This window comes from Affinirhizobium capsici (assembly GCF_977018625.1).
On the sequence record NZ_CDRNXD010000006.1, the window covers coordinates 119,905 to 170,000 of the forward strand.

General features: G+C 55.1%; 33 protein-coding genes and 1 pseudogene (2 of these 34 only partly in view). 13 read left to right on the forward strand and 21 right to left on the reverse strand.

Going from position 1 to position 50,096, the window contains the following annotated elements:
* A protein-coding gene (locus tag AC0JZ1_RS18030) for an NAD-glutamate dehydrogenase (protein ID WP_471883822.1) crosses the window boundary here: on the forward strand, positions 1 to 2,741 show its 3' portion. It extends 2,014 nt beyond the left edge of the window; only the last 2,741 of its 4,755 coding nucleotides appear in the window; its start codon lies beyond the left edge, outside the window; its stop codon occupies positions 2,739 to 2,741.
* A 137-nt stretch (positions 2,742 to 2,878) separates the two neighbouring features.
* A complete protein-coding gene (locus tag AC0JZ1_RS18035; RefSeq protein WP_471883863.1) occupies positions 2,879 to 4,243 on the forward strand; it encodes an MFS transporter in 1,365 nt (454 codons plus the stop codon).
* A gap of 61 nt (positions 4,244 to 4,304) precedes the next feature.
* Here the strand turns inward: AC0JZ1_RS18035 and purH are convergent, their stop codons facing one another.
* The 4 genes from purH to htpX all read right to left on the reverse strand — a co-directional run bounded on the left by purH (position 4,305) and on the right by htpX (position 10,169).
* The gene (gene purH, locus AC0JZ1_RS18040; protein WP_471883823.1) at positions 4,305 to 5,921 is read right to left on the reverse strand and encodes a bifunctional phosphoribosylaminoimidazolecarboxamide formyltransferase/IMP cyclohydrolase; all 1,617 of its coding nucleotides are present in this window, start codon (positions 5,919 to 5,921) and stop codon (positions 4,305 to 4,307) included.
* Between the two features lie 96 nt (positions 5,922 to 6,017).
* Positions 6,018 to 7,706, reverse strand: coding sequence for a heparinase II/III family protein (locus tag AC0JZ1_RS18045; protein WP_471883824.1), 1,689 nt, complete (start codon positions 7,704 to 7,706; stop codon positions 6,018 to 6,020).
* Between the two features lie 109 nt (positions 7,707 to 7,815).
* Positions 7,816 to 9,216 carry an RsmB/NOP family class I SAM-dependent RNA methyltransferase gene (locus AC0JZ1_RS18050; RefSeq protein ID WP_471883825.1) on the reverse strand — a complete coding sequence of 467 codons (1,401 nt, stop codon included), beginning with the start codon at positions 9,214 to 9,216 and terminating at the stop codon, positions 7,816 to 7,818.
* Positions 9,207 to 10,169: a zinc metalloprotease HtpX gene (htpX, locus tag AC0JZ1_RS18055; protein ID WP_471883826.1), complete on the reverse strand. Its 963-nt coding sequence runs from the start codon at positions 10,167 to 10,169 to the stop codon at positions 9,207 to 9,209. The genes AC0JZ1_RS18050 and htpX overlap by 10 nt, the downstream gene beginning before the upstream one ends.
* A gap of 131 nt (positions 10,170 to 10,300) precedes the next feature.
* Here htpX and AC0JZ1_RS18060 point away from each other — a divergent pair, with 131 nt between their 5' ends.
* Positions 10,301 to 10,519 carry a DUF1674 domain-containing protein gene (locus tag AC0JZ1_RS18060; RefSeq protein WP_471883864.1) on the forward strand — a complete coding sequence of 73 codons (219 nt, stop codon included), beginning with the start codon at positions 10,301 to 10,303 and terminating at the stop codon, positions 10,517 to 10,519.
* Between the two features lie 2 nt (positions 10,520 to 10,521).
* Here the strand turns inward: AC0JZ1_RS18060 and AC0JZ1_RS18065 are convergent, their stop codons facing one another.
* Entirely contained in the window at positions 10,522 to 10,893 is a 372-nt protein-coding gene (locus tag AC0JZ1_RS18065; RefSeq protein ID WP_471883827.1) for a hypothetical protein, read from the reverse strand.
* A gap of 54 nt (positions 10,894 to 10,947) precedes the next feature.
* Positions 10,948 to 11,169 carry a hypothetical protein gene (locus AC0JZ1_RS18070; RefSeq protein ID WP_471883828.1) on the reverse strand — a complete coding sequence of 74 codons (222 nt, stop codon included), beginning with the start codon at positions 11,167 to 11,169 and terminating at the stop codon, positions 10,948 to 10,950.
* A gap of 303 nt (positions 11,170 to 11,472) precedes the next feature.
* On the opposite strand from AC0JZ1_RS18070, the gene AC0JZ1_RS18075 reads away from it, so the two are divergent.
* Both AC0JZ1_RS18075 and AC0JZ1_RS18080 read left to right on the forward strand, forming a co-directional pair.
* Positions 11,473 to 13,623, forward strand: coding sequence for a putative bifunctional diguanylate cyclase/phosphodiesterase (locus tag AC0JZ1_RS18075; RefSeq protein ID WP_471883829.1), 2,151 nt, complete (start codon positions 11,473 to 11,475; stop codon positions 13,621 to 13,623).
* On the forward strand, positions 13,620 to 16,106 hold the full coding sequence (locus AC0JZ1_RS18080; protein ID WP_471883830.1) for an ATP-binding protein: 2,487 nt from the start codon (positions 13,620 to 13,622) through the stop codon (positions 16,104 to 16,106). The genes AC0JZ1_RS18075 and AC0JZ1_RS18080 overlap by 4 nt, the downstream gene beginning before the upstream one ends.
* A 9-nt stretch (positions 16,107 to 16,115) precedes the next feature.
* Here AC0JZ1_RS18080 and AC0JZ1_RS18085 read toward each other — a convergent pair whose 3' ends face one another.
* The gene (locus AC0JZ1_RS18085) at positions 16,116 to 17,081 is read right to left on the reverse strand and encodes a crotonase/enoyl-CoA hydratase family protein (RefSeq protein ID WP_471883831.1); all 966 of its coding nucleotides are present in this window, start codon (positions 17,079 to 17,081) and stop codon (positions 16,116 to 16,118) included.
* Between the two features lie 282 nt (positions 17,082 to 17,363).
* Between AC0JZ1_RS18085 and AC0JZ1_RS18090 the strand changes: the two genes are divergently transcribed.
* From AC0JZ1_RS18090 to AC0JZ1_RS18100, 3 genes are all read left to right on the forward strand, one after another.
* The gene (locus AC0JZ1_RS18090; protein WP_471883832.1) at positions 17,364 to 18,728 is read left to right on the forward strand and encodes an APC family permease; all 1,365 of its coding nucleotides are present in this window, start codon (positions 17,364 to 17,366) and stop codon (positions 18,726 to 18,728) included.
* Positions 18,729 to 18,992: 264 nt separating this feature from the next.
* Positions 18,993 to 19,394, forward strand: a complete 402-nt coding sequence (locus AC0JZ1_RS18095) for a hemin receptor (RefSeq protein WP_471883833.1) — start codon at positions 18,993 to 18,995, stop codon at positions 19,392 to 19,394.
* Positions 19,395 to 19,780: 386 nt separating this feature from the next.
* Positions 19,781 to 20,542: an AAA family ATPase gene (locus tag AC0JZ1_RS18100; protein WP_471883834.1), complete on the forward strand. Its 762-nt coding sequence runs from the start codon at positions 19,781 to 19,783 to the stop codon at positions 20,540 to 20,542.
* Between the two features lie 161 nt (positions 20,543 to 20,703).
* Here the strand turns inward: AC0JZ1_RS18100 and AC0JZ1_RS18105 are convergent.
* The 3 genes and pseudogenes from AC0JZ1_RS18105 to AC0JZ1_RS18115 form a co-directional block, all read right to left on the reverse strand.
* Positions 20,704 to 21,123, reverse strand: a pseudogene (locus tag AC0JZ1_RS18105) (P1 family peptidase); the annotation flags it as partial.
* Between the two features lie 67 nt (positions 21,124 to 21,190).
* A complete protein-coding gene (gene amaB, locus AC0JZ1_RS18110) occupies positions 21,191 to 22,732 on the reverse strand; it encodes an L-piperidine-6-carboxylate dehydrogenase (RefSeq protein WP_471883835.1) in 1,542 nt (513 codons plus the stop codon).
* A gap of 43 nt (positions 22,733 to 22,775) precedes the next feature.
* Positions 22,776 to 24,059 (reverse strand): NAD(P)/FAD-dependent oxidoreductase, encoded by a 1,284-nt coding sequence (locus tag AC0JZ1_RS18115; protein ID WP_471883836.1) that lies wholly within the window; start codon positions 24,057 to 24,059, stop codon positions 22,776 to 22,778.
* A 103-nt stretch (positions 24,060 to 24,162) separates the two neighbouring features.
* Between AC0JZ1_RS18115 and AC0JZ1_RS18120 the strand changes: the two genes are divergently transcribed.
* Together AC0JZ1_RS18120 and AC0JZ1_RS18125 are read left to right on the forward strand one after the other, a co-directional pair.
* Positions 24,163 to 25,086 (forward strand): LysR family transcriptional regulator, encoded by a 924-nt coding sequence (locus AC0JZ1_RS18120; protein WP_471883837.1) that lies wholly within the window; start codon positions 24,163 to 24,165, stop codon positions 25,084 to 25,086.
* Positions 25,087 to 25,139: 53 nt separating this feature from the next.
* Positions 25,140 to 25,376 (forward strand): Lrp/AsnC ligand binding domain-containing protein, encoded by a 237-nt coding sequence (locus AC0JZ1_RS18125; protein ID WP_471883838.1) that lies wholly within the window; start codon positions 25,140 to 25,142, stop codon positions 25,374 to 25,376.
* Positions 25,377 to 25,540: 164 nt separating this feature from the next.
* On the opposite strand, the gene AC0JZ1_RS18130 is transcribed toward AC0JZ1_RS18125, so the two are convergent.
* Both AC0JZ1_RS18130 and AC0JZ1_RS18135 read right to left on the reverse strand, forming a co-directional pair.
* A complete protein-coding gene (locus AC0JZ1_RS18130; protein WP_471883839.1) occupies positions 25,541 to 25,741 on the reverse strand; it encodes a hypothetical protein in 201 nt (66 codons plus the stop codon).
* A 360-nt stretch (positions 25,742 to 26,101) separates the two neighbouring features.
* Complete coding sequence (locus tag AC0JZ1_RS18135) at positions 26,102 to 28,687, reverse strand: aminotransferase class III-fold pyridoxal phosphate-dependent enzyme (protein WP_471883840.1); 2,586 nt, start codon at positions 28,685 to 28,687, stop codon at positions 26,102 to 26,104.
* A gap of 278 nt (positions 28,688 to 28,965) precedes the next feature.
* On the opposite strand from AC0JZ1_RS18135, the gene AC0JZ1_RS18140 reads away from it, so the two are divergent.
* Together AC0JZ1_RS18140 and AC0JZ1_RS18145 are read left to right on the forward strand one after the other, a co-directional pair.
* Positions 28,966 to 29,805 carry a D-alanyl-D-alanine carboxypeptidase family protein gene (locus AC0JZ1_RS18140; protein WP_471883841.1) on the forward strand — a complete coding sequence of 280 codons (840 nt, stop codon included), beginning with the start codon at positions 28,966 to 28,968 and terminating at the stop codon, positions 29,803 to 29,805.
* Positions 29,806 to 29,814: 9 nt separating this feature from the next.
* A complete protein-coding gene (locus AC0JZ1_RS18145) occupies positions 29,815 to 30,342 on the forward strand; it encodes a peroxiredoxin (protein ID WP_471883842.1) in 528 nt (175 codons plus the stop codon).
* On the opposite strand, the gene glf is transcribed toward AC0JZ1_RS18145, so the two are convergent.
* The 5 genes from glf to epmA all read right to left on the reverse strand — a co-directional run bounded on the left by glf (position 30,343) and on the right by epmA (position 42,606).
* Positions 30,343 to 31,470 (reverse strand): UDP-galactopyranose mutase, encoded by a 1,128-nt coding sequence (glf, locus tag AC0JZ1_RS18150; protein WP_471883843.1) that lies wholly within the window; start codon positions 31,468 to 31,470, stop codon positions 30,343 to 30,345. It abuts the gene before it with no gap.
* 11 nt (positions 31,471 to 31,481) lie between these two features.
* A complete protein-coding gene (locus tag AC0JZ1_RS18155) occupies positions 31,482 to 33,524 on the reverse strand; it encodes an O-linked N-acetylglucosamine transferase, SPINDLY family protein (RefSeq protein ID WP_471883844.1) in 2,043 nt (680 codons plus the stop codon).
* 123 nt (positions 33,525 to 33,647) lie between these two features.
* On the reverse strand, positions 33,648 to 40,319 hold the full coding sequence (locus AC0JZ1_RS18160; protein WP_471883845.1) for a beta strand repeat-containing protein: 6,672 nt from the start codon (positions 40,317 to 40,319) through the stop codon (positions 33,648 to 33,650).
* 176 nt (positions 40,320 to 40,495) lie between these two features.
* A complete protein-coding gene (locus tag AC0JZ1_RS18165) occupies positions 40,496 to 41,545 on the reverse strand; it encodes a lysine-2,3-aminomutase-like protein (protein ID WP_471883846.1) in 1,050 nt (349 codons plus the stop codon).
* Positions 41,542 to 42,606 (reverse strand): EF-P lysine aminoacylase EpmA, encoded by a 1,065-nt coding sequence (gene epmA / locus AC0JZ1_RS18170; RefSeq protein WP_471883847.1) that lies wholly within the window; start codon positions 42,604 to 42,606, stop codon positions 41,542 to 41,544. Before epmA ends, AC0JZ1_RS18165 begins: the two co-directional genes overlap by 4 nt.
* Positions 42,607 to 42,781: 175 nt before the next feature.
* Here epmA and efp point away from each other — a divergent pair, with 175 nt between their 5' ends.
* A complete protein-coding gene (gene efp, locus AC0JZ1_RS18175; protein ID WP_471883848.1) occupies positions 42,782 to 43,351 on the forward strand; it encodes an elongation factor P in 570 nt (189 codons plus the stop codon).
* A gap of 147 nt (positions 43,352 to 43,498) precedes the next feature.
* Here efp and AC0JZ1_RS18180 read toward each other — a convergent pair whose 3' ends face one another.
* From AC0JZ1_RS18180 to AC0JZ1_RS18195, 4 genes are all read right to left on the reverse strand, one after another.
* The gene (locus AC0JZ1_RS18180) at positions 43,499 to 44,956 is read right to left on the reverse strand and encodes an efflux transporter outer membrane subunit (protein ID WP_471883849.1); all 1,458 of its coding nucleotides are present in this window, start codon (positions 44,954 to 44,956) and stop codon (positions 43,499 to 43,501) included.
* A gap of 117 nt (positions 44,957 to 45,073) precedes the next feature.
* Positions 45,074 to 48,175: an efflux RND transporter permease subunit gene (locus AC0JZ1_RS18185; protein WP_471883850.1), complete on the reverse strand. Its 3,102-nt coding sequence runs from the start codon at positions 48,173 to 48,175 to the stop codon at positions 45,074 to 45,076.
* 42 nt (positions 48,176 to 48,217) lie between these two features.
* Positions 48,218 to 49,432, reverse strand: coding sequence for an efflux RND transporter periplasmic adaptor subunit (locus AC0JZ1_RS18190; RefSeq protein WP_471883851.1), 1,215 nt, complete (start codon positions 49,430 to 49,432; stop codon positions 48,218 to 48,220).
* Between the two features lie 153 nt (positions 49,433 to 49,585).
* Positions 49,586 to 50,096, reverse strand: partial view of a TetR/AcrR family transcriptional regulator gene (locus AC0JZ1_RS18195; RefSeq protein ID WP_471883852.1) — the 3' portion only. Its footprint extends 47 nt past the window's final position; 511 of the gene's 558 nt are visible here — the last part of the coding sequence; its start codon lies off the right edge, out of view; its stop codon occupies positions 49,586 to 49,588.

A 50,096-nucleotide genomic window follows, 5' to 3' on the forward strand; every position in this document is an offset into this window, starting at 1 on the left:
CCGATACGTTGGCACGCTACCCGCAAATCAGCCGGCGCCTGTTCGAACTGTTCCGTGATAGTTTCGATCCGTCGATTGCGGATAAGGCGCGTGAGAAGAAACTGGCAGAGCATCATGCTGCCATCGAAGAAGCGCTCTCTGCTGTTCCCAACCTGGATGATGACCGCACGCTTCGCCGCTATGTTAACGTCATTGATGGAACGTTGCGTACCAACTATTTCCAAAAGGGAGCGGACGGTCAGCCAAAGCCGATCCTGGCATTCAAGCTGGACCCGAGCCGTCTGGAAGGACTGCCGCAGCCCCTGCCGTTCCGCGAAATCTTCGTCTATGGTACGGAAGTCGAAGGTGTTCATCTTCGTTTCGGCAAGGTCGCACGCGGCGGCCTACGCTGGTCGGATCGCGGCGAGGATTACCGCACAGAAGTGCTGGGTCTTGTGAAGGCGCAGCAGGTGAAGAATGCCGTGATTGTGCCGGTCGGCGCAAAGGGCGGCTACTTCCCGAAGAAGCTTCCATCGCCCGCACAGCGCGACGCCTTCTTCAATGCGGGTCGGGAAGCCTACAAGACCTTCATCCGCACCATGCTTTCCATTACGGACAACATCCAGGGCGGTGACGTGATTGGCCCAGCAAATACGCTGCGTCTGGATGGAGACGACCCTTATTTCGTCGTTGCTGCCGACAAGGGCACGGCGACCTTCTCAGATACGGCGAACGGGCTGGCGCAAGAGGCTGGCTTCTGGCTAGATGATGCCTTTGCCTCTGGTGGTTCCGCTGGTTACGACCACAAGAAAATGGGCATCACGGCGCGTGGCGCATGGGAAGCCGTGAAGCGTCACTTCCGTGAGATGAATACGGATATCCAGACGACGCCATTCACCGTGGCCGGTGTTGGCGACATGTCCGGCGACGTTTTCGGCAACGGAATGCTGCTATCGCGCAAGATCCGGCTGCTTGCAGCCTTTGATCATCGCGACATCTTCATTGATCCGAACCCGGATATTGAAAAGACATTTGCAGAACGCGAGCGTATGTTCGCCCTGCCACGTTCCAGTTGGCAGGATTTCGATAAGTCAATTCTTTCGGAAGGCGGGATGATCATCTCCCGTTCGGAGAAATCGGTAAAACTGACGCCACAGGCGAAAGCAGCCATCGATCTGGACAGGGATGTCGCGACGCCGTTCGAAATCATGACAGCGATCCTGAAGAGCCCGGTCGACCTGCTCTGGTTCGGCGGTATCGGTACTTACATCAAGGCTCCATCCGAAACGGATGCGGAAGTTGGTGATCGTGCAAATGATCCCATCCGTATTGCTGCCGGTGAAGTGCGTGCCAAGGTGATTGGCGAAGGTGCAAACCTTGGCGTCACCCAGAAGGGCCGTATCGCCTATGCGTTGAATGGTGGACGTTGCAACTCGGATGCCATCGACAACTCGGCGGGCGTGAATTCCTCCGACGTTGAAGTGAACATCAAGATTGCACTGAGCCCGGCCATGCAAGACGGTCGCCTGCCGCGTGAAAAGCGCGACAAGCTTCTTGCTTCGATGACGGAAGATGTCGGCCATCTCGTTCTGCGCAACAACTACCTGCAATCCTTGGCGATCTCGCTGACGACGCGCCGTGGCTTGCGCAATCGCGAGGAACTCTCCCGCCTGATGTCGGCGCTGGAAGCGCGTGGTGAGTTGAACCGCAAGGTGGAAACACTGCCGGATGATGCGGAACTTGCGGATCGCTACGCATCCGGCAAGCCGCTGACACGTCCGGAAGTAGGTGTGCTTCTGTCCTACTCCAAGATCGTGTTGTTCGATGCGCTGGTGGCAAGCCAGTTGCCGGATGACCCCTATTTTGGTTCAGTCCTGACGGGCTATTTCCCGAAGGGTATGCAGAAGACCTTTGCGGAAGATATTGCAAACCACCGTCTGAGCCGAGAAATCGTCGCAACCATCCTTGCAAACGAAGTCATCAATCGTGGTGGTCCTGGCTTCGCACAGATGATGAGCGATATCAGCGGTCGCGGTCTGGTTGATGCGGTCAAGGCAGCATTCATTGCACGCGATGCATTTGATCTTCCGAAGCTTTGGGCGGCTGTCGATGCCCTTGATGGCCAGCTTGATGGCGAAGTACAAAACGACCTCTATGAGCGCATTGCGGAAATCTTTGCCGGTGCCACCATCTTTATTCTCCAGACGGGTGTTACCAGCCTATCGGTGGAAGAGGCGGTGCAGAACATTCGTGGCGGCTTGAAGAGCTTGCGATCCGCCATTGCAAAGACGGCTATCGATGTGACTGAATGGCCGGAAGGTGTGCCTGCCGATCTGGCGAGTGAGTTGGACTTGTTGCCAAACCTCGTTCTGGTGCCAGAAATCATGTTGATTTCCGAGCGTAGCGGTGCGCCTCTGGCTCGTGCAACGGAAGTCTATTTTACAGTGACCGATGCATTCCGGGTGAATCGTTTCCTCGATGCCGGAGATCGTTTCGGTCCAGCCGATCACTACGAAAATCTGGCCCTTGTTCGCAGTCTCCAGCAGATTGCAGCAGCGCGTCGGAATATCGTATCGGCAGCGCTGGCCTCCTACGGCACGGAAAAGAAGCCTCTGGATGCATGGCTTGCTAGTGATCGGCTGCGTCTCAACCGCATCAGCAGTGAGTTGTTGGCTCTCAGTGAAGGTGGAGAAACCACGCTGGCCAAGATGATGGTGGCAGCAAGCCTGTTTACCGATCTTGCCCAGACAGAAGTTCGGTGATCCTATAACAGTTCGAGGAGCGCGGGCTTTCCAAGGTCGCGCTTCGATGGGCTGGTGGGTTTGTGCTTCAAACGGAAAACCGGCTCCGGTCGTCGCAAAGGGTGGAGCCGCACTTGTCGATACAGAATGAAGAGGGGATGACGCGTGCATCTTCTCGCGGAATTTGGGGCTGGATGCTGTTCGATTGGGCAGCCCAGCCTTTTTTTACTGTGGTCACCACCTTTGTTTTTGGTCCCTATTTCGTCGCAAGGCTGACGACTGACCCCACCTCTGCTCAGGCGATGTGGAGCAACATGGCGACAATTTCCTCCATTCTAGTGGCGATATTGTCACCCATTCTTGGATCGATTGCCGATCAATCAGGGGCCCGGAAGCCTTGGATTGCATTCTTTGCCTGCATCAAGATTCTGTCACTCTCCATGCTTTGGTTCGCCGCTCCCGGTTCACCTTTGATCTGGGCAGTGACCTTCATGGTGTTTGCGTCGATTGCGGCCGAATTTTCCATCGTATTCAATGATTCCATGATGTCACGGCTTGTGCCGGAAAAGGATGTGGGCCGCATCTCCAATGCTGCCTGGGGGCTTGGTTACCTCGGCGGAATGATTGTGTTGATCTTCGTGGTGGGCTTTCTGGCAGGCGATCCGAAGACGGGAAAAACATTGCTTGGCCTTCCTCCGCTTTTCGGCCTTGATCCGGCGGCGGGCGAGGATGCGCGGATCACCGGTCCACTGGCGGCAGTTTGGTATTTCGTGTTTATCCTGCCCATGTTCATCTTCACACCCGATAGCCCCAAAAGGAAACCCATCGCACAGGCTGTCACGGCAGGGCTGGTGGAGCTTCGAGCAACGCTAGCGGAGTTGTTCAGCCATCGCCGCTTGGTGCTGCGATTTCTGATTGCCCGAATGCTATATCAGGATGGCGTTACGGGACTTCTGATCCTAGGCGGTGCCTATGCTGCCGGGCTTTTCGGCTGGGCGACGCTGGAAATTGGTCTGTTCGGCATTCTGATCAATATCGTGGCCATCTTCGGCTGCTTACTGGCAAGCCGGATTGATCGGTTCATGGGATCGAAGGTAGTCGTAATCCTCAGTCTGGTGCTTTTGATCCTTGCCGCCATTGGCATCATTTCCGTTACCAAGGATTCAATTCTGTTCGGCTTGATTTCATTGCCAGCGACGGATGCAGCCGGTCTCTTCGCTACTTCGGCAGAGAAAGCCTATCTGTTTTTTGGCGTTCTCATCGGTGCCGCCTTCGGTCCCGTGCAGGCTTCGTCACGCTCCTATCTCGCTAGAAGCGTGGATTTGGAGGAGGCTGGTCGCTACTTCGGTATTTATGCGTTGTCGGGCCGCGCCACCAGCTTCATGGCAACACTTTCCTTTTCCGTCGTGACCTACGCAACTGGGTCTTCGAGGCTTGGGATGGCAAGCCTGTTGGTCTTCTTCGTGTCCGGGCTTTTTCTCTTGATCAACACGCCTTATCCGGCACGAGAGCTGGCGCGCTAATGAAAACAGCCCTTCTCACTCCTGTGGGAGAAGGGCTGCAAGGTCGCTCAGACAATTCTCATCAGTGACGGAAGTGGCGCATGCCTGTGAAGACCATGGCCACGCCATGCTCATCCGCCGCAGCAATGACTTCCTCGTCGCGCATTGAGCCACCGGGCTGGATAACCGCGGTCGCGCCTGCCGCAATCATGGAAAGCAGTCCATCAGCGAAGGGCAGGAAGGCCTCCGAGGCAACGGCGGAGCCGCGCGTCATTGGCTCTGCCCAGCCCATGGCCTTTGCAGCTTCTTCCGCCTTCAAGCCTGCGATACGGGCAGAATCGACGCGGCTCATCTGGCCTGCGCCGATGCCTGCGGTTTGTCCATTCTTGGCATAAACGACCGCATTGGACTTCACATGCTTGCCGACCTTGAAGGCGAACTTCATGTCGATCAATTCCTGCTCCGTCGGCGCACGCTTGGTCACAACGCGAAGGTCGAGATCTTCCACCATTCCGTTATCGCGGGTCTGAACAAGCAAGCCGCCGGAAACGGTCTTGGCCGTCAGGCCACGGGAGCGAGGGTCTGGCAGGCCGCCAGCAGCCAGAAGGCGCAGGTTCGGTTTCTTGGCGATAATAGCCTTTGCCTCATCCGTCACATCCGGTGCGATAATGACTTCCGTAAACAGCTTGACGATTTCTTCAGCTGTCGCAGCATCCAGCACCTGGTTCAGCGCAATGATGCCTCCAAAGGCTGAGGTAGAATCGCAGGCGAGAGCACGCTTGTAGGCTTCCACCAGAGAAGCGCCAATTGCGACGCCACAGGGGTTGGCGTGCTTGATGATGGCGCAGGCGGGACCGCTGTCCGCCGGGAACTCGGATACCAGCTCATAGGCTGCATCCGTGTCATTGATGTTGTTGTAGGAAAGCTGCTTGCCTTGAATGAGGCTCGCCGTCGCAACGCCAGGACGCTTTTCACCGGTCAGGTAGAAGCCCGCGGACTGGTGCGGATTTTCACCGTAACGCATTTCCTGCGAAAGAAGGCCTCCGAGTGTGCGGTAGCGCGGCATTTCGATGTCCAGCGCCTCCGTGAACCAGTTCGAAATCATGGTGTCATAGGCAGCGGTACGGGCATATGCCTTGGCAGCCATTTTCTGGCGGAAGCTGTAGGCCGTCTGTCCTTCTTCAGAACCCAGGGCCTGGATGAGCTGCGGATAATCCTGAGGGTCGACGACGACGGTCACATAGGCATGGTTCTTGGCAGCAGCGCGGATCATGGCCGGGCCACCGATATCGATGTTTTCGACGGTGGTTGGATAGTCGCCGCCTGCGGCGCGGACTTCTTCGAACGGGTAGAGATTAATGACAGCCAGATCGATTGCTCCGATCTGGTGTGCCTCCATCGCCTTGACATGCTCGGCATCGTCGCGAATGGCCAGAAGTCCTCCGTGGACTCCCGGATGCAGCGTCTTCACGCGCCCATCCATGATTTCGGGAAAGCCCGTGACATCCGAAACGTCGGTTACGTCCAACCTGGCTGCTGCCAATGCCTTGTAGGTGCCGCCGGTGGAAAGCAGACGCACACCGTGACTTGCTAATGCCTGGGCAAGCTCGACAACGCCGGTTTTGTCCGACACCGAAAGCAGCGCCGTACGGATCTTCACTTTGTCAGGGGCGGGGATCATCTTGGAAACAACGGCCATCGGTCACTCCGTTCGGGGGATGCGCTCATCCAGCGGGCGCATTTTTCATGCGCGCCGCCTAGCACAGCTTGGGCCGCGATGGAATGTTCTTTGAGGTCAGCCTTGTTTCTTTAGCATCCAGCGAAGATCTGTGGTGGCTGGAAGCATGAATTCGACCACCAACTGCTGGCTGGGGCAGCTGCCGGAGACATCGGCAAAAAAGATGTCTTCCTCTACGTGGACTGGCTGCGCAGGCGCACAGAAATACCAGACCTCTCCATCTGGCGCTTCCAGGGAAACGGTATCCTCGTGGATCTGGGTGAGGATGATCGATGGATGCACGTGGAAGCGCGCCGTGGCCAGCACCTCTTTGGCCTTGGTGAGGTCGACATCTTCTCCAGGGATGAAGAAATGATCGTGACCTTTGATCTTGTTGCCTTTGGCGGAAAGGCCAATCTCGCGTTGATGGACATAGCCAAAAGGCGCGACATAGCCATCATGATGCGCTTTCAGCCAGTCGTTGCCGTAAGCATCCTCCCAACGCTCTGCATGTAGATCCTCAATGCCATCCAGCATGAGAGGGCCAAGCAGATTGGATTGTAAGATGCGGGCGGAGGAGGTTTCACCCAGCGTGACCGTTGAATGGGCTGCCGTGGACCTCGCCATCGATCGATAGCTGCGGCTGGCAAACTTCGGCAAGCCTGCATTGACGATGAATCGGCTCCGTCCTGCGGACATTTCAAAAGAGAGGCACCCGGCGTGGGCGGTTTGCGAAAGGCCGGGGCTCTGTGGCTTTCCGGTATCGACCAATATCGTCGTCTCCCCTGCTGTCAGGCGGTGATACTGGCTGTGTGGCAGGGCCTTGAAGGGTTTACCACCTGTTTCATCATATCGAAGGGCAGCCATAAGCTCTGCCGCAGGCGTGGCAGTGGCACCGTTGAAAAGGGCCAGGTCGCCGTCCTGATGCCGGAAGAAGCGCAGAGCGGGATAGATGCGGTCTATCGTCGGTATCAGCTTTGACGGAACGTCTTGACCGAGATTGATATAAGTTTGCCGCAGGGGCAGGAGATCCAGCAAGGCTTCCAGTGCCGCTTTTGGATTTCTCGAAGCATGGCCGCCATCTGTGAGAATTTGCCGCTCTAACGCACGGTCTAGCCTTTGACCTTCCTTGGCCACCTGCCGCGTAGAAGAGGGAATGGCAAGCGATGCCATGGCAAGGGCGATATGGACCTTGAGCCGCGCCTCGTCCTCGCTGACGCATTTCAGAACCTTGCGAAGGAACTGGCGGTGGAAGGCAAGGCTTTTCATAAAGCGGCGATAAAAGCCCGCTTCTGCCCCTGTTAGAACGACGGGAGAGTGTGAGAGCCAGGCTATCATCCGCTCCGCTGCCACTTGCGGCTCCCAGGCAATGCCGGTGGTCTTGCGTCCATGGATAGCCAGCCAGGAGCTGACGATGCTACGTGCGTGATTGCGAGCCTGCGCCGTCTTAATCGCACGCATATGCCGAAGCCAGGCGAACGAGTGAAGACGCCCAGCGAAAGCCTTGGAAGGAAGTACCTCCGTAAACGGAGATTCGTTGCCCACTTCCAGAAGTCGTCCCGCCAAAGGGAAACGGCCGGCCATGATTTCTTCTGCGATGAAAGGATCGACGGCACGCAGGTCCGTGGGCGCGACAATCAGCCGTTCGGGCGCTCTGTGATTGGCGTGCAGAGCCAGCATGGCAAAGCTGGTCAGCCGCTTGCAAAGGCGACGACGTGCCTCTGTAAGGCCCAGAGATACTCGTATTCGGCGCTCGGCCAGTTGCATGATGAATACCGGAATGTCTTGAAGCCGCGCTCGCGCCAGCGAATGCTGACTATGCGAGCAAACGGCTCACCATAACGGTCAACTCTGGTCTTTTATGGTAAAGAATCCCTTACTTTTTGCGCAGGATGCACGCAAAGAAGCCATCCATGCCGCCTGCATAACCATCTGTGGCCGGTAACATGGCGGGCGTAGTGCGGAACTCGCCTTCGGGATTGATGGCAGATTCCAGCCCCGGCCAATTGGCAGGGTCGATGGCTACTCTCTCGACGTCTTTTTTTTCCTTCAGCAGCTCGTCAATAAGCTTTTCACCTTCCAGAGGATCAAGTGAACAGTTGGAAAAGACAACCACGCCCCCGGATTTCACCAGAGTCAGTGCATGGCGCACCATGCGCGCTTGCAGACCAGCGAGTTTCTCAATGTCGGAAACCCCCTTGGTGAAGAGGACATCCGGATGGCGTCTCGTTGTTCCGGTGGAAGAGCATGGAGCATCAAGGAGAATGCCATCAAGAGGGGTGCTTGGTTCGAAGGTGAAGAGATCGGTCTCTACAACTTCGGCGGAAAGCTGAAGCCGCTCCAGATTTTCACGCAGTCTTTTTGCACGGTTCGCGGATTGCTCAACGGCGATGACCTCAGCTCCCATGGCCGCCAACTGGGCGGTCTTACCGCCCGGTGCCGCGCACAGATCGGCAATTCGTTTGCCTTTCAGGTCGCCGAACAGCTTTGCAGGAATGCTGGCTGCCGCATCCTGAACCCACCATTCCCCTTCGGAAAAGCCGTCCAGGGAGGGAATGGTGCCGTCGAAAGTGGATAGCCGCAGGCTTCCTGTCGGAAGAAGGCGCGCATTGAGGCGCTTCGCCCACTCTTCGGGGTTGGATTTGACTGTAAGATCGATAGGGGCCGGTTCAAGCTGGGCCTCCGCCATACGCAGCGCATTGTCTTTCCCATAGGCGGCTGCAAGCCGCTTGAGGAACCATTGCGGCACCGGCGAAACGTCCGCGCTCTGTTCAAGAATAGTGTCTCGCTCGCGCACCATGCGGCGCAAAAGTGCGTTGACGAGTTTGGCGAAACGGCGATTGCGCGGATCACGATTGGCCTGTTCAACGGCCAGATCCACAGCGGCATGTGAGGGGATGTCCAAATAGAGGATCTGAGCAGCTGCCGTGGTCAAAACATGCTGAAGGGCCCGCGCCCCTTCCGGAAGCGGCGTATCGAGCATGGAAGACAGGGCAGCGTCAATCCGTGGAAGATGGCGAAGTGTGGCATTGAGGATAGCGCGGCAAAGGGCTCGGTCTGCATCGCTGAGGGCGCGGTAGGCAGGGTTACCGTGACCGGCATCCAGCATTCCATCCAGTGGTGTTCGCTTGTCCACCACCGCTGCGAGGATCTTGGACGCAGCCATGCGAACATCAAGACCGGGCTTTGCCTCCATGGCGGAAGCACCCCTTTCCACCGGTGGCTTGCGAGCAGGCTTTTTGTTCTTCTTCTTACTGTCGTTGAGCGTCAAGACCAAGGACCTTTGCGAGGTTCATCAATACCCCGCGATGGACCTGTCGAGGGAACGGTGCGGGCAGTTCGCGTGGCTCTAGCAGCTGAAGAAGGCGCGGTCGAGTAAGCGGTGCCGAATTCGGCTGCCAGGGAATGGAGAGCTGCGATGCGGTTCTCCGTGTTGGGGTGCGTCGAGAACAGATTGTCCATGCGCTCACCAGAGAGCGGATTGATGATGAACATATGTGCTGTTGCCGGGTTGCGCTCCGCATCCTGATTATGGATGACGTGCGCGGCACCGGCAATCTTGCCAAGTGCTGAGGCAAGCCAAAGCGGATTGCCGCAGATTTCCGCTCCCCGCCTGTCCGCAGAATATTCGCGCGTTCGGCTAATGGCCATCTGCACCAGCATGGCTGCAAAGGGCGCTACAATCATCGCGACAAGTACGCCAATGAAGCCGAGGGGATTATTATTGTCTCGATTGCCGCCGAAGAAGAACGCAAAATTTCCGAGCATGGAAATGGCACCGGCCAGCGTTGCGGTGATTGTCATGGTCAACGTATCGCGGTTCTGGATATGTGCGAGCTCATGGGCCATGACACCTGCCACTTCGTTCGGCGTCAACTGCTGCAGAAGGCCGGTCGAGGCTGCAACAGCGGCATTCTCCGGGTTACGGCCTGTCGCAAATGCATTGGGCTGCGGGCTGTCATACACGTAAACCTTCGGCATAGGCAGCCCCGCATTGGCCGAGAGGTCGCGGATCATATAGTAGAATTCCGGCGCGTTGTGCTCGTCCACCGGCTGGGCGCGATAGGCAGACAGCACCATCTTGTCTGAGTTCCAATAGGAAAACAGGTTCATGCCCGCTGCGATAAGGAATGCAATCATCATGCCGCCGCGGCCACCGATGAGGAAGCCGACGCCCATGAAAAGGGCCGTCATGAAAGCAAGCAGCATGGCTGTCCGCATCGTGTTCATTGCAATCGCCTCCGGAAATCTGCGCCAAGTTCTTTCAACCTGACGTCTGTTCGCCTAAATGATGTGGTGAATGAACCATCCATTTCAACAGTTTTCGGAAAAGGGCTATGCATATGCAGGATGACAAGATCGTGCAGACCCCGGACAACGATAACATAAATCCTGACAGGTCTGAGCAATCGGAGGTGAAGGTGCTGTCTCCAGCAGCGCAAAGAGCGCTTCAAGAGGCTGAAGAGCGGCGCCGCGCCCAGCAGACACAGGACATGCCGCCAGAGCATGGCGGACGCGGAGGCGCAGATCCTGCCCGCTTTGGGGATTGGGAAATCAATGGTCGCGCCATTGATTTCTAGTATCAGGAGAGACCAGCCTCGTTCTCGCTAAGCCATCTATTGAGAGCGGCAATGATGGACAGTCGAAGGCTGCATCGTTTGACCAGTGCTCTTGTGAGAGTATGGCCTTCGCCTGGGAAGCCTAGTTCTGACGCAACTTCGGTAGGGCCGATGCCGCGCGAAATCATGATGGTTTCAATGCGCTTGACGGTTTCAGGCAGAAGATAGCGACCGTTCGCAATCAAATCAACGACGGAACTATCGGTAGGCTTCTTTCCTCTGTCTACGAATGTTTCGTCAATCAGTGTGAGGAAACGGCCTTGCTCATCAGGCGTTGCTCTTGCCCAATGCTTGAGCAATTTGGAGAGTGTATCTCTCTTGTTTTTTTTTGACATATGGCGCTCCGCTTCAATATCGCGTCTACCACAGCCATGTTCTGCAAACGAGTATCACTCGATCTGGGCATCTTGTCCGGAAAGCGGTTCCAGCATCTGCTTGAGAGCCGCCTTCTCTTTCACGCCAAACAAATACCAATTGACGAGTGAGCGAGCGATCTCCGCCGCTTCCGCTCCATCAATGGGGATTGAGCGTTCGTGACACACCTCCTCCAGAACCTGACGGAGAATGGAAAGGTCTTCTGAATCGAGTGTGTCAAAAGAGGAAAATACCATTGTCTCGATCCCGCTGCGCCTGATGACACCTTAAGAGCAGCATCATTACGGGTCAAAGTCGCAACTGCTCGCTAGAGTGGAACGTGGGGCTCTGTTGTTTCGCGGCAACTAATGTGCCATAAGCGCCTGCAACTTGAGCGCGGCCGTCCTGTTTTGATTCGCTTGATAAGCTCGTTAGCAAAATCTTAATGTCCCCCCGGTTAAATCTTTAACGGATTGCCGGGTTTTTTGATGAACCGGAAACTGCACGTGGCTGCCTCGTCGGCGTGCCGATGAACGCGCCGAGATGATATCGGATTCAGAATGCCACTGATCGCCATTCTTGATGACCAGGAAACCAACCGACGCATCTTCGAGAGGCTAGCCTCCTCTATCGAAGACGGCATGATCATCCGCTTGTTCGGTGATCCTTCCCTGGCTTTGCAAGAGTTTGAAGCCGGTCTGACACCTGATCTTATCGTCACAGATTATAAAATGCCGGTGATGGATGGCGAAGGCTTTATTCGTTCGCTTCGTTCGCTCTCGGGTTTTGCGGAAATTCCAGTCATTGTCATCACCGTCTATGAGGAACGCAGCTTCCGCATGCGTGCGCTTGAAGCAGGCGCGACCGATTTTCTGCAAAGCCCTGTCGATCACCAGGAGTTCGTGACACGCGCGCGCAATCTCCTGAAGCTTCGCAAGCAACAGCTTTTGCTGGAATCGCGTGCGGAAGTGCTGGCGCAGGAACTTGCATCGAGCGAGGAAAGCAGAGAAGCAGCGCTCCGCGATTCCAGCGAGCGGCTGGCGCAGGTTATCGATACGGTGCCAGCCATGGTCAGCGCCAGCGATCTGGAAGGCCGTATTCTCTTTGCCAATCAGCTTGTTGGCGTCTTCTTTGGCTGCGAGCCATCGGACCTCGTCGGCAAAAGCAGTGATGTTCTGGTTGATGCCGATCTGGTTGCGCCCAACCGGTTACTGGATCGCAAAGTTGCCCGCAGCGGCCAGGTTCTCAGCAGTTTTGAGCGGGAACTGACCAATGCCGCGGGTGAAACCCGCGTTTTCTTGACCACCAAAAGTCCATTGAAGGATTCCTCGGACGTGATCGTTGGCGTCGTGACCAGCGCGCTCGATATTACCGATCGCAAGCGCGCTGAAGAGCATTTGCTTCACGCACTGCAACATGATCCTGTCACCAACCTGCCGAACCGAAATTACATGCAGGATCGCCTGCGCCGCGAAGTTGCGCGGGCGCGTCGCGGAGACCGGGCGTTTGCCTTGCACTCAATCGACATCGATGAGTTCAAGAGTATCAATGAATTGTTCGGGCATGATGCCGGCGACGCTTTCCTGAAGGAGGTCGCGCAGCGCCTGCAGACGCTTGCTGGCGCAGAAGATATGGTCGCGCGCGTTGGTGCGGATGACTTCACATTCTTGCAGGTGCTGCCCAACTCCGATGCCTCTGCAAAAGATATGGCAGAGCGTATTGTTGCTGCCATTGGTGCGCCTTTCCATTTTGCAGGCAAGGATGCAGCCTGTGGCGCAAGCATTGGTGTCACGCTCTATCCGATGGATGGGACCGATAGCGACCGTCTCGTTCAAAATGCCGAACTCGCGCTGAAGCAGGCCAAAGCTGGCGGCGGCAACCAAATCCGTCTGTTCGAAACCAATATGGCTGAGCGAACGAGAAATCATGCCGCTCTCGATAGCCAGCTTCGATTGGCTGTAGAGCGCAACGAATTCGTTTTGTTTTACCAGCCGCAAGTCGCAGCCAGCACCGGCCAGATCATCGGGGCGGAAGCTCTATTGCGTTGGCGAAGCCCCGATCGTGGCTTTGTTTCACCGGGAGAATTTTTGCCCCGCGCTGAAGAAAACGGCATGATCGTTCCCATCAATGAATGGGTTCTGATGGAAGCCTGCCGAGAGGCAAAGGCATGGCACAGGCTGGGCCTTAGCCATCTCAAGATGAGCGTGAACCTTTCGCCGGTCCAGTTCCAACGTGTCAATGTGGCCGCTTTGGTGGTGAAAGCCTTGAGTGCGACGGAGCTCGACCCGCGCTGTCTCGATCTCGAGATCACTGAAAATATTGTACTGGAAGATAGCGACGCTGTTATCGCCGCCTTGCAGCAGATTGTCGATCTTGGTGTTTCTATCTCCGTCGATGATTTTGGCACCGGCTACTCGTCGCTGAACTACATCAAGAAATTTCCGCTCGACAGAATCAAGATCGACCAGTGCTTCGTGCGCAATATGGTCGAAAATCCCAGTGACCACACCATTGTTCGCACGGTTGCCAATCTCGGACATAGCCTCGGCCTAACAGTCGTTGCTGAAGGCGTCGAGACAGAGGCTCAAGCCGACCTGCTAAAAGCGGACGGTTGCGATGTGATGCAGGGTTATCTGTATGGCAAGCCCATGCCATCGCAAGAATTCACGTCATTGGTAAGCGCCAGCCCGCGCATTGGATTAACCGCATGACAAGCCCCCGACCTTACGATTTCGCGCGATTGCTTCGTCAGCCGATTTCGCAATCCGTCTACGACATGCGGGCGCTATTGAAGCAGCGGCCTGACACCGAACACGAGTTGACGGCCAATCGGTTGATTCTGTCATCCACCTTTCTGATCTATCTTGTTGTGGCGCATCTGTTTGGCTCGGAATCGGCCACGAGTGCTCTGGAAATCTCTGCCCTTCCCGCGCTTGCCTTCGAAGCCATGGCGGGTGGTCTTTTCTTGCATCTTTTAATGTTTCCGGGTGTTTCCCATGCCCGACGCCTAATTGGCATATTTGCTGATCTTGGACTTTTTTCCTTTGGTCTGCACATCAGTGGCGAGGCTGGCGGCGCATTTATTCTCGTCTATTTCTGGGCGGTGCTAGGCAACGGTTTCCGGTTCGGGGTGACGTATCTGGTCATTGCAGCGGTCACCGCGCTATTCTGCTTTGGTGTCGTCTATCTTACTACGCCCTACTGGCAGACGCAGCTGAGCTTCTCCGTCGGACTGGCGCTCGCGCTCATTGTCATTCCTGCCTATACCTCAAAGTTGATCCGCAAGCTTTCAGAAGCCAAGCAGGAAGCGGAAGAGGCGAGCCGAGCCAAAAGCTTATTCCTGGCAAGTATGAGCCATGAACTGCGCACACCGCTGAACGCGATCATCGGTCTGACCGATCTCTTGGGCGAGGCACGCCTGAAGTCTGAGCATCACGAAATGGTGCGCGTCATTGGCCGTTCCGGCCGCTCGCTCTTGTCTCTGATCGAAACGGTTCTCGACTTTTCCCGGATTGAAGCCGGGCAAATGACCATTAGAACCGATAAGGTCGAAGTCGCAGGGCTGATGCGCGACGTGCGTGCCATTATCAACGTTGCCGCACGCAAAAAAGGGTTACGCATAACCCTGCATCTGAAAGAAGGCACGCCTGATGTCGTGATGGCTGATCGCCGTCATCTGGAAGAGATCATGCTCAATCTCGCCAGCAATGCCGTCAAGTTCACCGAGAAGGGGCATGTGCGGCTTGAGGTGGGTTTCCGCTCTATTGGAGACAGGCATGGCGATCTGACGGTTGAAGTTGCTGATACGGGGATCGGTATTGATCCGGCGGCGCATTCCAAGATTTTCGAACGCTTTACCCAGGCCGATGGCAGCATCATGGACAGGTTTGGCGGAACTGGATTGGGCCTTGCCATTGTTCGCCAACTTGTGCGTGCCATGGGTGGTGACATCTCCGTCAGCAGTAATTTGGGCCAGGGTAGCGTTTTCGCCTTCCATCTGCCGGTTGAAGTGGCAGAGACAAATAAGGAAGCGTCACATAACCTGAAGAGTGTGATTCTTTTCTCCCAACGCCATCAAGATAATCCGGCACTGTCGACGGTATATGCGACAAGTAGCATCGATGGCGCGAAGACACGGGTCGCTGCGCTTCAGGCCGAAGGCATTGCCCGCCCGGTTATTCTGATCGATTCTGCCTTGACAGAGCCCTTGGCTCGCGAGGCTGAAGAGGCTTTGGCTGTTTGCGGTGATGCGGACGAGCCTGCTCTTGTGCTGATTAATGCGGAGAAAACTCTGACGTCAGAAGAGAAAGAATATTTTCTCTCCTCCCTTCGAAATGTTGATACACGGGCGCTTGAACAACTTGCCGTTTTCAGCGGAACATCTTCCATCGTCGTCGATTCAAGCGATAAGCCGGGCCGTAGCTTCCGCATTTTGATTGCGGACGACAACAAGACCAACCAGATGGTCGTGGCAAAAACACTGGAAAGCGGTGGCCACAGCTTTGAAATTGTCGAGAATGGGGAAGACGCGGTTGATCGCATGCTGCAAGGCAGCTTCGATCTGGTGCTCATGGATGTGAATATGCCGGTTATGAACGGCATTGATGCCACGAAGTTTTACCTCTTCGCTTCGCTTGGCGGCCCGCAAATACCGGTTGTTGGCTTCACGGCTGACGCGACAGGTGAGGCGCGGGAGCGTTGCCTGGAGGCAGGCATGGTGGAATGCCTGACCAAGCCGATTGAGCCAAAGCGCCTGCTGGAAGAAATCGACCGGTTGCTGGAAGGTAAGGAAACCGTAGCGGAGGTTAAGGTCGCTTCGGGTCACCTGGCAGACGACACGGACGAGCAGCCGGTCATTGATGAATCCACGACCGAGGCGCTTGCCAAACTTGGCGGAGAAGATTTTGTCGATGCGCTTTTAGGTCAATTCATCAATGATTCCGCCAGTGCGATGAAGGCACTTGCCCATGCGGTCGCTGATGAGGATGTGGGTGAGTTCCGAAATTCCGCCCATGCTCTGCGGAGCGCTGCTGCCAATGTGGGGGCCATGCGCATCTACCAAATGTGCCTCGACTGGCGCGAGATTGCCGACCGTGATCTTAGCCAGAATGGCGAGTTCCGCCTCCATGAGCTGAATACGGAACTGGAGAGGTTCCGCGACGAGCTGAATGCTCGTCGCAAGCTGGCTTCCTGAAGAAAAGCCTCAGGTCAAACCGATACGTTTTGCCTGAGCAGACCGCAGGCGTTCAATGCGGCGAAGATCCTGCTCATCGAGATTCATGGCAGCATCGACCCAAAGATCTACGATATCGCGCAGTTCCTCGTAAGTGAGGCCATTCACGCGGCGGCGCACATCACGAATGGTGCGGTGAATGGCGTGCTTCTTGGTGTTGCGCGCAATGTAATCACGCACGCCATCCTCGCCCTTGCCATCTTCCACCACAACATCGACAAGACCCATCTCGTGCAGTTCGTCGGCCGTGTAGACCTTGCCGCTCATGATCATCCGTGTCGCACGGGCAGGATCGAGCTTGCGGGAAAGGAAGCTGTAGGCTCCCATACCGGGGAAAAGATTGAACAGGATTTCTGGCAGGCCGAACTTGGCAGAGCGTTCTGCGATAATAACATCGGAGGAGAGCGCGACCTCGAAGCCACCACCCAATGCATCACCCTGAACCAGCGAAATGAGGATGATGGGAAGCCCAAGGCTGCTGGAGCAGGAATACATCAGTTCGATGCAATCATGTGCATAGCGGCGCAGACGTTCGCGGTCCCGTGACCGGATATGCTGCGAGAAATAGCCAAGATCACCTCCCAGATTGTAAATGCCGGGAAGTGCTGACCCGCTGATCAGGTAGAGCAGCTTTTGATCTTGGGGGGTGCGGTGGTAGACAGATTGGATGGTGTTTCTAAAATCGATGAGATCCGCCAAAAGGGCCGGCGTAAAGCTCGGTGCCGTTTCTGGCTTCATGTAGTACCAGAGTGTGCGAAGTGCGGGATCCATCCGCGTTTCAAGATTGTCCCACTGCTTTATGCTGAAGCCCAGCTCCGGCGGTAGGTCAGTGCTCGCAGGGAGAGAGCGGGTTTGTTGATCGGACCCCATAGCTATCGGAGCGGTGCCCTTCATTGCCTGAAAGACCATCCGCTCGTAGTCCGTCACTTCCGTCATCTGCGACATCCTCTTTAATCGATTGCCGACACACTATCAGAGTAAACGTGCTTTCGCAGGTGCGATATTAACTTTTGGTTAACCACCTTGGTTAATGAGTATTCGCCAAATAGTTGTTATTGCAATCGTATTAGACGAATTTTTAGTGTAAACCCCGCAAGCTATTGGATTTGATGCTTTAATTCGAATTTTCTTGAGGTGACTTCATTCGCTTCCTCACGCTGTCAAAGGAACCAGTTTGAGTATCCATGCGTTGTCGCGTCATGACGCGTGGGAGGGAACATGCAAGAAAATCAAATGGCTGAGCATTTGGGAGAGAAGCACGAATTAAAGCGGGTCATGGGCCCGGGCCTCCTACTGCTCTTTATCGTTGGCGATATTCTGGGAACAGGCATCTATGCACTCACCGGACAGGTGGCAGCACAAGTGGGCGGAATGGTGTGGCTGCCGTTTCTGGTTGCCTTTGCCGTGGCGCTGCTTACAGCCTTCAGCTATCTGGAACTGGTTACCAAATATCCGAAAGCTGCCGGAGCTGCCCTTTATACGCATAAGGCGTTTGGTATCCATTTTCTAACCTTCCTGATTGCTTTCGCGGTTATGTCGTCGGGCATCACCTCCGCTTCTACAGCGTCCCGCGCTTTTGCAGCCAACTTTGCCGCGACGACAGGTCTGCCTTCCGGCGGGCTGATCGTCACCTTGATCGCTCTTGGCTTCATTGCGCTGGTGGCCGCGGTGAATTTTCGAGGTGTTGGAGAAAGCGTCCGGGTTAACGTGCTGCTGACGCTGGTGGAACTCTCCGGCCTGCTACTGATCATCGGTGTCGGTTGTTGGGCGATTTTCGGCGGTCAGGGCGATGTTTCGCGCGCCTTCACCTTTGGAGCAGCGCCAGAGCAAGGAGTGTTCTGGCCAGTCATCGCAGCCACTACGCTGGCATTTTTCGCGATGGTAGGCTTTGAAGATTCCGTCAACATGGCTGAGGAATGCAAGGAGCCAAGCCGGATTTTCCCGAAGGTGCTATTGGCAGGACTTATCATTACCGGCGTTATCTATGTTCTCGTCGCCATTTCCGCTATCACTCTTGTTCCCGCCAATGAACTTGGTGAGGGCGATACACCGCTCCTCAAGGTTATCCAGGCGGGTGCACCGGATTTTCCTGTCGGCATCTTCGGTATTATCACCATGTTCGCGGTCGCAAACTCTGCCCTGATCAACATGATGATGGCCAGCCGCCTGATATATGGAATGGCGCAAGAAAAGGTTTTGCCGGCTGCTCTAGGACGCGTTCATGCCAAACGTAAAACGCCCTATATCGCCATTGTCTTCACGACACTCATTGCGATGGCGCTGATCGGTTTTGTGGGCGCTGTGCCAGCCTTGGGCGGCACAACGGCGCTGTTGCTGCTATGCGTTTTCGCGGTGGTCAATGTGGCTGTTCTGGTTCTGAGAAAAGACAAGGTTGAGCATAAGCATTTCCGCACACCAACCGTAGTGCCCGTTCTCGGTGCGGTCACCTGTATCTTCCTCGCTGGTCCCTGGACGGGTCGCGACCCGGTTCAATATGCCATTGCCGGCATTCTGCTCGCGCTCGGTATTGTGCTCTGGTTCGTAACCGTTAGGGTCATGAAGGCTGTTGCTCAACCAGCATAGACGCCGACTTATGATCAGGCGTGGCGATCTCGCCACGCCTTCTGCGCACCTTGATAAGGCAGGCGGCTGACTCGTGAAGGCTTTCACGGCAACAAGCGGTACAACCTTGGGACGCTTTGCGGTGACCGCATTTACAGAGCCAAGGCCGCCTTTGAACGTAGCCGTGGTCGCAGCCCTCAGCGTTCCAGCAGGGAAATTCGCGCTTGATTGCAGGTGAGAAGACTTGATAACCCGTATCTCACGATAGGAAAGGAGAAATACGTTATGTACGAGAAGGAAATTGGAAAAGATGGTTTTCCTCTCATTGGGCCGCACGAAGACATCGAGCTTGAACTCATGCTAAAAGGCCTCAAGCCAATGGCCACTTTCTCGGTGGAGCCTGACATGGACCCGCATTACACAGGTGAGGCGTTTGAGCCTTATGTTGAACAGGGGCTTTTCGTAAAATTTACCTCAGAAGCCTTACCGCCTGTGTTGGAAAAACGATGGTATTGCCTGAAAGGCCACGAATGGCGAGGTAAACTCGCAAAATTCCTATATCAGCAACTTACATCGGATAATCTGCCACCTATTTTCGAGCCTACTGATCTTCATCAAATAGATGGATTTCTTTTAGGATATCCAGAAGAATGCATAGAACGTTTTGTGAAAAAAATTGCGCGATGATGCCTTCTAAAAGCCTCAAAAAAGACATTTTCCGTAGGGAGCTTTAACTGTCAACATATATGAATTTGGAAGTAGTTATGAAAAAGATATTTGTAAGTATAATATTGATTTCTTCAGTCTTAATAATGCAGCATGAAGCCTTTGCTGCCAGAAAATCGAGAGGGGAAAGTTGTAGCCTATGCGGCGCTCGAGGGCAAACAGGTTCGATAAGAGATGTAGATACAGGACGTGCCGTCTGCGACGATTGCTCTAGTAAAAATGGTGGAAAATCTTGGAATGAAGATAAAGGGCACTACACGTCTCCTAAAGACATGTAAAATATTATAATGTTGTGACTTAACTATAGAAGTTGGTGCACATTGTGCCAACTTTTTTGTGAGTGTGATATGATCTACCTGAAATCCGTTTATCGTCGCTCGGATCAAGATTTGCCAGAAAAATATCCATTTAATGTGGGAAGTATAAAATCCACACATAAAATAATATTCGAAGAGTCTATTACGTTTTTTACTGGAGAGAACGGTACAGGAAAATCAACAATGCTTGCAACGATCGCTGCTGGAATGGAAGCTTATGCCGTTGGTTTTTCAGGTCATATATCAAGTGATTTATATTTAAATCACGCTAACAATTTATCCAAATTTTACTATTTTTCGCGCATTAAAAAGCCTAATATCAAGATGTATATGCGGGCAGAGGATGCGCTAGGTTACATACGCGCCACTAACGAAGAGCGACTAAGAGAAACACAGTTCAAAAGACACGAAGAGTTATCTGAAATAAATGAAAAAATTGAATATACATCGATAATTAATTCAAACGAACTGAACAATAAATCGCATGGGGAATATTTTTTAGAAATACTTGATAAAAAGACGCGTGGCACAGGTATTTATTTTTTAGATGAACCTGAAAGTCCCCTTTCTGTTTATAATCAAATTAAGTTAGCGTCGTTTATAAAAGAAAAATCGGAAAATGGTGCGCAGTTTATAATATCTACGCACTCGCCTATATTATTAGGCATGCCAGGCTCGACTATATATGAATTTACAGATCATGAAATTAGTGAAAAAAAATTTGATAATTTGAGAAGTGTCGCTCTCCTAAGAAGATATCTTGAAGATCCAAAGAAGTATTTATCGATCTAATTTGGAAAATATAAATTGTTACCCGTTAAATCGTTGATTAATATTGTTTAAATATTATGCATGCTGATAGGCGCATCGGTTCCCGGCATGCATATCTTCTTTAGGGCATCCGAGGTCAGCAGTTCTGCACCGAGCTGGCGGCAGGTGGTGCGCCACACTACGATGGCGTAATCGCCGAGGAAGCGGTAAGGGGTGCTGCCGCAAGGCGAGTGGGGACTCCAATCCTTCCCGCCACCATTGAGAAGATCCATCAGAATGGCCTGCGGCACGATTGGCACTCGTGCGGAGCCAACGTGAAGCCCACGCCCTATCTCCCGCAAGCCCGTCTGAACGCCGCCTGCTGCATCCAGTCCAAAGGCCGAGCCACCAGAAAGCACCAGTGCATCTACCGTGCTGACTGTCATGGAAGGATCAAGAAGAGCGGTATCCCGCCCGCCGGGCGCACCGCCCAGAACAATGCCGGACGCGATAGGCGGCTCATCGAATACCACGACTGTCACGCCGGACCCGAGAGAAAGATCGGTCGCGTGGCCGACGCTGAGACCGTCAATATCGGTCAGGAGATTCATGCCGGAGGTCATCGCGCTATCCTTGCAGGCTGAACGTTAAGGTGCAGCCTACAAGGATCGTTTAATTATGAAAGCCTGATCAGGCGATATCGAACTTCACGCCCTGTGCAAGCGGTAAGGTGCGTCCGTAGTTCACGGTGTTGGTGGCGCGGCGCATATAGGCCTTCCATGAGTCTGAGCCGGATTCACGCCCGCCACCGGTTTCTTTTTCGCCGCCGAATGCACCGCCGATTTCAGCGCCAGATGGGCCGATATTGACGTTGGCGATACCGCAATCGGAGCCGCGATCCGAAACGAAGGTTTCTGCTTCCCGGATATCGTTCGTGAAGATGGACGACGAAAGGCCCTGCGGCACACCATTGTGCAGATCAAGCACGGCATCGAAATCGCTGTATTTGATGACATAGAGGATGGGTGCGAAGGTTTCTTCCACCACAGGTCCACTTTGCGACGGCATTTCCACGATGGCCGGACGAACATAATAGGCATCGGCTGCCTGATCTTCCAGCACGCGCTCACCGCCTGTCACCTGTCCACCCTCGGCCTTTGCAGCGGAAAGCGCCTTCTGCATGCGCTCGAAGGATGCCTTGTCGATCAGCGGGCCGACGAGGTTGCCGTCGACCATGGGGTTGCCGATCGTGACAGACTGATAGGCTTTCTGAAGACGCGGCACGAGCTTGTCATAAACGCTTTCATGCACGAAAAGGCGGCGAAGAGTGGTGCAGCGTTGGCCGGCTGTTCCCATGGCTGAGAAGGCAACGCCTCGCAGCGTCAGATCCAGATCAGCCGTTGGCGTTACTATGGCCGCATTGTTGCCGCCAAGTTCAAGAATGGCGCGAGCAAAACGCTGAGCAAGGCGCGGACCGACGGCACGGCCCATGGCTGTGGAGCCTGTAGCGGAAACCAATGGCACTTTTGGATGGTCCACCATGACTTCACCCATGTCACGACCACCAATGATCAGCGTCGAGAGGTTCTTCGGTGCGGTGCCGCCTTCTGCGATGTAGCGCTTCAACGCCTTCTCAAAGATCGCCTGCGTTGCAAGAGCAGTGAGAGGTGTTTTTTCCGATGGCTTCCAAACAGTCGCGTTGCCGCAGACCAATGCAAGTGCTGCATTCCACGACCAAACAGCCACAGGGAAGTTGAAGGCAGAAATAATGCCGACAACACCAAGTGGATGCCAGGTTTCCATCATGCGGTGCTCGGAGCGTTCTGTCGCGATGGTAAGGCCGTAAAGCTGACGAGAAAGACCAACTGCGAAATCGCAAATGTCGATCATTTCCTGCACTTCACCGAGACCTTCAGAGGTAATCTTGCCGACCTCGATGGACACCAGACGTCCAAGATCAGCCTTGGCTGCCCTCAGCTCTTCACCCAGAAGCCGAATGAGTTCGCCACGCTTTGGAGCGGGCACGAGACGCCATTCCAGAAAGGCCTGGTGAGCGGCGTCAATTGCCTGCTTGGTACCTGCAGCATCCATTTCCGGTAGCTTGCCCAGTTCTTCCCCCGAGATGGGAGAGCGAACTGTTAGCGAGCCGCCGCGATAGGCAGAGTTTTCCACGCCAAGGCGGGCAAGAATGGCATCCGCTTCAGCGGCAAGGTTCAGATTTGCGAGGCTCATCGTGGTCCTTCTCATCTCTTAAATGTGCTATGGTGTTCGATATTCAGAAGCGATCGCCGCCCAAGTGCGCGATTTGTGCGCCCAGTTCGTAATAGGCTTCCTTCAATCGGCGAAGCGGTGGCTCCTTTGGGTCGGTGATCGGCAACGGCAGTACCGCTTCATCGATTTGGCCTGTAACGAGCTCTGCCAGGACCTTTCCAAAGACGGTACCCGGTGAAATTCCCCGCCCGTTATAGCCCGAAAATCCAAGCACGCGATCTGCAAATTTATGGAAGCGGGGCAGGGCATTATTCGTCATGCCGATCTGGCCATACCATTCTGCTTCGAAGGTAATATCCTGCAGTTGCGGGAAGATGCGCGCCAAGGCGCGCTGTGCCCAGGCTTTGTGGATCGCAGTTCCCGTTCCGCGCAATGCGCCAACGGACCCGAAAACGAGACGACCTCTTGCATCCATCCGAAAGGACGACAGGATTTCCCTGGTATCCCAACAACCTTCACGTTGAGGCAGTATGGAGCGTCGCAGATTATCGGAGAGCGGTGTCGTCGCAAGGTTGAAGTAGGGCAGATAGACCTGCTCTCGCCGTACAGTCTCAAAGGGCCCAGTCGTATAGGCATCGGTTGCGACCAGAACCCAATCGGCGGTCACGCTGCCCCTGCCGGTGGATACGACATGGCGTTTCTGCTTTTCCTGCCAGGCGATTACGGGACTTGATGTGTAGAGAACCGCACCAGCCCTTGCTGCAGCATGGGCAAGTCCGCGAACATAGGCAAGCGGCTGAAGCGTGCCTGCGCGCCGGTCGAGAAGAGCGCCACGATAGACTTTGGTGCCTATGCGCCGCTCAGTCTCTGCACTATCCAGCAGTTCCACCGCAGCGCCTCGCTTCTGCCATTGGCGGGCGCGTTCCTCGATTTCTTTCAAACCCTCATCGCCCACAGCGCAATGCAGCGTTCCCGTCTGCGTCAACTCGCATTCGATGTTGTGGCGTTCAATGAGGTTCATAACCGTTCGTGGACCGTTGCCAAGGAGATCAAGAAGCCGCTCGCCGTGAACCTGGCCCAATTCTCCTGGCAGATCATCTGGCATGACCCACATGCCGGCATTGATCAGGCCAACATTGCGACCGGCCCCGCCAAAGCCAATTTCTTTAGCCTCTAGCAAAATGACGCTTCGTCCAGCTTCCGCCAGATGCAGTGCGGCGGAAAGGCCCGTATATCCACCGCCAATGATGACGACTTCAGCCGAATGATCGCCCGCCAAGTGCGTGGTAGCGGGTGCTGGCGGTGCTGTCTTTTCCCAAAGACCATGAGAGCGTGGATCATCAAGCATGTCAGCCATCCAGAAGGAGTGAGAAATCCATCTTTACAGAGCGGGTGATGCAGTAGATATCGAATTCTTCTCAACAGTTCATTCTATCAGGGAATGACATCTCATGTTGCCACCTCGCCGTTTCCTTCCCTCCTTCTCTCTCTTGGCTGCCTTTGAGGCGGCAGCGCGCACGGGAAGCGTGACGGCTGCGGCAAAAGAGCTAGGGCTGACGCAAAGTGCGGTGAGCCGCCAGATCGCAGCCCTTGAGCGTCAGCTGGGCGTCGCGCTCTTCCTGCGGCAGCGGCAAACAATACGGCTGACTATCGCAGGTGATACCTATGCGAGAGAAGTCAGGGAGGCGCTGCGCCGTATTTCCAATGCGTCTCTCAACCTTCGCGCAAATCCTGCTGGTGGCACGCTGAACCTTGCAATTTTGCCCTTCTTCGGCTCCCGCTGGCTGACACCACGAATGCCGCGCTTTATAGCCGATCATCCAGGCATCGTCGTTAACCTGATTACGCGGCTGGAGCCGTTCGACTTTCGCTTCGACACGTTGGATGCGGCCATTCACTTCGGTGCTCCCCGTTGGCCCGGTGCAGCCTTGACCTTCCTGCTGGAGGAGCAAGCCATTGCGGTTTGCAGCCCGGATTTCGCTTCCCGTCACAAGGTCATGCGTGATGAAGATGTGTTGGCGCTGCCCTTGCTTCATCTCAACACGCGGCCCGATGCCTGGGAAGCTTGGTTCAAGATGCGTCAGATCGAGTTCGATGCATTGCATGGAATGCTGTTTGACCAGTTTATGACGATGCTTGAAGCAGCCATTGCAGGAATGGGTGTAGCCCTTCTTCCCAGCTTTCTGATCGAACGGGAACTCAGCACCGGGACACTGGTGCCCGTCGTGCCAAGCGCCACTATGGATAGCGGACGATATTTTCTTGCCTATCCGCCAGAGAGAGCTTCCTACCCGCCCCTTGCCGTGTTTCGCGACTGGTTGCTGCACGAGATTGGTTCGCAACGGGTTGCGCCGAACCACGGCTTCGGCCAATAGTCAGGCTCATGTTCATCATCGGCCGCGCTTGCGGCCCTGCTGCGGGAAGTGCCATGAAGCCGATTTTCGTCCAGCTGCGTTGTGCGCCTGGAAAAACCTATGAAGTGGCAGATGCCATTTACAAGACCGAGCTGGTCTCAGAACTCTATTCCACTAGTGGCGATTGGGACCTTCTCCTCAAGATCTATATCGCAGAAGGGGAGGAGATTGGTAAATTTGTGAATGAGAAGATTGCGTCCATTCCCGGTATTGAACGGTCCCTCACGACGCTGACATTTACCGCCTTCTGAAGCATGTTGCGCAAAAGTGTTCAGCGGTTTTGCGATAACAACATGCGGAAATACAAAAAGTTAAAGCACGCTGCATGAGGCTGATAAGCCGTAACGTGCTTCAGCAATAAAAAGCCGCCCGCTGCAGATGCAGGAGCGGCTTAAATATCTAAATCGCACATAGATTAAGCGACTGCTCGACGTTCTGGCAGGCCTTGGCCGCGAACGTGGTTGCGGATCGCAAGACGCACCTCATCGGCGGATGCAAAACGTTGTTCATCCAGATCGATGACGTGAAACTTCACGGCAATAAATTTCAACCGATCGTTGTCGGGAACAACGATACCAACGGGCTCGCCGCCATATTCAATAACCTGCTTTTGCATGGTCATACTCCTAGTGTGGCTGCGTGACGCAGCGATGACGAATTTGACTTTTTCAGATCACTGTGGGGGTGAAGGTCACATTCGACAGCGTGGGGTGGAGAAATCGCCCACGCGTTTCACATCATGCGCGCAGCCAAGAAGAGCATTGCGGATCAGGTGCATCATAATCACTCTCCCTCATAAAGTTGCGCTTCTCCGGACAGAACCGCCAAGGCTCGTCTCAGGTAAGATGACCATAAGCGAGTCGTAGCTGAAGTTCAATCGGATTCGTGTTTACCTAGATTTTTTTTCTGTTTGATGACAGGATTGCGGCAGCGATGTGAAAAATTGTTCGCATTGCTGCCGCCAATCGGGCAGCGGCTAGATAGGTCTGGCGTCTTCCGCAGACAAGGGATCTGTCATCCCATTTGACGAAATCGTGAGGCTCTGTGTCTCCGATCGCAACACGTCCTCCTCTTGCTCATTCTCGCCTAGAGGGAAGAGCCGGGAAAGCGACAGGATGAGATGTTCAATTGCTTCCGGCGAGATGCACAAGGGTGCGGTGATAGAGATCTTGTCTTTGGCGATAGGAGGAGCCAGCAGAATCGACCGTCTTTCCAATGCTTCGACAACCGCTTGGGCATCAACTTCTGCAAGTTGTAAATCCACCGACAGCCCTCTGCCGCGAATATCTACGATCGCAGGGTGCTTCGTCTTCAGATCTGCAAGGTGCGTCTGGAGCATTTCTCCCATTTGTGTTGCATGTTCTCGTAAAGATGTATCTTCCAGCGCATCGAGAACCGTGAGGCCCATTCGGCAACCAACTGTGCTGGCGTCAGGTTGCGGCAGTTCCAGCCCTTCCGGCAGTACGTTCCGGCTGAGAATAACAGCAGCCAACCGTTCCTGTGGAACAGGCGAGCCAGTGACCACGATGTCCGGAACGGTTTCTTCGTTTTGGAAGCTCCAGAAATTCTGGCCACTGCGCCAGAAACCTGATCGTCGCTCATCCGCGATAATGGCACCCTCCTCCTGATCGAAAAGGCGATCAGCCAGTTGCCGTGCGATTTCCATCGCTTGAACTTCATCGGTGAGGGCAATGATCGTATCCAGATGGCCCGGCATATCTTGTAGCAAGGCTGCCTGATATTCCCGCTCTAGACCCGTGCCTGGAATGCCGCCAAGAAGAAGCCATTGGCGATAGGCGGAGCTTGCTATTTCCGTGTGGCCATAGCCTAGAAGTCCGGGACCCCCGGTCAAATCGACATAACGCCTGCCATGGGCATCATAAAGATATTCCTTCCAGCCCCTGACAAATTCCCTGCTCTCTTCGCTCGGAGCATCGACATCCAGCCCAAGAATTGCAGAGGGAGAGATGACGATACGTTCCCACAAACCTGCTTTATTTGCGTTGGTAAATAGAGGTGGATCGATTTCCGCATGGCGCGAAAGCCGGATGCGCAAGCCTCCTACTGACCCTTCGGCACCTGCCACGCAACCAATTCTATCGCCCGGAAACAGCATGGTGCCTTCTGCCAGCACGGTTTCCACGCCTTCCAGATAGACGGTTGCGTCCTTGGATGTGAGGATGAGTGGTCCACTCACCTGGCTCACGGTGCCGCCAAAGGGAGCTGCGACAGTAACCCCTGCCGGCAAGCAAAAATCCACGTGAAGTGCAAGGTTTTCAGTCTCTTCGCTTCCGCCACGCGACAGGCGATGTTCGCCAAAGCGGGTAGCTCCCATCTTGGTATCCCAGGCAATACGCGCCAGAAGTCGCCAATCTATCTCTGCATCGTTCCAGTTACCCTCTGCAAAAAGTGGGCTGGATGGCGAAAGATCGACCAGCCGCACATCGTCTAGATCAATCTCCGGCAAAAGCTTTGAGAACTCCGGCACGGGCGGAAGCGGCCAATCCAGCGCTTCATGAATTTGCGCCTCCACAAGGACGGGATCAGCAGCGGCCGCGATGTCAAACTGGTGGCGGGCAAGGCGAAGTTCTTGCGGATCGACGTCTCTTGCATCCAACTCCAGCTGTGCACGCTTCAGCGCGATGCGAGCAAGAGTTAGCGGCCATAGGGCTGAAAGCTCTGCTGCATTCAACGGAACTTCGGCGTGGAAGGCAGTGATAACCGGCAGTATGTCTGCAATTTCACCATATCCTGCTCCCAAAACATCGCCGCAAATGGCCGCAAGCGCGGCAACGATCCAACCCTCGCCCAGAGCATCGGGGTCGCTGAAACCGGTTGGCACCCAACCCTCGTCGGTCACGATGCCAACGAGACTATCCCCCACAGGATGATGGTGGATCAACTGCGAACGTAACTGTTCGCCAAGCGATTGCACCTTGCGCAACGCAACGACCGTGGCTTTGGCAATGGGATCGCGAACGGCTTGATCGCTCATCATGCGAAGGCACTGGACGACCTGGGGTCCAGCCTGACGAAGGTCCTCCTCCACCAAAAGAGGAACCGTAGGCTCATCAGAATTTTCGCGCTCATCTGCGGCAGAAAGATCTCGCACCAATTGCGCACCGAACGCGCCCAATCGTTGCAGCTCCTGTTTAGTCAATGTCTCCGCATCGGGCATGAGAACGCCGGGCGGCAAGGCAAAGAGCCGCGCAAAGGGTTGATCACCTTCGGCAAGCGTTCCATCGAATGCGATCAGTTCTGGCCCCTGCTGTGAGGCCAGAACTTCAGGCGCATCGACCCTCCCGACTGCGGAGCGAATGTGCTGCAGCAAATCCTGCTCATGGTGAAATCGACGCAGTTCTTCTGGCGTAGAGCCGAAATCCAATCTGCAAACGACCTCTTCATACCGCACGAAATAGCTTGGCGGCTCATCCCGATAGACGGAGATTTCACCGGCAAGGCCGTAATGTTCTGCTACGAATTCGTCTGCTTCTGGCCACACAGTCTCGTTAACGCGAGTGTCTGCGCTCTCAGGCGTAACGCCGGATTCGTTCTCAGCCATCGCATATCCCCCGGAAGGCCGTTGTTTTCAAAGGAGAATAGCGCGATTGGCCTCCGCGTCCATAGCTGAGTTATTGAGAAGCATCAATTCAAGGCAGAACGGTCCAACCTTATGGCTTGCTGCGGGGGCGGCGAGTGGATGTTAACTATGTTTTCACGTGAATCATTTTCTCAACCGCTGTGCAAAGCAATCGATTAGGTCGCTAGGTTCAATGGGAAAATTGTCGGATATGCCCTATTTCCTCTCCTCAAGAATAGGGGAAAGACCGGACCATCCCGATGACAAAACTTCTTTTGACGCTCAGCTTGTTTCTCATGATTGAAAATGCGTCGGCCTTTGCTGCTGAAGCGGAAATCGTGGTGGATGCCAACAACCATCGCGTTCTCGAGGCAAACAACGCCGACACGCGCATTCGCCCAGCTTCGTTGACCAAGATGATGACGTTGTATCTTGCATTCGAGGCCTTGGGCAAAGGCAGGCTGCAATGGGATGAACAGATACCGATCTCGAAAAACGCGGCAGGTACTGTTCCTTATAAACTTGGGATACCCGCGGGCGGAACGATCACCGTTAGAGAAGCGATTAATGGCATCATCGTTATTTCCGCTAACGATGCGGCTATTGCGCTTGGGGAACGTATCGGAAAGACGGAAAGAGGCTTTGCGGCCATGATGACAGCAAAGGCGCGTCAGTTAAACATGACCTCGACCACGTTTGCGACAGCAACCGGCTTGACCGCAGATGGCCAGTTCACCACGGCACGCGACATGGCTGTGCTTGGAATGGCTCTGATGCATCATTTCCCCCGCCAGTTTCCGATGTTTGCGATGCGAACCACAGTCTTTCGCGGCAAAGTTCTGAAAGGACATAACTATGTCTTGGACATGTATCCCGGCGCTGATGGCTTGAAGACCGGCTACACCAGCGCGTCCGGGTACAATCTGGTGACATCTGTGCAGAAAAACGGCCGCCGATATGTGGGTGTCGTGCTTGGTTATCCAACCGATAAGGCGCGTGACCGGGAAATGGTTGATCTTCTTAAGCGAAACCTGGATGGTCAGTCCGCTGTGGGTGCGGCGAACGCGCAGCGCCTGCAGGGTGCAGTGGGACTGTATTGAGGTTGATTCATGGATGTTCAGACGGAAGACATGGTTTTTCGGCTGCAGGGCCTGCGGTTGCCCTCAATCATATTGTCTACGACCAATGGGGAGACAGTTGATCTCTCCGCTCTGATGGGTATCAGCATTGTCTACATCTACCCTCGCACAAGCCCTGCGAAGGGCACAACATTGCCGGATTGGGACGTTATTCCCGGTGCAAGAGGATGCACTCCTCAGTCCTGCGTATTTCGCGATCACTTCGCCGAGCTTAAGGCCTTAGGAGTTCAAAGTCTTTTCGGTCTCTCGACCCAGGATACGGCTTATCAGCGTGAGGCCGCTGACCGGCTTCATCTGCCATTTCCTTTGCTGTCAGATGGTGATTTGAATTTCGCAAATGCTCTTGATCTGCCAACATTCAGGGCGGGGCAGGAAACGCTATTGCGGCGAATGACATTCATTATCGAGAATGGACGAATCCGGCACGTGTTCTATCCTATCGCTGAGCCGGAGCGAAATGCTGAAGAGGTCATGGCATGGCTGAGAAGCGGTGCCTAATCAGGCGCTTTTCAGCTGATTGTTGGCCAGGAATGCGCGAGCGTGATCGAGCGCTTCGCGAATTGTCACATCCATGTCAAGATAGCGATAGGTGCCGAGCCGTCCTACAAAGGTGACGCCAGCCTCCTTCCGCGCGCGCTCTTCATAGGCTGCCAGTTGTTCTTTTTCTTTCACCAGCCGGATGGGGTAGTAGGGGATATCGTCAGGTCCGCATTCCCGCGAGAACTCGCGATAGCAGACAGACTGCTGATGATGTTCCCATGGTGCGAAATGCTTATGCTCTGTAATGCGGGTGTAGGGAACAGCCGCGTCACCGTAGTTCATCACCGCACAGCCCTGGTAATCTCCATCATAGGTGAAACGTTCGAAATCGAGCGTGCGGTAGCCGAGCCGGCCAAATTCATGATTGAAATAGGCATCCAGCGGGCCGGAATAGAAGAGATGGGCATAGTCTTGCTTCCATTGCCGCTCAAACGGCGTGGAGAGGTGTACGGTGATGTTTTCATGATCGAAAATTTGCCCGATCATGGCCGTGTAGCCATCCTCAGGCATGCCCTGAAACGCATGGAAGAAGTAGTTATCATCATAATTGAAACGCACGGGCAGCCGCTTGAGGATCGATGCGGGCAAATCTTTGGGTGAACAACCCCACTGCTTCTCTGTGTAGCCTTTGAAGAAGGCCCCATAGAGTTCCGGCCCGACAAACCGCAGAGCTTGATCCTCGAAGCTGATGGGTTCCGTGATCGAGGTGTCAGCGCGGGATGCAATGAACTCTTTTGCTTCGTCCGGACTTAAGGTTTTACCGAAGAACTGGTTGATGGTGAGCAGATTAATGGGAAGGGAGTAGACTTTGCCCTGGCTCGTTGTCTTCACGCGGTTCTGATAGGGCAGAAAGCGTGCAAATCCGTTCACGTAGTTCCATACTTCGCGATCATTCGTATGGAAAATGTGCGGACCATGAACATGAATGAGAACGCCGGTTTCGGCATCGCGCTCAGTGTAGCAATTACCACCAATATGGTCTCGGCTTTCGAATACAGTGATGCGGTAGCCAGCATCTGCGAGTTCGCGTGCAATGACTGCGCCGGACAGCCCTGCTCCAGCAATCGCGATATTTTGAACTGTCATTTCAACCCGCCCTATTGTCTGACAATCCACAGCCGTTTGTCCGCGGGCAGCGGCGAGAAATCATCCCAGGCTTCCAACCTGTCAAGGTATCTTCGCCGATAGGACTGTTCATCTTCCACATCTGTAATCTGGGTGACGAGTTCGGCGCCTATCTCATAATAAACATCGAGATTGGTGAGGTCTGGCACGGGCACCTCTCCGCGTTGTCCATCCTCGTGCATTTGCCAGCAAAGATCTTCAAGGCGGCGTGTATAAGCGGGAATGTCACGCAGCAGGCTGGTTTCGCGTTCTGCCTGCATGCGCTTGCGGATAGCCTGTAGGCCTGCTGGATTGCGCGCAAAGGAGATCGCCTTTGCCACATAGTCATCTGCTGTTTCACAAATAGTTTCAGTTACCCCTGCGGCACGCACGATGCTGGCGCAGAATCGCGAAGCAAAGCTTTTTCCCCTGATCGTCAGGATTGGCAGGCCCATAGTGATAGCGTCCGACCCCGTGGAATGGGCTCCATAGGGGAAGGTATCCAAGAACAGATCCGCCAGCGCGATGCGTGCCAGATGCTTCGGATTTGGCGCTTTGGCGGCGAAGATGAGACGGTTTGGAGATATCCCAGCATCTTCCGCCAGCTTGATGAGGCGCGCGTTAACGCTTTCATCGCCTGCGAGAAGCCAAAGTACGCTGTTTGGGACGCTCTTCAAAATCTGCATCCAACGGTCAAAGCAGGGGCCGGTGATTTTTTGCATACCGTTGAAACAGGCGAAAACGAAAGCATCTTCCGGCAACCCAGCGTCAGTGCGCGTCGGCGTTTCTGCAATTTCGCGCTTGCGGTCCAAGGGCTGGTTACAGGTGATGCGCAGAACTTTTTCGGTGTAATACAGCTCATGCTCAGGCGGAATGATCTGCTCATCCGCGATGATGTAGTGATGAAAAGGGCTCGCCATCGTTCCCGGATAACCGCAAAAATTAACGACGATGGGTGCGGGACGGAAGGCAAAAATGCGGGTGCGAGCAAGCTTGGTATAGCCGTTCACATCCAGCAGAACATCGATATCGTCCCCTGCGATCAGCTTTGCGGCCTGAACATCATCCAGTGCGGAAAGATCCTGCCAACTATCCACTGCTGCCTTGATACGGGTCTGGGTCTCGTCCGTGGATGGCTTGTCACCGCAATAATAGGCGTAAATCTCTACGTCCTGCTTATCGTGCAGTTCAAACACTTCGCGCAAGGCGAAACCCACCGCATGATCGCGAAGATCCGAGGAGACGTAGCCGATGCGAAGCCGATCCTGTCCTCTGACTTTGGGTTTAACTATCTTGTGGGGAAAGGCGCGGGTGTCGGGCCGGCCCACGAGAGATTGATTGTAACGATAGGCCTTGGCCAGCTGGAAAAGCGGATCGTCGCTAAAGCAGCCGAGGGAGAGCGGCGACATGGAATCCACGAGATGGCGTAGCGAAACGTGGTCCGAGGGTGTCAGAAGTGGCCATTTGCATTGCCGCTGGCGAAGTGCAATCCAATGCTGCCCGGCTTCCGGTTTTTCAGGTCTCAACTCCATTGCCTGCCAAAGCGAAGCCTCCGCATCCTCAAGCAGGCTGGCGTTCTCCATGACGCGGCCCACGTGCTGCAAGGCACCATGGCGGTGCGTTACCTGATCCGGGGTGCTTTCCTTGGTCTGTTCAATCAGCAGGCGCCATTGCTGGACGGCAAGGACAGCTTGCCCACCATCTTCGTAAGCGCGACCGAGGTTGATATGGCCCGGCCCAAACCCCGGCTGCGCCTGAACGCAGGCACGAAGGGCATGGATTGAGCCTGCAAGATCTCCCGCCTGGCGAACCGCAATGGAATAATTGAAGTAGACGAGATGCAGGAATGGGCTGTCACCATTATAGGCGAGCCACTCTTTATAAAGAGCGGCTGCCTCTGTGCGCATGCCTTTTCGCGAAAGGGTTTCGGCGAGCTGGAACAGGTCCGTAACCGGCATGGCCCTCATGCGTGCTCGCAGCATTCCGTCCGCAAAGGCGCGATCTGGCACAGGTGCGGCAGGAGTGCTGGTATCCATGGTCTTTTGCGTCCTCACCTAAACTCTTCAAATGGGACCTGACGCATCGGCGCGAATCAGGTTCCATTTACCAAGTCTTAACAGATTGGATCGCGCCAATCCTAGGCTGAACAACGTTACACTTTATACGCTACGGTCCATTGCAGAACGGAGCGCACTGACCTGTGCGGTGGACATGGCGTTAACCTGAGCTGCTGTGAAGGATTGTGCGTAAGTGGGCGACAGCGCGGCAAGCACGGCTGTGCTGAGGCCGGTGACTGCGTTGGTGCTCAGTCCCACGATTTCATCCAGCGTGAAGGCGGAAAGATCATCAGTCCCCAGAGCTGCGGTCTGCGTTGCGGTCAACGCGGATGTTTGCGCGGTGGTGAGTGCTGCCAATTGCGCGGAACTCATAGCAAGGACCTGCCCATATCCGAGCGAGGAGACCTGCCCGGTGGTGAGTGCTGCTATGCTTTCAGTTGAAAGCGATGCCATGACATCGAATGACAGACCACGAATTGCATTGGCATTGATCGCCGCCAGTTCCGCAGTTGAGAAAGTAGCAAACTGGGCCGTCGTGATGCCTGCAAGACCGGACATGCTGAGCGCTGCAATCTGATCAGTAGAGAGGGCATCCAACTGGTCTGGTGTCAGAGATCCGATCTGTGCGCTGCTGAGGCCCGAAATCGCCGCAGGTGTAAGGGAGGCAAATTCATTCAGCGAAAGGCCTGCGAGATAGGCGGTAGGCAGTCCCTTGATGGCGCCCGAGCTGATGGCTGCCAAGTCCGATGCCGACATATCGCGCAATGCTTCCATCGAGAAACCGGAAAGCGCATTCGCGCTTAGGGCCGAAATCTGCGTGGAGGTAAGAGAATGCAGTTGTTCAAAGCTCATCGCCCCTACCTGGGCTGCGGTAAGGCCCGCGATACCGGCTGTGCCGAGTGCTGCGACCTGCGCTGTTCCCAGGCCTGCAATCCGATCCGTGCCGAGGGCGGCAATCTGGCGAGAGCCTAGAGCGCGAACTTGGTCGCTTGTCAAAGCCTCGATCTGGTTCGAGCTTAAGGCTGCGATTTGGCTGGTGGACAGGCCCGAAATACCTGAAGGGCTCAGAACCGAAACCTGCACTGTCGTCAGCGACGAGAGGATAGCCGTCGAAAGGCCGGGCATCGCTGTCGCGCTGATGGCTGCGAATTCGGCCGTTGTGAATGTGGCAAGGTCATCTGCGCCGAGGGCAGCCAATTGGCGCGAGCTGAGAGAACGTATCTGGGCCGTATTCAACGCTTCAACCTGTGCCGTCGTCAGCGAGGCAATCTGCTCGGTGGAAAGACCGGACACCGTGTTGGCGCCAAGTGCCGCAATTTGAGCTGTGGTGAAGGCTGCAAGTGTTGAGGTGGAAAGGCCTTCGATTGCGTTGGAACTGATTGCGGCCAATTCCTCGGGCGAGAAGGCTTGCAGATCATCAACGCCCAAGGCAGCAAGCTGCCTGGAACTCAGAGCGGCCACTTGATTGGTTGTCAGGGCCTGCGTCTGGTCGGTGCGCAAAGCAGCGATCTGTGACGATGACAGGCCTGTGATGGCATTGCCACTCAAGGCAGCAATCTGTGAGGGCCGCAAGGCTGCAAGATTATCGGAATTCAAGGCACCGAGCTGGCGAGAACCGAAGGCTGCAACCTGCGCCGTTGTCAGCGCATCGATTTGCGATGAGGTGAGTGCTGCGATTTGTGCTGTCGTCAAGCCCGAGATAGCGGCCGGGCTGAGCGCTGAAATCTGGCTGGGCGTCAGAGCAGCGAGAACCGCCGTTGAAAGTCCGGCAATTGCGCTGGATGTGAATGCTGCGAGTTCTGATCTCGTAAAGCCGTCCAATTGGCTCGAATTAAAGCCACCGACCTGTGATGACTGGAGTGCTGCTACCTGCGCGCTGACAAGAGCTTCTGCCTGGGTGGGTGACAAGGCTGCGATCTGTGTGGAGGAAAGACCAGCAATGCCATTGCTGGATAGAGCTGCAATCTGCCTGGGTGAGAGGATAGCGAGATCATCTGTTCCCAATCTCGAAATTTGCGCTGAACCGAGCGCTGCAACCTGAAGGGTAGAGAAGGATTCAAGCTGCGCTGGCGTCAGAGCCTCGATCTGCATGGTTGTCATGCCAGAGACAGCATCTGTCCCAAGCGCGGAAATCTGGGCGGCTGAAAGCGCAGCCAGCGTTGCTGAGGAAAGGCCCGTAATCGCAGTCGATCCGATGGCTGCGAGATCCGCAGTCGAGAAGGTAGCCAGCTGCTCACTTTTCAAAGCTGAAATTTGCTTGGAATCGAATGCCGCAACCTGGGCACTCGTGAGTGAGCGCGTCTGATCCAGCGTCAAGGCTGTTATTACCGCAGTGCTCAGCCCTGCAATAGCGTCTGGAGTAATGGCAGCGATTTCATCTGGCGTGAAGACGGCGATATCGCCGCTCTCGAGTGCTGCCAATTGAGATGAATTGAGAGCTTTGATTTGTGCGGTCCCAAGCGCCGTGATCTGATCACTGGAAAGAGCTGCGATCTGACGCGTGGAAAGGCCAGATACCCCATCAGGGCTGATCGCGGCAATTTGCTCTGTGCTGAGGCCTGCGAGTGCCAATGTGGGCAGGCCGCCAATAGCATCGGAGCGAATGGCCGTGATTTCACGCGGTGTGAATGTTGCTATCCCCTCAGCGCTGAAAGCGGAAAGTTGGGTTGAACTCAACGCGCCGATCTGTGTGCTCGTCAAAGCGGCGACCTGCCCCGAGGAAAGCGCAGCAATCTGGCGGGTGGACAAACCTGAGATGGCGCTGGCGCTAAGGGCCGCCACCTGATCCGTGGAAAGCGTGGCGATGATATCTGTTGTCAGGCCGCCGATGACGGCAGAGCCGAGGGTCGCGATCTCTCGGGTGGAGAAGGTCGCGATATCGTCGGCACCAAGTGCTGCAATCTGTGTCGACGACAGAACGGCAATCTGATCGCTGGTGAGAGCGCTGGCTTGTGCTGTTGTTAAGGCGGCTAATTGCGCTGTTGTCAGCCCGGAAATGCCGGATGCGCTGAGTGCCGCTACCTGTGCCGTCGACATGGCAGCCAATGCTGCAGTGGTCAGACCCTGCACTGAACTTGAGGTTAGAGCAGCCACATCCTTTGTGGAGAAGGTGGCAATCTCGTTAGGACCGAGCACAGCAACCTGCGACGAGGAGAGGGCGGCAACCTGCGCAGAGGTCAGCGCCTCCGTCTGTGCGGTTGTCATGGTACCGATTTGCTGTGTCGTCAGGCCCTTGATGCCACTGCCGCTCAGAGCTGCGATTTGCGTCGTGGAGAGGGTGCCAATGCTCGCTGTTGTGAGTGCTATCGTCTGATCCGAGGTCAGGGCCGCCATCTGGCGTGTCGACAGGCTTGCAACTTGCTCCGTCGTCAGCGCTGCAATCTGCGTGGAAGAAAAACCGGCAATTGCGGCAGGGCTCAAGGAAGCCAGACGTGCAGTGGAGAGCGAGGCTATTTCGGATGCGCTGAGCGCTTCCATCTGTGTGGCCGTTAGCGCCGCGAATTGGCTGTTCGTCAGTGCGTCGAACTGTCCGCTGCTCAAGGCTGCGATCTGCTGGGTCGTCATGCCCGCAATCGAGGAGAGGCTGATTGCGGTGATTTGATCAGAGGTCAGCTGTCCGATATCGCTGTCAAGCGCGCCAATTTGCGCGGCGCTCAGGGTCTTGATCTGGTTCTTTGAAAGCGCACTGACTTGCGAAGGGGTTAGGGCTGCAATCTGACTGGTGGAAAGGGCGGCGATCGTGGCTGTGGTCAGAGCGGCAATTTGCTGGCTGCTGAGCCCTTTCAGGGCGTCCAAGGTCAGGCCGGAAGCGCTGCCCGGAGAGATGGCCGCAATTTCGGCGGGGGTAAAAAGGGCCACATCCTCTGCGGTGAATGCAGCAAGCTGGCGCGACGTCAGATTGGTAATCTGTTGCGAGGTCAGCGCATCGATCTGGCTGCTGGTCAGTTTTTCAATCTGCTCGGTGACGAGCGCTGGGATCGTGCCTGTTGCAATGGCAGCCACTTGTGCTGTGGTGAGGGCTGCGACCGTGTTAGCAGGAAGAGCGGCAAATGCCTTTGGGTTGAAGGCCGAGATTTGTCCGGTGGTGAGAACCGCGATTTCGCTAGGCGTTATCTCAACCGCTTGGTCCGCTGTTATTGCCGCCAACTGATCATTGGAAAGCGCTGCAAAATGGGCTGTTCCCAGAGCGGCAAATTGTTCTGCGGTCATGCCAGCCAGCGTGCTGGGCAGTAATGCCGAAATCTTCGCACTTGTCAGGGCGGCAATGGCATCAGTTGTCAGGCCAGTTATGCCGCGATTGGTGAGCGCTGCAAAATCATCCGTCGAGAAGGTCGCGATGTCGTCTGCACCGAGGATCGATATTTGTGCCGAACTGAGGGATCTGATCTGGTTTGGCGTCAGTGCTTCCACTTGGGATGTAGAGAGCGCATCGATCTGCGCCTCCGTCAGGCTCGCAATTGCCGAAGTAGACAGGGCCGCGACCTGCGAGGTTGTCAGACGGGCGACGAGGTCTGTTGGCAAGCCTGCAATCTGTCCGCTGCTAAGAGCGGCAATCTGGTTGGTGGTAAAGGCGGAGATTTGGTTGCTGCTGAGGCCTGCAAGAATTTCAGTGGATAGACCCGGCAAGCCGCGCTCTTGAAGCGCTGCAATCTGGCTGCTGTTAAACCCGGCAAAATCTTCGGATGCCAGCGCGGAGAGTTGCGTTGCATTCAAGCCTTTGAGTTGGTCGGGTTGTAGAGCCGCGATTTGGCCTGCGGTCATGGCCGAAAGTTGGGCGGTTGTCAGTCCTGTGATGGCATTGAGTGACAAGGCAGAAAGCTGCCCGCTGGTGAGTTGAGCGGCCAGTGTCGTGCTCAAGCCAGAAATTGCTCTGCCAGTAATGGCCGCCAGCTCTTCTTGCGTGAAGGTCGCAATGTCATTCAGATCGAACGCAGAAAGCTGGGCTGACGAGAGAACGGCGATCTGGTCGGAACTTAAAGCCTCGATTTGGCTGGTCGAAAGGGTGGCGATTTGGGCTGGCATTAAGGCGGCAATCTGGAACGGAACCAGTGCGACCATCTGATCGCTGGATAAACCCGCGAGACTGGCCGTCGGCAAAACGCTGACAGCAGAGGTGGAAAGGGATTTCAATGATTCCGGAGAAATACCGGCAAGCTGCGTCGATGAGAAGACGCGCGCCTGATCAACCGTCAGCGCCCGCATTTGGGCAGGACCAAACAGGCCCATCTGTTGCGCGGTCAGGGCGGTAATCTGCGTCGTGGTTAAACCGGAAATGGCAGAGGCGCTGAATGCAGAAAATTGTGCGGTGCTAAGCGCAGCCAGATGCGTGGATTGAAGGCCCCATATCGCTTCGCCGGTAATAGCTGCCACATCTTCAGTTGAGAAGGTAGCAAGCGCTGCGGTGGACATCGCAGCCAGCTGTCGACCGTTCAGCGCTCTTGCTTGGCTCGGTGTCAAGGCTTCGACCTGCGCAGTGCCAAGTGCGGCAATCTGGTCGGTTCTCAAGTTTGCAATCGCCGCTGACGACAAGGCGGCGATTTGCGACGGTGCAAGTTGCGCCAGCGTAGAGGTGTTGATTGCCGCCACGGCTGCGCTGGAAAGGGCAGCCATCTCCGGGGCTTCGAACGTGGCGAGATCGTCTGCTCCAAGGGCAGCGACCTGCGTTGCCGAGAGTGCGCGGACATGATTGATGGTCAATGCCTCCGCCTGGGCGGTGCTCAATGCGCTGATCTGGGCCGCTGAGAAGGTAGAAAAGGTCATAGCGCTGATGGCGGCGATCTGTGCGGCGGACAACGCGCCGATCTGTACGCTGTTCAGCTCGGTCACCTGACTCGCATTAAGAGCGCCCATCTGGGAAGGTGACAGGGCGCCAATCTGTGCTGTCGAGAGAGCGCCGACGGCTGTGTTCGATAGGCCAGCCATAGCTCTCGGGCTTATGGCGGCGATGTCTTCAGGAGAAAACGCAGCAATTGCCTGGCTGGATAGGCCAGCGATCTGCGCGCTATTCAGCATTCCGATCTGAGCAGGTGTCAGTGCCTCGGCTTGGCTGGTGGAAAGGGATGCCATCTGCGTGCGTGTGAGGCCGGTTACACCAATATAGCTCATCGCGCCCACCTGAGTGGAGGAAAGCGCTACCAGCAGGCCCGTTCCCAAAGCTTCCACCTGGGCAGGCTTCAACGCCTCCATTTGGGCTGTGCTGAAGCTTGCCACCTGTGCTGGCTTCATTCCTGCAATTTGAGCCGGGTTCATGGCCCGAAGAACCGCTGGATTGATAGCGGAAAGCTGAGTAGCCGAGAGGGCAGCGACTGTTTGCGGCTTTAGCGCAGTAATCGACCAGCTGGATATCGCGGCAATGTCGTCTGTCGAGAAAGTGGCAATATCCTCAGGCTCAAGGGCTGCCAGCTGGGAAGGTGTCAGCGCGCCCACTTGCGAAGAGGTTAGTGCTTCGGTCTGGGCGGTCGAAAGCCCCTTGATCTGAGCCGCCGACATTGCGGCAATCTGATTTTCGCCCAGCGAGGAAATATCCATCTGATCAAGAACGGCAAGTTGATCCAGCGACAGACCAACCATGGCGTTTGCAGAAATAGCCCGCAGTTGTTGTGAGGAGAGGATGTTGACATCAGCCGTATCCAGCGCCGCGATTTGTGCAGAACTGAGTGCGGCGATCTGGCCAGTCGTCAACGAAGCAACATCTTCCGTTGACCAAGCCGCCACCGATTGGGTGGAGAGAGTTTTGATCTGGTTGGCGCTCAACGATGAAACGATTGAAGTCATACGATCAGTTCCCTTACCCTCGGACCGGGGAAATATTGCCAATCGTCCCATCATGGGATGAGCAGCGGCACGCTATGCCGCTCGGCAGATTTCCGCACATATTGCTGAGGCCTAGGCGATGTGGCTTGTCTGAACCTGTTGACTCACGGAATGAGTGTGATTAACCGCCCTACGCTTTATCGCGCAGGAGGATAGAGGTGATCCTGACCACGATAATCGCTGACGGAGTAGCAGCCGTCTTCCGTCCGTCGAACTGCGTTTGTGCCGAGGGGGGCTTTCCCATGGCCGCCCGGAATATCCAGCACGTAGGTCGGCTGGCATAGACCCGAGAGCTGGCCGCGCAGAGCTGCTACAATCTTTTGCCCTTCCTCGATATCCAGACGGAAGTGACTGGTTCCTGGGGCAAGATCAGGGTGATGCAAATAATATGGCTTGATGCGGCACTCCACGAATGACCGCATGAGTTCGGCTAGAACGTTCGGGTCGTTATTGATGCCATTCAGCAATACAGTCTGACTGACGAGCGCAATTCCAGCATCAGCCAGTCGCGCACAGGCATTTCTCGCCTCTTCAGTCAGTTCACGCGGATGATTGGCGTGAATGGCGACATAGACGGTCTTGCCGCTGCTTTTCAAAGCATCGACCAAGGCCGCATCAATGTGAGCAGGATCGACCACTGGAACACGCGTGTGAAAGCGAATGATCTTGAGGTGATCGAAGTTTTTCAGTCCGGCAAGGATCTGCTCCAACCGACGCGGAGACAAAATGAGCGGGTCTCCGCCGGTCAGGATGACCTCCCAGATTTCGGGCCTCGATTGGATGTAAGCCAAAGCCGCTTCAAGTTCTGGGCCGGACAAAGTGCCATCACCTGTCGGCCCCACCATTTCCCGGCGAAAGCAAAAACGGCAGTATACCGGACAGACATGCACGGCCTTAAGCAAAACCCGATCTGGATAACGGTGCACCAAGCCTTTAACCGGGCTGTGGGCGGCATCGCCAATTGGGTCATCCCGTTCTTCCGGCGTCGTTAGCAGTTCGGCTATCGAGGGAATGAATTGCTGTGCAATCGGATCATGAGGATCGGCGGGATCGATCAGGTTTGCCATGGTCGGTGTGATTGCCACCGCATAGCGCTCCGCGACCGTTTCAATGGCTGGCGCATCTTCTGGGCTGAGCAGGCTGGCATCCACCAGTGCCTCAACCGTTTTTAGGGTTTTGGCACTCATGATTGTTCTGCCACAGGTGCCCACATCACTTGGTCAATCCTCGGTGCTCCCGTCGCCAACATCACAAGACGATCAAAACCAAGCGCGATGCCGCTGGCGTCGGGCATGAGGCCCAAGGCGTCCAGAAAGTCTTCGTCGAGCGGATAGGTTTCGCCGTAAACTCGTTGCTTTTCGGCCATCTCTGCTTCGAAGCGAATACGCTGTTCATTAGGATCGGTCAGTTCGCCGAAGGCATTGGCGAGTTCGACGCCGCAGGCATAAAGTTCGAACCGCTCCGCCACGCGAGGATCATCCTGTGCGGGTCTTGCGAGTGCTGCTTCGCACACCGGATATCGATCCAGTATCGTGGCGCGGCCCTCTCCCAGATGCGGCTCGACAAGCCCAACCAGAACACGTGAATAGAGGTCGGTCCAAGTATCGTCGTCCGCATAGCGTATGCCGACCCGTTTCAGTTCAGCCGCAAGCCTGTTTCGATCCGTGCTGCCGTCGGTATGCACCGATGCGAGCAGATCAATATCGGCGAAACGCCAAAACGCTTCAGCAACACTCAGACGTTCCGGTTCCAGGAACGGATTGCACACCATGTTCCGATGGGTAAAGCGGGTGCTGCCTGCTGTTTTAGCGGCCAGCGCGAGCAAATCCGCGCAATCCTGCATCAGTTGGGTATAGCTTTCGCCTGCCCGGTACCATTCCAGCATTGTGAATTCTGGGTGATGCAGGGGGCCACGTTCGCGGTTGCGGTAGACATGTGCAAAGCAGGAAATACGTGTTTCGCCGGCTGCCAATAGCTTCTTGCAGGCAAATTCCGGCGATGTGTGCAGATGGAGAGGAAAGCTCGAACCATCTGCCGCCAGCGCTATCGTGGAGAAGGCGTGCAGATGCGCTTCATTGCCGGGAGAAACCTGAAGCGTTGCCGTATCGACCTCAATAAAATCCCGCTCAGCAAAGAACTGACGGAAAGCTGCCTGAATTTTGTTGCGACCCAGCAGGAAGGGTCTGCGGTCTGCATGAACATCTGGCTGCCACCAGGAGGAGGGCTTATGCGGATCTTTGTGCGACACGCTCTGTCCTTTAAGGGTTTCTTCGTTGGCTCTGCCTTGAAGGCTTCCACTTTCCGCCGATTTAAGGTAGTTGCGCGCCTTGAATATAGATCAAGCGTCTCCGGTCCGGCGAAGTGCTGGTCCTCTACGACGCATTCGCGGCACTGACAAGCCAAGGCAGTCACAAGGAAACCCTATGGTCAAGATTATCGCCTCCTCCGTCCGCAAGGGCAATGTTCTCGAAGTTGACGGCAAGCTCTATGTGGTTTTGACCGCGCAGAACTTCCACCCCGGCAAGGGTACCCCTGTTACGCAGGTTGATATGCGCCGCATTGTTGACGGTGTTAAGGTTTCCGAGCGCTGGCGCACAACCGAACAGGTTGAGCGCGCCTTTGTGGAAGACGTGAACTTCCAGTTCCTCTACGAAGATGGCGAAGGCTTCCACTTCATGAACCCGGAAAGCTATGATCAGGTTGTGGTGACTCCGGACACCGTTGGCGACCAGAAGGCTTACCTCCAGGAAGGCATGACCTGCATCCTCTCCATGCACGAAGGTGTGGCGCTTGCTATCGAACTGCCGCGTCACGTCACACTGGAAATTGTTGAGACCGAGCCGGTCGTAAAGGGTCAGACGGCCTCTTCTTCTTATAAGCCAGCTATTCTTTCGAACGGCCTGCGCACTCTGGTTCCTCCGCACATCGATGCGGGCACCCGCGTTGTGATCGCAACGGAAGACAATTCCTACGTTGAGCGCGCCAAGGACTGATCCTTAACAGCTCAGAAACAGGTTCTGGAGGCGGGCTTTGACCCGCCTCTTTTTTTGCCCAACGTTCGCGAGAAATAAGAGCGCAAAGAAAAACCCGGAGGCTTTCGGGCCTCCGGGTTTGTTAATTGATAAGGAAAAAATGCTGTTTTACTGCGCCTTCGCCGAACGTGCGGCTGCGGCGACAACTGTCGGGCCCTTTTGCGGAACGGCACCCCAGGAATAGCCGCCACCGAGAGCAACATTCAGAGATACGTAATCCTGTGCCTGCTGCTGGATTGCCTGTGCAAGGCTTGCCTTGGCCGTAGACACCTGACGCTGAGCGTCGAGGACGTCGAGCAGCGAGGATGCGCCGTCACGATAGCTTGCGGTCGCGAGCTGAAGGGCTTCCTGATAGGAATTCACAGTATTGCGCAGAGCCGACACAGTACGTCCGTCGCGTTGTACGGCAGCAAGTGCGTTTTCCACTTCCTGAACACCGTTCAGAACCGTCTGCTTCCAGGCAAGGTAGGCTTCACGCGCTGCGGATTCGCTGGCGCTCAAGTTTGCACGCAATTGACCGCCGTCGAAGATTGGCAGGTTGAGCGTTGGTCCGAAGGCCCAGGAAACACGATGCGTATCCGAACCGCCTACGAAGCGTGCATAGCTTGGTGAAATTGAACCACCGAGGCTGATGGACGGATAAAGCTGCGCTTCTGCAACGCCAATACGGGCGGTCGCAGATGCCAACTGACGTTCTGCTGCACGGATATCCGGGCGATTACGAATGAGGTCTGCCGGTACGCCAGTCGTGACGTTCACACGCGCCACTGGTTGCGATGCCCCACGCTGCAATTCATCGACCAGCGACGATGCAGGCAGGCCAAGCAGTGTGGAGATGCGGTGTGCGGCTTGACGGAATTGTGTCTCAAACCCAGGGATCTGCGCGATACTGGTGTTGACCAAACCTTCAGCCTGAACAACGTCCAGACGCGAGGCAGCGCCAGCCTGCAGCTGTAGTTTCGTCAAATCCAGCGTCTCGCGGCGAGACTTTACGTCCTGCTGGGCGAGCGCTATGCGCTGCTGGAAGTAGCGAGCATCGATATAGGCACCCGCGACTGAAGACAGAAGTGAAAGACGTGCTACATCAACATTGGCATAGGCTGCATCGAGGTCTGCCAATGCGCCTTCCTTGGCGCGGCGATAGCGACCAAAGAGATCAAGGAACCAAGACGCGTCGATATTCGCGCCCACAGTCGTGGACGGTGGGGTCTGAACCGGCGTCCCTCGATAACCCTTCACACCACTGCGCTGCTCTTGCGCGGACAGGGTGAGGCTCGGAAGAGCGCCAGCACCTGAAATCGTGACCTGTGCCTGAGCTTGGTTGATACGCTCCAAAGCCTGAAGGATGCTAAGGTTCTGGTTCACGCCTTGTTGAATGTAGTTATCCAACCGGCGATCACGGAACGCTGTCCACCAAGCTTGTTGCGAAACATCGCCATTACTCTTCACGCCACCTTCCTTGAACTTTGCCGGAAGAGCGATCTCTGGTGCCTTTTGGTCTGGTCCGAGGACGCAGCTGGACAGCAGAAGCAATACGAGAGGAGCTGCTGCGCGTATGGAGGTCATATGAACATCCTGGTTTGAACAAAGCTGAACCGCCTCTGATGCCGGAGCCGCGCCCTAAAAAGTCAGGACACGGCTCACACCCGAATCGGTGGTGTTAACGATTCGGTGGACCAAAGGTTAATTTGAGGATTTTTTACCGCCAGAAAGCTTCCGCACCACCACAAAAAATGACGGTACAAAGAAAATTCCAAGCAGTGTTGCAGAAAGCATACCCCCAAGCACACCAATACCGATTGAATTCTGCGCAGCAGAACCTGCTCCGGTAGCAATTGCGAGCGGAACGACGCCGAGAATAAACGCCAGCGACGTCATGATGATCGGACGAAGGCGCAGCCTTGCAGCCTCAAGAGTAGCCTGTACGAGGTCTACGCCTGCTGCTTGCCTGTCTTTTGCGAATTCCACGATCAGGATGGCGTTTTTGGCCGCTAGACCAATCGTCGTCAACAGACCGACCTTGAAGTAAACGTCGTTCGATTGCCCGAACAGGAGCGCAGCGGCCAAGGCACCGAGAACGCCTACCGGAACCGCCATGATGACGGAGAAGGGAATCGACCAGCTTTCGTAGAGGGCCGCAAGGCACAGGAACACGATCAGGACCGATAGCGCATATAGCATTGGCGCTTGCGAGCCGGAAAGACGTTCCTGATAGGATATGCCCTGCCATGCCACAGTGTAGCCGCTGCCCAGTTCTGAGGTTAGCTGCTCCATAGTATTCATGGCCGTGCCCGAGCTTACGCCCGCACCAGCTGAACCTTCCAGCGAGATCGCGCTGACACCGTTAAAACGGCTCAGTGTTGGTGCTCCGCTATTCCATTCCGTCTTCACGAAAGACGAAAAGGGAACCATTTCACCCTTGGAATTACGCGCATACCAGCTGTTGATGGCATCCGCCTGCATGCGGTATGGGGCGTCGCCTTGTACGTAAACCTTCTTCAATTCGTTATTCAGAGTGAAGTCGTTCACGTCACGTCCTGCAAAGATCACGGAAAGCATGGAGTTGACGGTGCTGATATCGAGCCCCATCGCACCCATTTTCTCTTGATCCAGCAGGAACTTCAGCTGTGTTTCAGCGGGTGGGTTGTTGGAGCGAAGCGAACTGACGTTCGGGTTGGAATTACCCTGCTGGATCAGCTTGTTCGATGCAGCCGTAAGAGCCTGCGTTCCAGTCTTTCCGCTATCGACGAGATACATGGAGAAGCCGCTTGATGTACCAAGGCCTGGAATGGCTGGCGGCTGAAGCGGAAACACCTGAGCATCGCGAAGCGTGAAGAAGTAACCCATGGCCCGCTGAACGACGGAAGCAGCCGCAAGTTTTGGATCTTTTCGAAGATCGAAATCCTTCAGCTTTGCAAAAACCAGTCCATAATTCTGACCGGAGCCAGTGAATGAGAAGCCGGAAACAGCGAATACGTCCTGAATCGCGTCTTTTTCCTTCTCAAGGTAGTAATTCTCGATATTTTTGATCACTTCCTCCGTACGGGCTTGCGTGGCACCGTTCGGAAGCTGGACGATTGTCAACAGGACGCCCTGATCTTCCTGAGGAAGGAACGAGGTTGGCAACCTTGTGAAGGACCAGGCGCATCCGCCGATTACGATCGCGAACAGCAGCATGACACGCAGCGGACGCTTCAGGAGATAGCCAACGCTCGAGGTATAACCATGCGTGGTGCGGTCGAAGTTGCGGTTGAACCAGCCAGAAATTCCCCGTTTTTCGCCGTGCTTTGCAGGCTTGAGGATGGTTGCGCACAGGGCAGGCGTCAACACGATCGCGACCAGCGCGGACAGAAGCATAGCCGAAACGATGGTGATGGAGAACTGGCGATAGATAATGCCAGTCGAGCCGCCAAAGAAAGCCATCGGAATAAACACCGCTGTCAGCACCAGAGCGATGCCGACGATGGCGCCTGTGATTTCACCCATCGACTTTTCGGTGGCTTCAAGGGGCGAGAGACCCTCTTCCGTCATAATGCGTTCAACGTTCTCAACCACCACGATGGCGTCATCAACGAGAAGGCCAATGGCAAGGACCATGGCAAACATTGTCAAGGTGTTGATGGAATAGCCTGTCAGCGCCAATATCCCAAAGGTTCCGAGCAAGACCACGGGGACCGCAATCATGGGAATGAAGGTTGCGCGCAGGTTCTGAAGGAAGATCAGCAGAACCACGAAGACAAGAACGATGGCTTCGATAAGGGTGTGAACCACCTTCTCAATCGACAACTGCACGAAAGGAGAGGTGTCGTAAGGGTAGGTGATAACAACGTTTTGCGGCAGGGACGGCGCGACGCTGCTGAGAGCAGCCTTCACGCGAGCGGCTGTATCCAGGGCGTTTGCGCCTGTTGCCAGGTTAACGGCAAAGCCTGTGGCTGGATTACGGTTTGACCGAGAGTTGGTCTGGTAGCTTTCCTGGCCGATTTCAATGCGGGCGACATCGCTCAAGCGGACCGTTGCACCGCCTGTTTCGGTCTTCAGGATGATTGATTTGAATTCATCGACAGTTTGCAACTGGCTTTGAGCCGTAACAGTGACGTTGATTTCCTGCCCTTTCACCACTGGCTGGCCACCTAGAGAACCGACAGATACCTGCTGGTTCTGTGCCTGAATAGCCGAGGTGACGTCAGTTGGTGTCAGTTGGAATTTGTTGAGCTTGAAGGGGTCCAGCCAAATGCGCATGGCATAGCCCGTGCCGAAAACTTGGACGCTGCCTACACCTTCAAGACGCTTAATCTGATCTTCAATTTGAGTGCTGAAGATATCGCCCAGTTCTACCGGCTTGCGCTTTGCATCCGTAGACACGAGTGCGCCGACAAGCAGAATACTGGAGGTAGAGCGTGTGACGGAAAGACCTGTGGTCTGCACGACGTCAGGCAGCTGCGACTGAACGAGCTGCAGCTTATTCTGCACCTGCACCTGGGCAATATCGGGATTGATGCTGTTGCCGAAGGTCAGTGTGACTGTTGCCTGACCTGTACTGGATGAGGACGTCATGTATGTCAGGTCATCGAGGCCGGTCATACCGTCTTCGATGATCGTGGTGACGGATTTTTCGACAGTCTCCGCACTTGCCCCCGTATAGGTGGCAGAAATGCGAACCGTTGTTGGTGCGATTTCAGGATACTGCGCGATCGATAGTGTGGTGATCGCGAGCGCGCCACCCAGCATGATAATGATCGCAATAACCCATGCGAAGATAGGTCGATGAATAAAAAAGTTGGCCATTGGTTATCCCCTGAAGCCTGAAGTTCCTTGCCGAGGGCCCGATTATGGCTTTGCAGCAGGGGTTTCTGTTGGGGCTGCAGTTGGAGTTTCAACCACGAAGCCATTTTCATCCAAGGTCGCATCAACCGGGGCAACAGGCGCGCCGTCGGCGATCCACTGGAAACCATCCACGATCAGTTTTTCGCCATCCTTGATGTTATCTGTCACGAGCCAGCTATTCCCGGAAAGCTGGGCATGCTCGAAAGTACGCGATTCAACTTTGTTTTCTGCTCCGATAAACTTTGCAGTTAACACACCGGTGGCGCTGCGCGTTGCGGCACGCTGGGGGATGAGGAAACCATTCTCGTAGCCTACAATTACGGTAGCGCGGAGATAGGTTCCAGGAAGGATGATGTTGTCCGGGTTATCGAACACGGCGCGGATCTGATACGTGCCTGTCGTTTCACTCACGGCCATTTCAGCCATGTCAAGCTTGCCGGTCTTATTGTATTTCGTACCATCTTCAAGCGTCAGCCGGATATCGGCCTGGGTGGGATTGCCCTTCAATCTACCAGCGGCGATAGCAGACCTGAGTTCCAGCAGGTTCGAGCTGGAATCCGTCAGATCGACGTAGATGGGGTCAATCTTGCGCAATGTTGTCAGTGCTGTGGTCTGATTGGCAGTGACAATGTTGCCAATGCTGACATTCGAAATGGTTGTGATGCCATCAAATGGTGCACGGATCTCCGTGTAACCAATATTGATCTGCGCCGATTGAAGTGCCGCTTTTGCCTGCGCGACATCAGCCTGCGCCTGAAGCAGGGTTACTCTGGCGTTTTCATATTCGATCTGGGTAGCACCGCTGTTGACCAGGCGTTGGTAGCGATCAAAATTGGCCTGTGCGCTTGGAACGCTGGCCTCCGCCTTGGCAAGGGAAGCCTGGGCTTCCTGCAACGCGGCGTTATATGTGTCGTCGTCAATCTTATAGAGCAGATCTCCCGCCTTGACCTCACTACCTTCTTTAAAGGTTATCTTTTCAATCAAGCCGTTTACCCGTGGGCGAATATCCGCTGTTTGAAACGCCACAGCACGACCGGGCAGAATCCGCGTTACCGGCTGCTCCGCCTGTTTCATTGTCACGACGCTGACCTTGGAAGGAGGACGTTGTTGCTGCTCACCTCCGCCCGCGGCAGCGCCGCCTTTGGAATTGCCCTGTTCACTGCATCCAACCAAGACTAGAGACAGCATAAGTGGGAGAACGTATCGACGTGTTTTCATAGCGAAATCCGGATAAGCGTGGCAGCGCACCTAGCGCATCACGATGGCAATCATGGTTTAAGTTTCAAAACTAGCAAGTGAGAGCTACGTGCTACATCAATGCACGGTTCTAAAACTTTCGAAAATCTTGCAAGTGACGTAATTCAATAATCGTCACTTAGCAAGAGGATTTTGCAACGCAATATTCACGAGTTCGACAATCTCGTCGCAACGTTCCTGAAGTTCCTCTGGAGGTTCATTTACCAGGAAAACTGGATGAAGAACGCTAGCAAATGCTGCTGAAACCGCACGGCCCCGCTGAACAGGATCTTTGCAGTGATAAACCCCGGCCGCAACGCCATTTTCGATAAGCGCGCAGAATAAACTCTGCAGCATCTCGTCATAATGTTTGCCGCTTTCAATCTTTGTCTCAGCAAACATCAGGATAAGTTCGAAGATGAAGGGCGTTTCACGCAGTGCCTCGAGGTGAATGTTCATGAGTTGGCGCACCACAACCCCCAGGCGCTCCGGTGCGGGTGCGTCTGTTTCTAGTTCCTGTAGGCGCTCCACCATCTTCGTAATGTGACGGTCGCAAATCGCGTCCGCTAATGTCACCTTGGAATGGAAATGTTTAAACACGTTAGCAGGCGACATCCCGAGCGCCTGCGCAATATGGGCGATAGAG

Excerpts from the sequence above, each read along its gene's own strand:
- AC0JZ1_RS18035 (WP_471883863.1), top strand. The coding sequence starts at position 2,879 with ATGACGCGTGCATCTTCTCGCGGAATTTGGGGCTGGATGCTGTTCGAT.
- purH (WP_471883823.1), bottom strand. The coding sequence starts at position 5,921 with ATGGCCGTTGTTTCCAAGATGATCCCCGCCCCTGACAAAGTGAAGATC.
- AC0JZ1_RS18045 (WP_471883824.1), bottom strand. The coding sequence starts at position 7,706 with ATGCAACTGGCCGAGCGCCGAATACGAGTATCTCTGGGCCTTACAGAG.
- htpX (WP_471883826.1), bottom strand. The coding sequence starts at position 10,169 with ATGAACACGATGCGGACAGCCATGCTGCTTGCTTTCATGACGGCCCTT.
- AC0JZ1_RS18065 (WP_471883827.1), bottom strand. The coding sequence starts at position 10,893 with ATGTCAAAAAAAAACAAGAGAGATACACTCTCCAAATTGCTCAAGCAT.
- AC0JZ1_RS18070 (WP_471883828.1), bottom strand. The coding sequence starts at position 11,169 with ATGGTATTTTCCTCTTTTGACACACTCGATTCAGAAGACCTTTCCATT.
- AC0JZ1_RS18075 (WP_471883829.1), top strand. The coding sequence starts at position 11,473 with ATGCCACTGATCGCCATTCTTGATGACCAGGAAACCAACCGACGCATC.
- AC0JZ1_RS18080 (WP_471883830.1), top strand. The coding sequence starts at position 13,620 with ATGACAAGCCCCCGACCTTACGATTTCGCGCGATTGCTTCGTCAGCCG.
- AC0JZ1_RS18085 (WP_471883831.1), bottom strand. The coding sequence starts at position 17,081 with ATGACGGAAGTGACGGACTACGAGCGGATGGTCTTTCAGGCAATGAAG.
- AC0JZ1_RS18090 (WP_471883832.1), top strand. The coding sequence starts at position 17,364 with ATGCAAGAAAATCAAATGGCTGAGCATTTGGGAGAGAAGCACGAATTA.
- AC0JZ1_RS18095 (WP_471883833.1), top strand. The coding sequence starts at position 18,993 with ATGTACGAGAAGGAAATTGGAAAAGATGGTTTTCCTCTCATTGGGCCG.
- AC0JZ1_RS18100 (WP_471883834.1), top strand. The coding sequence starts at position 19,781 with ATGATCTACCTGAAATCCGTTTATCGTCGCTCGGATCAAGATTTGCCA.
- amaB (WP_471883835.1), bottom strand. The coding sequence starts at position 22,732 with ATGAGCCTCGCAAATCTGAACCTTGCCGCTGAAGCGGATGCCATTCTT.
- AC0JZ1_RS18115 (WP_471883836.1), bottom strand. The coding sequence starts at position 24,059 with ATGCTTGATGATCCACGCTCTCATGGTCTTTGGGAAAAGACAGCACCG.
- AC0JZ1_RS18120 (WP_471883837.1), top strand. The coding sequence starts at position 24,163 with ATGTTGCCACCTCGCCGTTTCCTTCCCTCCTTCTCTCTCTTGGCTGCC.
- AC0JZ1_RS18125 (WP_471883838.1), top strand. The coding sequence starts at position 25,140 with ATGAAGCCGATTTTCGTCCAGCTGCGTTGTGCGCCTGGAAAAACCTAT.
- AC0JZ1_RS18130 (WP_471883839.1), bottom strand. The coding sequence starts at position 25,741 with ATGCAAAAGCAGGTTATTGAATATGGCGGCGAGCCCGTTGGTATCGTT.
- AC0JZ1_RS18135 (WP_471883840.1), bottom strand. The coding sequence starts at position 28,687 with ATGGCTGAGAACGAATCCGGCGTTACGCCTGAGAGCGCAGACACTCGC.
- AC0JZ1_RS18140 (WP_471883841.1), top strand. The coding sequence starts at position 28,966 with ATGACAAAACTTCTTTTGACGCTCAGCTTGTTTCTCATGATTGAAAAT.
- AC0JZ1_RS18145 (WP_471883842.1), top strand. The coding sequence starts at position 29,815 with ATGGATGTTCAGACGGAAGACATGGTTTTTCGGCTGCAGGGCCTGCGG.
- glf (WP_471883843.1), bottom strand. The coding sequence starts at position 31,470 with ATGACAGTTCAAAATATCGCGATTGCTGGAGCAGGGCTGTCCGGCGCA.
- AC0JZ1_RS18155 (WP_471883844.1), bottom strand. The coding sequence starts at position 33,524 with ATGGATACCAGCACTCCTGCCGCACCTGTGCCAGATCGCGCCTTTGCG.
- AC0JZ1_RS18160 (WP_471883845.1), bottom strand. The coding sequence starts at position 40,319 with ATGACTTCAATCGTTTCATCGTTGAGCGCCAACCAGATCAAAACTCTC.
- AC0JZ1_RS18165 (WP_471883846.1), bottom strand. The coding sequence starts at position 41,545 with ATGAGTGCCAAAACCCTAAAAACGGTTGAGGCACTGGTGGATGCCAGC.
- efp (WP_471883848.1), top strand. The coding sequence starts at position 42,782 with ATGGTCAAGATTATCGCCTCCTCCGTCCGCAAGGGCAATGTTCTCGAA.
- AC0JZ1_RS18180 (WP_471883849.1), bottom strand. The coding sequence starts at position 44,956 with ATGACCTCCATACGCGCAGCAGCTCCTCTCGTATTGCTTCTGCTGTCC.
- AC0JZ1_RS18185 (WP_471883850.1), bottom strand. The coding sequence starts at position 48,175 with ATGGCCAACTTTTTTATTCATCGACCTATCTTCGCATGGGTTATTGCG.
- AC0JZ1_RS18190 (WP_471883851.1), bottom strand. The coding sequence starts at position 49,432 with ATGAAAACACGTCGATACGTTCTCCCACTTATGCTGTCTCTAGTCTTG.